Annotated in this window: 55 protein-coding genes, 6 tRNA genes, 1 other RNA gene and 1 riboswitch (1 of these 63 cut by a window edge); of the genes, 30 read left to right on the plus strand and 32 right to left on the minus strand. The window is 43.0% G+C overall.

Going from position 1 to position 57,671, the window contains the following annotated elements; all coding sequences use genetic code 11:
• Nucleotides 1–24: 24 nt before the first annotated feature.
• Nucleotides 25–1,524: a cation:proton antiporter gene (locus KCV09_RS08185; RefSeq protein ID WP_048765966.1), complete on the minus strand. Its 1,500-nt coding sequence runs from the start codon at nucleotides 1,522–1,524 to the stop codon at nucleotides 25–27.
• Nucleotides 1,525–1,723: 199 nt separating this feature from the next.
• Between KCV09_RS08185 and KCV09_RS08190 the strand changes: the two genes are divergently transcribed.
• Nucleotides 1,724–2,281, plus strand: a complete 558-nt coding sequence (locus tag KCV09_RS08190; RefSeq protein ID WP_004943159.1) for a hypothetical protein — start codon at nucleotides 1,724–1,726, stop codon at nucleotides 2,279–2,281.
• A 23-nt stretch (nucleotides 2,282–2,304) separates the two neighbouring features.
• On the opposite strand, the gene ypfJ is transcribed toward KCV09_RS08190, so the two are convergent.
• Both ypfJ and KCV09_RS08200 read right to left on the minus strand, forming a co-directional pair.
• Nucleotides 2,305–3,207: a KPN_02809 family neutral zinc metallopeptidase gene (ypfJ, locus tag KCV09_RS08195; protein ID WP_212515015.1), complete on the minus strand. Its 903-nt coding sequence runs from the start codon at nucleotides 3,205–3,207 to the stop codon at nucleotides 2,305–2,307.
• A 17-nt stretch (nucleotides 3,208–3,224) separates the two neighbouring features.
• Nucleotides 3,225–4,145, minus strand: coding sequence for a DUF808 domain-containing protein (locus tag KCV09_RS08200; protein WP_212515016.1), 921 nt, complete (start codon nucleotides 4,143–4,145; stop codon nucleotides 3,225–3,227).
• 206 nt (nucleotides 4,146–4,351) lie between these two features.
• On the opposite strand from KCV09_RS08200, the gene trpS reads away from it, so the two are divergent.
• A complete protein-coding gene (trpS, locus tag KCV09_RS08205) occupies nucleotides 4,352–5,365 on the plus strand; it encodes a tryptophan--tRNA ligase (RefSeq protein WP_004940919.1) in 1,014 nt (337 codons plus the stop codon).
• A 562-nt stretch (nucleotides 5,366–5,927) separates the two neighbouring features.
• On the opposite strand, the gene sucD is transcribed toward trpS, so the two are convergent.
• The 9 genes from sucD to sdhC all read right to left on the minus strand — a co-directional run bounded on the left by sucD (nucleotide 5,928) and on the right by sdhC (nucleotide 17,678).
• Nucleotides 5,928–6,818: a succinate--CoA ligase subunit alpha gene (sucD, locus tag KCV09_RS08210; protein ID WP_004940921.1), complete on the minus strand. Its 891-nt coding sequence runs from the start codon at nucleotides 6,816–6,818 to the stop codon at nucleotides 5,928–5,930.
• Nucleotides 6,819–6,830: 12 nt separating this feature from the next.
• On the minus strand, nucleotides 6,831–7,997 hold the full coding sequence (gene sucC / locus KCV09_RS08215; protein WP_004940924.1) for an ADP-forming succinate--CoA ligase subunit beta: 1,167 nt from the start codon (nucleotides 7,995–7,997) through the stop codon (nucleotides 6,831–6,833).
• A 174-nt stretch (nucleotides 7,998–8,171) separates the two neighbouring features.
• Nucleotides 8,172–9,605 (minus strand): dihydrolipoyl dehydrogenase, encoded by a 1,434-nt coding sequence (gene lpdA / locus KCV09_RS08220; RefSeq protein ID WP_004940928.1) that lies wholly within the window; start codon nucleotides 9,603–9,605, stop codon nucleotides 8,172–8,174.
• 57 nt (nucleotides 9,606–9,662) lie between these two features.
• Nucleotides 9,663–10,880, minus strand: coding sequence for a 2-oxoglutarate dehydrogenase complex dihydrolipoyllysine-residue succinyltransferase (gene odhB / locus KCV09_RS08225; RefSeq protein WP_004940933.1), 1,218 nt, complete (start codon nucleotides 10,878–10,880; stop codon nucleotides 9,663–9,665).
• Nucleotides 10,880–13,720 (minus strand): 2-oxoglutarate dehydrogenase E1 component, encoded by a 2,841-nt coding sequence (locus KCV09_RS08230; RefSeq protein WP_004943169.1) that lies wholly within the window; start codon nucleotides 13,718–13,720, stop codon nucleotides 10,880–10,882. Before KCV09_RS08230 ends, odhB begins: the two co-directional genes overlap by 1 nt.
• A 558-nt stretch (nucleotides 13,721–14,278) precedes the next feature.
• Nucleotides 14,279–14,989: a succinate dehydrogenase iron-sulfur subunit gene (locus KCV09_RS08235; protein WP_004940938.1), complete on the minus strand. Its 711-nt coding sequence runs from the start codon at nucleotides 14,987–14,989 to the stop codon at nucleotides 14,279–14,281.
• 14 nt (nucleotides 14,990–15,003) lie between these two features.
• Nucleotides 15,004–16,899 carry a succinate dehydrogenase flavoprotein subunit gene (sdhA, locus tag KCV09_RS08240; RefSeq protein ID WP_004940941.1) on the minus strand — a complete coding sequence of 632 codons (1,896 nt, stop codon included), beginning with the start codon at nucleotides 16,897–16,899 and terminating at the stop codon, nucleotides 15,004–15,006.
• Nucleotides 16,900–16,911: 12 nt separating this feature from the next.
• Nucleotides 16,912–17,277 (minus strand): succinate dehydrogenase, hydrophobic membrane anchor protein, encoded by a 366-nt coding sequence (gene sdhD / locus KCV09_RS08245; RefSeq protein WP_004940945.1) that lies wholly within the window; start codon nucleotides 17,275–17,277, stop codon nucleotides 16,912–16,914.
• A complete protein-coding gene (sdhC, locus tag KCV09_RS08250; protein ID WP_088459624.1) occupies nucleotides 17,277–17,678 on the minus strand; it encodes a succinate dehydrogenase, cytochrome b556 subunit in 402 nt (133 codons plus the stop codon). The genes sdhD and sdhC overlap by 1 nt, the downstream gene beginning before the upstream one ends.
• A 1,041-nt stretch (nucleotides 17,679–18,719) precedes the next feature.
• On the opposite strand from sdhC, the gene gltA reads away from it, so the two are divergent.
• Nucleotides 18,720–19,994 carry a citrate synthase gene (gene gltA, locus KCV09_RS08255; protein ID WP_004940950.1) on the plus strand — a complete coding sequence of 425 codons (1,275 nt, stop codon included), beginning with the start codon at nucleotides 18,720–18,722 and terminating at the stop codon, nucleotides 19,992–19,994.
• Nucleotides 19,995–20,047: 53 nt separating this feature from the next.
• Here the strand turns inward: gltA and KCV09_RS08260 are convergent, their stop codons facing one another.
• Nucleotides 20,048–20,503, minus strand: coding sequence for a hypothetical protein (locus KCV09_RS08260; RefSeq protein WP_048765958.1), 456 nt, complete (start codon nucleotides 20,501–20,503; stop codon nucleotides 20,048–20,050).
• A gap of 272 nt (nucleotides 20,504–20,775) precedes the next feature.
• Between KCV09_RS08260 and KCV09_RS08265 the strand changes: the two genes are divergently transcribed.
• Both KCV09_RS08265 and KCV09_RS08270 read left to right on the plus strand, forming a co-directional pair.
• Entirely contained in the window at nucleotides 20,776–22,401 is a 1,626-nt protein-coding gene (locus KCV09_RS08265; RefSeq protein WP_004943175.1) for an NAD+ synthase, read from the plus strand.
• A complete protein-coding gene (locus tag KCV09_RS08270; RefSeq protein ID WP_212515017.1) occupies nucleotides 22,394–23,428 on the plus strand; it encodes a hypothetical protein in 1,035 nt (344 codons plus the stop codon). The genes KCV09_RS08265 and KCV09_RS08270 overlap by 8 nt, the downstream gene beginning before the upstream one ends.
• Nucleotides 23,429–23,469: 41 nt before the next feature.
• Here KCV09_RS08270 and KCV09_RS08275 read toward each other — a convergent pair whose 3' ends face one another.
• The 6 genes from KCV09_RS08275 to coaD form a co-directional block, all read right to left on the minus strand.
• On the minus strand, nucleotides 23,470–24,648 hold the full coding sequence (locus KCV09_RS08275; RefSeq protein WP_149931176.1) for a porin: 1,179 nt from the start codon (nucleotides 24,646–24,648) through the stop codon (nucleotides 23,470–23,472).
• A 145-nt stretch (nucleotides 24,649–24,793) separates the two neighbouring features.
• A tRNA-Met gene (locus KCV09_RS08280) sits at nucleotides 24,794–24,870 on the minus strand.
• 249 nt (nucleotides 24,871–25,119) lie between these two features.
• Nucleotides 25,120–25,196: transfer RNA gene (locus KCV09_RS08285), tRNA-Met, on the minus strand.
• 63 nt (nucleotides 25,197–25,259) lie between these two features.
• Nucleotides 25,260–25,615: RNase P RNA component class A (gene rnpB / locus KCV09_RS08290), an RNA gene on the minus strand.
• 27 nt (nucleotides 25,616–25,642) lie between these two features.
• Nucleotides 25,643–25,906, minus strand: a complete 264-nt coding sequence (locus tag KCV09_RS08295; protein ID WP_025094358.1) for a YfhL family 4Fe-4S dicluster ferredoxin — start codon at nucleotides 25,904–25,906, stop codon at nucleotides 25,643–25,645.
• Nucleotide 25,907: 1 nt separating this feature from the next.
• Complete coding sequence (gene coaD / locus KCV09_RS08300) at nucleotides 25,908–26,399, minus strand: pantetheine-phosphate adenylyltransferase (RefSeq protein WP_004940969.1); 492 nt, start codon at nucleotides 26,397–26,399, stop codon at nucleotides 25,908–25,910.
• A gap of 141 nt (nucleotides 26,400–26,540) precedes the next feature.
• Here coaD and smpB point away from each other — a divergent pair, with 141 nt between their 5' ends.
• On the plus strand, nucleotides 26,541–27,017 hold the full coding sequence (gene smpB / locus KCV09_RS08305; protein ID WP_004940972.1) for an SsrA-binding protein SmpB: 477 nt from the start codon (nucleotides 26,541–26,543) through the stop codon (nucleotides 27,015–27,017).
• Between the two features lie 36 nt (nucleotides 27,018–27,053).
• Here smpB and KCV09_RS08310 read toward each other — a convergent pair whose 3' ends face one another.
• Genes KCV09_RS08310 through rluD form a run of 3 tightly spaced genes read right to left on the minus strand, consistent with a single transcriptional unit; the run spans nucleotide 27,054 to nucleotide 29,461 of the window.
• Nucleotides 27,054–27,605: a flavodoxin family protein gene (locus tag KCV09_RS08310; RefSeq protein ID WP_004940973.1), complete on the minus strand. Its 552-nt coding sequence runs from the start codon at nucleotides 27,603–27,605 to the stop codon at nucleotides 27,054–27,056.
• 40 nt (nucleotides 27,606–27,645) lie between these two features.
• The gene (gene pgeF / locus KCV09_RS08315) at nucleotides 27,646–28,386 is read right to left on the minus strand and encodes a peptidoglycan editing factor PgeF (protein ID WP_149931175.1); all 741 of its coding nucleotides are present in this window, start codon (nucleotides 28,384–28,386) and stop codon (nucleotides 27,646–27,648) included.
• Nucleotides 28,387–28,408: 22 nt separating this feature from the next.
• Nucleotides 28,409–29,461, minus strand: a complete 1,053-nt coding sequence (rluD, locus tag KCV09_RS08320) for a 23S rRNA pseudouridine(1911/1915/1917) synthase RluD (protein ID WP_025094360.1) — start codon at nucleotides 29,459–29,461, stop codon at nucleotides 28,409–28,411.
• A gap of 72 nt (nucleotides 29,462–29,533) precedes the next feature.
• Between rluD and KCV09_RS08325 the strand changes: the two genes are divergently transcribed.
• Together KCV09_RS08325 and KCV09_RS08330 are read left to right on the plus strand one after the other, a co-directional pair.
• Entirely contained in the window at nucleotides 29,534–30,583 is a 1,050-nt protein-coding gene (locus KCV09_RS08325) for an outer membrane protein assembly factor BamD (RefSeq protein ID WP_212515018.1), read from the plus strand.
• Nucleotides 30,584–30,730: 147 nt separating this feature from the next.
• Nucleotides 30,731–32,617 (plus strand): DNA primase, encoded by a 1,887-nt coding sequence (locus KCV09_RS08330; RefSeq protein ID WP_212515019.1) that lies wholly within the window; start codon nucleotides 30,731–30,733, stop codon nucleotides 32,615–32,617.
• A gap of 6 nt (nucleotides 32,618–32,623) precedes the next feature.
• Here KCV09_RS08330 and hemA read toward each other — a convergent pair whose 3' ends face one another.
• Nucleotides 32,624–33,916 (minus strand): glutamyl-tRNA reductase, encoded by a 1,293-nt coding sequence (gene hemA / locus KCV09_RS08335; protein ID WP_212515020.1) that lies wholly within the window; start codon nucleotides 33,914–33,916, stop codon nucleotides 32,624–32,626.
• A gap of 87 nt (nucleotides 33,917–34,003) precedes the next feature.
• Here hemA and KCV09_RS08340 point away from each other — a divergent pair, with 87 nt between their 5' ends.
• The 12 genes from KCV09_RS08340 (at nucleotide 34,004) to ribB (ending at nucleotide 41,121) form a co-directional block, all read left to right on the plus strand.
• Nucleotides 34,004–35,707, plus strand: coding sequence for a tetratricopeptide repeat protein (locus KCV09_RS08340; RefSeq protein WP_212515021.1), 1,704 nt, complete (start codon nucleotides 34,004–34,006; stop codon nucleotides 35,705–35,707).
• Nucleotides 35,708–35,710: 3 nt separating this feature from the next.
• Nucleotides 35,711–36,292, plus strand: coding sequence for a lipoprotein insertase outer membrane protein LolB (gene lolB / locus KCV09_RS08345; protein ID WP_212515022.1), 582 nt, complete (start codon nucleotides 35,711–35,713; stop codon nucleotides 36,290–36,292).
• 13 nt (nucleotides 36,293–36,305) lie between these two features.
• Nucleotides 36,306–37,127, plus strand: a complete 822-nt coding sequence (gene ispE, locus KCV09_RS08350) for a 4-(cytidine 5'-diphospho)-2-C-methyl-D-erythritol kinase (RefSeq protein WP_212515023.1) — start codon at nucleotides 36,306–36,308, stop codon at nucleotides 37,125–37,127.
• Nucleotides 37,128–37,140: 13 nt separating this feature from the next.
• Nucleotides 37,141–37,215: transfer RNA gene (locus KCV09_RS08355), tRNA-Gln, on the plus strand.
• 23 nt (nucleotides 37,216–37,238) lie between these two features.
• Nucleotides 37,239–37,313, plus strand: a tRNA-Gln gene (locus KCV09_RS08360).
• Nucleotides 37,314–37,330: 17 nt separating this feature from the next.
• A tRNA-Gln gene (locus KCV09_RS08365) sits at nucleotides 37,331–37,405 on the plus strand.
• 91 nt (nucleotides 37,406–37,496) lie between these two features.
• A tRNA-Gln gene (locus KCV09_RS08370) sits at nucleotides 37,497–37,571 on the plus strand.
• Between the two features lie 37 nt (nucleotides 37,572–37,608).
• Nucleotides 37,609–38,562, plus strand: a complete 954-nt coding sequence (locus KCV09_RS08375; RefSeq protein WP_004929444.1) for a ribose-phosphate pyrophosphokinase — start codon at nucleotides 37,609–37,611, stop codon at nucleotides 38,560–38,562.
• A gap of 96 nt (nucleotides 38,563–38,658) precedes the next feature.
• Nucleotides 38,659–38,955, plus strand: a complete 297-nt coding sequence (gene rplY / locus KCV09_RS08380) for a 50S ribosomal protein L25 (RefSeq protein ID WP_004941000.1) — start codon at nucleotides 38,659–38,661, stop codon at nucleotides 38,953–38,955.
• Nucleotides 38,956–38,974: 19 nt separating this feature from the next.
• On the plus strand, nucleotides 38,975–39,556 hold the full coding sequence (gene pth, locus KCV09_RS08385) for an aminoacyl-tRNA hydrolase (RefSeq protein WP_004941001.1): 582 nt from the start codon (nucleotides 38,975–38,977) through the stop codon (nucleotides 39,554–39,556).
• A 136-nt stretch (nucleotides 39,557–39,692) separates the two neighbouring features.
• Nucleotides 39,693–40,073 (plus strand): aspartate 1-decarboxylase, encoded by a 381-nt coding sequence (gene panD / locus KCV09_RS08390; protein ID WP_004941003.1) that lies wholly within the window; start codon nucleotides 39,693–39,695, stop codon nucleotides 40,071–40,073.
• 143 nt (nucleotides 40,074–40,216) lie between these two features.
• A riboswitch (FMN riboswitch) is annotated at nucleotides 40,217–40,363 on the plus strand.
• 98 nt (nucleotides 40,364–40,461) lie between these two features.
• Nucleotides 40,462–41,121, plus strand: coding sequence for a 3,4-dihydroxy-2-butanone-4-phosphate synthase (gene ribB / locus KCV09_RS08395; RefSeq protein WP_151815487.1), 660 nt, complete (start codon nucleotides 40,462–40,464; stop codon nucleotides 41,119–41,121).
• A gap of 38 nt (nucleotides 41,122–41,159) precedes the next feature.
• Here the strand turns inward: ribB and KCV09_RS08400 are convergent, their stop codons facing one another.
• Complete coding sequence (locus KCV09_RS08400) at nucleotides 41,160–41,648, minus strand: DUF1289 domain-containing protein (RefSeq protein ID WP_212515024.1); 489 nt, start codon at nucleotides 41,646–41,648, stop codon at nucleotides 41,160–41,162.
• 275 nt (nucleotides 41,649–41,923) lie between these two features.
• Here KCV09_RS08400 and trhO point away from each other — a divergent pair, with 275 nt between their 5' ends.
• Nucleotides 41,924–42,856, plus strand: coding sequence for an oxygen-dependent tRNA uridine(34) hydroxylase TrhO (trhO, locus tag KCV09_RS08405; protein ID WP_004943210.1), 933 nt, complete (start codon nucleotides 41,924–41,926; stop codon nucleotides 42,854–42,856).
• A 48-nt stretch (nucleotides 42,857–42,904) separates the two neighbouring features.
• Here the strand turns inward: trhO and KCV09_RS08410 are convergent, their stop codons facing one another.
• Nucleotides 42,905–43,456: a GNAT family N-acetyltransferase gene (locus KCV09_RS08410; RefSeq protein ID WP_212515025.1), complete on the minus strand. Its 552-nt coding sequence runs from the start codon at nucleotides 43,454–43,456 to the stop codon at nucleotides 42,905–42,907.
• Between the two features lie 294 nt (nucleotides 43,457–43,750).
• On the opposite strand from KCV09_RS08410, the gene KCV09_RS08415 reads away from it, so the two are divergent.
• Nucleotides 43,751–44,356, plus strand: coding sequence for a DedA family protein (locus KCV09_RS08415; protein ID WP_088459615.1), 606 nt, complete (start codon nucleotides 43,751–43,753; stop codon nucleotides 44,354–44,356).
• Between the two features lie 25 nt (nucleotides 44,357–44,381).
• Here KCV09_RS08415 and KCV09_RS08420 read toward each other — a convergent pair whose 3' ends face one another.
• A complete protein-coding gene (locus KCV09_RS08420) occupies nucleotides 44,382–44,792 on the minus strand; it encodes a helix-turn-helix domain-containing protein (protein WP_104124875.1) in 411 nt (136 codons plus the stop codon).
• A 64-nt stretch (nucleotides 44,793–44,856) separates the two neighbouring features.
• On the opposite strand from KCV09_RS08420, the gene KCV09_RS08425 reads away from it, so the two are divergent.
• Nucleotides 44,857–45,333, plus strand: a complete 477-nt coding sequence (locus tag KCV09_RS08425) for a DUF2938 family protein (protein WP_004941029.1) — start codon at nucleotides 44,857–44,859, stop codon at nucleotides 45,331–45,333.
• 37 nt (nucleotides 45,334–45,370) lie between these two features.
• A complete protein-coding gene (tmpT, locus tag KCV09_RS08430; protein WP_104124874.1) occupies nucleotides 45,371–46,018 on the plus strand; it encodes a thiopurine S-methyltransferase in 648 nt (215 codons plus the stop codon).
• 111 nt (nucleotides 46,019–46,129) lie between these two features.
• On the opposite strand, the gene KCV09_RS08435 is transcribed toward tmpT, so the two are convergent.
• Together KCV09_RS08435 and KCV09_RS08440 are read right to left on the minus strand one after the other, a co-directional pair.
• The gene (locus KCV09_RS08435; RefSeq protein WP_004941036.1) at nucleotides 46,130–46,654 is read right to left on the minus strand and encodes a YecA/YgfB family protein; all 525 of its coding nucleotides are present in this window, start codon (nucleotides 46,652–46,654) and stop codon (nucleotides 46,130–46,132) included.
• A gap of 73 nt (nucleotides 46,655–46,727) precedes the next feature.
• The gene (locus tag KCV09_RS08440) at nucleotides 46,728–46,940 is read right to left on the minus strand and encodes a PA3496 family putative envelope integrity protein (RefSeq protein ID WP_004941040.1); all 213 of its coding nucleotides are present in this window, start codon (nucleotides 46,938–46,940) and stop codon (nucleotides 46,728–46,730) included.
• A 364-nt stretch (nucleotides 46,941–47,304) separates the two neighbouring features.
• Here KCV09_RS08440 and rpoD point away from each other — a divergent pair, with 364 nt between their 5' ends.
• The 6 genes from rpoD to KCV09_RS08470 all read left to right on the plus strand — a co-directional run bounded on the left by rpoD (nucleotide 47,305) and on the right by KCV09_RS08470 (nucleotide 53,784).
• Nucleotides 47,305–49,191, plus strand: a complete 1,887-nt coding sequence (gene rpoD / locus KCV09_RS08445; RefSeq protein WP_004943228.1) for an RNA polymerase sigma factor RpoD — start codon at nucleotides 47,305–47,307, stop codon at nucleotides 49,189–49,191.
• 104 nt (nucleotides 49,192–49,295) lie between these two features.
• Nucleotides 49,296–49,583 (plus strand): YbeD family protein, encoded by a 288-nt coding sequence (locus KCV09_RS08450; protein ID WP_004941045.1) that lies wholly within the window; start codon nucleotides 49,296–49,298, stop codon nucleotides 49,581–49,583.
• A gap of 85 nt (nucleotides 49,584–49,668) precedes the next feature.
• The gene (gene lipB / locus KCV09_RS08455; protein WP_104124873.1) at nucleotides 49,669–50,328 is read left to right on the plus strand and encodes a lipoyl(octanoyl) transferase LipB; all 660 of its coding nucleotides are present in this window, start codon (nucleotides 49,669–49,671) and stop codon (nucleotides 50,326–50,328) included.
• A gap of 76 nt (nucleotides 50,329–50,404) precedes the next feature.
• Complete coding sequence (locus KCV09_RS08460; RefSeq protein WP_004941050.1) at nucleotides 50,405–50,938, plus strand: hypothetical protein; 534 nt, start codon at nucleotides 50,405–50,407, stop codon at nucleotides 50,936–50,938.
• 1 nt (nucleotide 50,939) lies between these two features.
• A complete protein-coding gene (locus KCV09_RS08465; RefSeq protein WP_151746561.1) occupies nucleotides 50,940–52,124 on the plus strand; it encodes an iron-containing alcohol dehydrogenase in 1,185 nt (394 codons plus the stop codon).
• Nucleotides 52,125–52,386: 262 nt separating this feature from the next.
• Nucleotides 52,387–53,784, plus strand: a complete 1,398-nt coding sequence (locus KCV09_RS08470) for an APC family permease (protein ID WP_004943238.1) — start codon at nucleotides 52,387–52,389, stop codon at nucleotides 53,782–53,784.
• An 87-nt stretch (nucleotides 53,785–53,871) separates the two neighbouring features.
• Here the strand turns inward: KCV09_RS08470 and KCV09_RS08475 are convergent, their stop codons facing one another.
• The 4 genes from KCV09_RS08475 to KCV09_RS08490 all read right to left on the minus strand — a co-directional run.
• Nucleotides 53,872–54,351, minus strand: a complete 480-nt coding sequence (locus KCV09_RS08475; RefSeq protein WP_048765922.1) for a tRNA (cytidine(34)-2'-O)-methyltransferase — start codon at nucleotides 54,349–54,351, stop codon at nucleotides 53,872–53,874.
• A 61-nt stretch (nucleotides 54,352–54,412) separates the two neighbouring features.
• A complete protein-coding gene (cysG, locus tag KCV09_RS08480) occupies nucleotides 54,413–55,807 on the minus strand; it encodes a siroheme synthase CysG (RefSeq protein ID WP_212515026.1) in 1,395 nt (464 codons plus the stop codon).
• A gap of 64 nt (nucleotides 55,808–55,871) precedes the next feature.
• Entirely contained in the window at nucleotides 55,872–57,143 is a 1,272-nt protein-coding gene (serS, locus tag KCV09_RS08485) for a serine--tRNA ligase (protein WP_212515027.1), read from the minus strand.
• Between the two features lie 135 nt (nucleotides 57,144–57,278).
• A protein-coding gene (locus KCV09_RS08490; protein WP_212515028.1) for an RsiV family protein crosses the window boundary here: on the minus strand, nucleotides 57,279–57,671 show its 3' portion. 393 nt of this gene lie beyond the right edge of the window; 393 of the gene's 786 nt are visible here — the last part of the coding sequence; the start codon falls outside the window, past its right edge; its stop codon occupies nucleotides 57,279–57,281.

Here is a 57,671-nt window from a genome sequence, read left to right on the forward strand (position 1 = left end):
TCAAATTATGAATACTCGATATATTTAAAAATTATTCGGATTCTCCAGTCTTTTCGCTTCTTGTACTTTTGTGGGATTATGAACCGTCGCAATACCATCTTCGGCTTTCTGATCGGTTAGTTTATCCATGTCGTAAATGGTGATTGTTTCGTTGCCATATGCATCTTCTCCTACAATATACTTATACCCTTTGCGGTTCATTTTGTGGCACATACGTTGATACCAGCCTTTAAATCCTTGAGTTTCTTCATTGGGATTATAATAAAATGCATTCATCACAGCAGGTAAACCAAGTCCACAAACCACTCCCGACATCAGCACACTAATAAAGGTATACCCAATTAAAATACTGCTGTAATCTCGTAGCTCAGGTACGTTGGCGACCGCAAGAATCAAGGCCAATGAAATTCCACCTCGAACACCACCCCACGATAAAATTGCCAGACTGCCGTTGTAACTCTTATGCTTAAATGACGGGAAAAAAGAAAACGAGAGAAAGTTTGCGACAAAGCGCGAAATATGTAACGCGATAAAGGCGAAAATTCCACCTAAGATCATGCTTGTACTTAAATCTAGAATAAAAAGCTCAAGACCAATCAAAGTAAATAAAAATGAGTTAATAATGCCTTCTACGGTGTGCCAGAAATGGTTCACTTCGCGAATTTCACGTTCTTGTAAAATTTCTTTCCACTTATTTCCAACAATCAAGCCGCCAATCACACAAGCAATCGGTGCCGATGCATGTGCGAACAATGACACCAAATAGGCACCACTTGCCAATAACGCTGTCGTCAGAATTAAAGATTCCATCTCGTGCTTACCACGCAACAGACGTAAAATTCCGACACCAAATGCCCAACCAATAATCACAGCGACCACGATTTCGTAAAGAAAGTTTTCGATTGTGCCCACCAAGCTAAAGTGCTCCCCTTTAAGTACATTTAAAAGGGTCATAAACACGGCGATACACATGGCGTCATTAAAGAGTGACTCACCTTCAAGTTTAACAATCAGGTGATGCGGGGCGCGAACTGAACTTAATACCCCTTTGATACCAATCGGATCTGTTGCTCCCAATGCAGAACCAAGTAACAGTAAAACCAGAATTGGAACAGGATTTCCAATCAAGTATTGAAAACCAAACAATAAACCTGCGAACAAGACAGCACAGAGCACCAACGCAATAGTGGCCAAGATGCCGATTGGCTTCCAATGATTGCGCAAATCTGAAATTTTAAATTTGAGTGCTGAGGAGGTTAAAATAAAACAAATCACACCATTGATTAGGAAATCATAAAAATCAATGCTTTTTACTGCATTTTCAATATTATGAATATTAATGGTAATAAACTGGTTGCCATTTAACAGGCTGGCTCCCCATTGCAAAATAAAAACTAAAACGGCCGAAACAATCGGCACACCAATCGCCTGAGGGAAATTTAAAATACGCTTATTAAAAATTGTGGTTGCAATCGACAGCGCAAAAATAACCGTGAGAACTTGAAGGAGAAAAAAACTACCCATAAATATCCTTATGGATCATATAAATAAACAGATCTGTAATTTTACTTAAATTTACTTTGGATATTGCCAAAAATTAACTTTATTAACAAAAAAACCATAATGTTTAATTTTATCAAACACTTAAGCTTAAGTAGAAAACTTCTTTGTGAATTGAATCAAATCAGTTATTTTAATGGCGTTCAAAAGGAAGTCCTCGCACATGCATCAATCGATTAAAACTGTTGTTCGGCTTGTCTCAGCTACCTGTATTTTTTTAATTACGGCGGCACTCATCTTAACCTTTTATAGTAAGGCAAAGGAAATCTGGAATGCCGAGGATGAATATACCCACAAACAGATTTCACAGATTCAAAGTGATGCGACACATACTTATCGTCTATTGAGTAACAATAAAAAGCCCAACCAAGCTTTTTATATTGTGCTACAAGATCGCGGATATATCGCGAAATTGAATTGCGAACATTATCTTGCAACCTTATGTACAGACCGCTATAACGAAATTGGGACACGTGTAATTCAGGATGCAACGTTTCAAACCTTTGGTACACATAGTTATCTTGAGAAAATACGTTATATGGATACCCAGACCAATATGCCTGGCTCTTACACTTGGTCTGAGCAAGACATCAAGTCATTGTATGCTCAAGACATTAGCAATTTAAAATATGTACTTTTTGGCGTCGGTATTTTTGCCTTGATCGCTCTATATTGTAGTTACCGAATTCTTCGCAACTTCAAGCAGTTTCTTAAAAAATAAAAAAGAAGGTGTCACCTTCTTTTTTAAATTGAACGACTATTGAATGTATCACACTGATTCAAGTCACCACTTTTTAATCCAGTTTCAAACCAATGCATGCGCTGTTGACTGGTACCATGGGTAAAACTATCAGGGACCACCTGCCCTGTTGCACGCTTCTGAAGATAATCATCTCCAATTTTTTGTGCTGCATCCATGGCTTCTTCGACATCTCCAGCCTCTAAAAATTGCGTGCGTTCTTGATTTCGATTGGCCCATATTCCGGCAAAGCAGTCGGCCTGTAGTTCAATACGTACAGAAAGTTGATTGGCTTGAGTACGATTGGCCTGTGCTTGCGCACGTTGTACCTGAGAGGATATACCCAATAAATTTTGAATATGATGTCCTACCTCATGTGCCACGACATAGGCCTGAGCAAAATCGCCTGCCTGATCTTGTCTGCTCAGTTCAGTCTGATTTTTATCGCCTGATATCCCCATTTGTTGGCGCATCTCTTTAAAGAACTGTGTATCGATATAAACTTTTTGATCGGTTGGACAATAAAAAGGCCCCATCGCCGACTCCGCAGTACCACAGGCAGATTGATCACGGCCATTAAACAACACTAATTTTGGCGCAACATAGCTTTGCCCCAGCTGTTGGAAGATGGGCGTCCAAGTGTCTTCTGTGTCTGCCAAAATTGTTCCTACAAAATCTGAGGCTTCTTTTTGTTCAGCAGATAATTGCTCTGGTGCTGTACCCGTCTGACTTTGTGCGGCTGTTATCTGCTGAGTTGCCTGATAGGCTTGTTGCGGATCGACACCAAAAAATTTCCATGCCACAAATGCCACCACCAAACCGACGATACTGATGCCACCCACTTTAGCACCACTACTTCCACGGCGATCTTCCACATTGCTACTGACTCGTCGACCTTTCCAACGCATAGATCATCTCCAATCGTTTATGCGGCTTTCGCTTTCATTTTTTGAAATACGGTTACGATCATAAACACGATCAAACCTGCCAGCATACCTATTCCAAAATTAATCAATGTTGGGGTAATCGCACCAATAATATTCCCAACTGTGGGAATCATTTCTAAATGATCACTGGTTTCTTCGCTAAAGTGATGAATCAGTGGAATCGTATGCGCAATAATGCCACCTCCCACTAAAAACATCGCAATCGTTCCAACCACAGACAAGGCTTTCATTAACCAAGGTGCAAATACCAACAACGCATTCCCAAGTTTTTGTTTAAAAGACGAACTTTGCTTGGTCCAGTACAAGCCCAAATCATCAATTTTTACAATCATGGCAACAAAACCATAAACACCCACAGTCATTACAATTGCGATAATACTGAGTACCATAACTTTGGTCATAAATGCTGCTGCGGCAACAGTACCTAATGAAATCACCACAATTTCGGCAGAAAGAATAAAATCGGTGCGAATGGCACCTTTTATTTTTTGTTTTTCAAAAGCAGCTAAATCAGTTTCATGGTTTTGTTGTTGTGGATCTGTGTATTTTTCAGCGTGTGCTTTTTTTGAAAACAAACTATGAATGACTTTTTCAATCCCTTCATAACATAAAAATAAACCACCAATCATGAGTAACGGATTAATGAGCCAAGGTGCGACCACCGAAATTAATAATGCCAATGGCACCAAAATCAGTTTATTAATAAAAGAGCCTTTTGCTACGCCCCATACCACCGGTATTTCACGCTCGGCGCGAACACCTGTTACTTGCTGGGCATTTAACGCCAGATCATCTCCCAATACGCCAGCGGTTTTTTTCGCTGCCATTTTACTCATGAGGGCAACATCATCCAAAATCGTTGCAATATCATCGAGAAGTACAAGTAAGCCAGTTGCCATTTTTTATCCGAATTGATTTTTATCTCTCTATTGTAAGACGATTTTTTTGAATTTCTGTAATTTTAACCGATAGATTGACAGGATTATTTTATGAAAAGTGCCGTGGATTGCTGACGATTTATTTTTATTTCCCGTACAATAACCCCATTCTTTTATATTGCAGCGGCTTAGCCTCTGAATAAACCCATTTAGTAGTGGACTATATAATGAGCAGTGTTGATCAACGACCTATTATTTTGACAGGTGACCGTCCGACTGGACAATTGCATCTCGGACATTTTGTCGGTTCTTTACGTTCTCGTGTCGGTTTACAAGATAGTCATCATCAGCATATCTTGTTGGCAGACGCTCAAGCCCTAACAGACAATGCAGACAATCCAGACAAAGTACGCCGTAATATTCTTGAAGTGGCACTGGATTATTTGGCTGTGGGCATCGATCCAACTAAAACCACGATCTGTGTTCAATCATGCTTGCCAGCACTGAATGAACTGACCATGTTGTACCTTAACTTTGTGACTGTTGCACGTCTTGAGCGTAACCCGACTATTAAATCTGAAATTCAGATGCGTGGGTTTGAGCGTGATATTCCAGCAGGTTTTTTATGCTATCCAGTGGCACAGGCAGCCGATATTACTGCCTTTAAAGCGACCGTCGTTCCGGTGGGTGAAGACCAAATTCCAATGATTGAACAGACCAATGAATTGGTACGCCGTGTGAATCGTCAGATTGGTCAAGATTTGCTTCCTGAATGTAAAGCCCTACTTTCAAATACAGGACGTTTACCTGGATTTGATGGTAAGGCAAAAATGTCGAAATCTCTTGGCAATACCATTGTATTAAATGCAAGTGATAAAGATATTAAAAAAGCCGTCAATGCAATGTATACCGATCCAAATCACTTACGCATTGAAGATCCAGGTCAGGTCGAGGGCAACATTGTATTTGCATATCTAGATGCATTTGATCCAGACAAAGAAGAAGTTGAGGCTTTAAAGGCTCACTATCGCCGTGGTGGTCTCGGTGATGGAACTGTAAAAAAACGCCTTGAAGGTATTTTAAAAGAATTGATTTCACCTATCCGTGAACGTCGTGAAGCGTTGGCTAAAGATCCAGATTACATCATGGATATCTTGCGCGAAGGTACAATCAAATGTCAGAACATAACCCAAGCCACACTGGATGAAGTAAAAGATGGGCTTGGCTTATTCAAGTTCTAATCGATCATGATCGAAACACCATTGAAGTACTGTCTTATTCAGCGGCAGTACGACTTTGGTCGAAAGCAAGCCTACATTTTGATCGATTATTTAACGTGATTTAACACATGTTAACGTGAATACCAATGAACTCTGAGTAGACCTTGAGTATATTAGGTTCATAGGTTATGCACTCCCCCAAGTTCATAACTCTTCTCCTTAACCGAAACTGTTATTACAGATTCGTTGTTCTGCGTAATGATCACCCCAATCATTACGCTTTTTTTTGCGTCTCATTTTATGGTGCTGTTTTTTAATTTTATTACTATCATTACAGCGTCAGCTTATAACGAGTTTAAGAATAACTAAACAAATTAAATTAAACGATCTTATTAAAAATTTGCAATAGTAGTCTTCACTCAAGGACATACGTCATCAGACTTTTAATCTAAGCCAGTACTTGATGAAAGATATAGAATTTTTCTTTTTAGATACGAACTTAAAATCCGATATATCGAATGATTTGTTCATAAAAAAACCCTTCAGATGTTCTGAAGGGTTTTTATTGGATAAAGCTTAAAAATTATACCAAACCTTTTTCCTTAAGGACCTTGTGCATGGTTGAGCCGAGTTCGGCTGGGCTACGCGTATACGCCATGCCTGCACGTTCAAATGCAGCAAATTTCTCTTCTGCTGTCCCTTTACCGCCCGAAATAATTGCGCCTGCATGCCCCATACGTTTGCCTTTTGGTGCAGTCACACCAGCAATGTATCCAACAACTGGCTTACTCACATTCGATTGGATGTATTCAGCTGCTTCTTCTTCCGCAGAGCCACCAATTTCACCAATCATAATGATCGCATCGGTATCTGGGTCATCTTGGAAAAGTTTCAACGCATCGATTTGGTTCATTCCTGGAATTGGATCACCCCCAATTCCGATACAAGTAGACTGACCTAAACCGAGTTTTGTGGTTTGCGCCACAGCCTCATAAGTCAAAGTACCCGAACGAGAAATAATTCCAATACGACCCGGTTGATGAATATGACCCGGCATAATTCCGATTTTACATTCGCCTGGAGTAATCACACCTGGGCAGTTTGGTCCAACTAAACGCACACCATTACCGTAGGTTTCAAGGTAACGCTTGGCTTTGAGCATATCTAGGGTTGGCACACCTTCAGTGATCACAACAATCAGACTCACACCTGAATCGACCGCTTCAACAATGGAGTCTAAAACAAAAGGCGCCGGAACATAAATAACCGATGCATCAGCATGAGTTTCACGAACCGCATCTTTCATGGTATTAAATACTGGCAAGTCCAGATGAGTAGTTCCACCTTTGCCTGGCGTTACCCCACCCACGACTTTCGTGCCGTAATCTAGCGCTTGGGCTGAATGAAATGTGCCGTTTTTACCCGTAAAACCTTGAACCAATACTTTTGTGTCTTTATTAATTAATACGCTCATTTTTATACTCCCTTAACCTTTTACCGCAGCAACAATTTTCTCTGCCGCATCCGATAATCCGTTGGCAGATGTCAGTTTTAAACCCGATTCGTCGAGAATTTTTGCACCCAATTCTGCGTTGTTGCCTTCTAGACGAACCACGACAGGAACGGTTACATTCACCTCTTGAACGGCTGCAATAATGGCTTCGGCAATCATGTCGCAACGTACAATTCCACCAAAGATATTGATTAAGACACCTTGAACAGAGGTATCAGCCAAGATGAGCTTAAATGCTTCAATCACGCGCTCTTTGGTTGCACCACCGCCTACATCAAGGAAGTTTGCAGGTTGACCGCCGTACAGTTTGATAATGTCCATTGTGGCCATTGCAAGCCCTGCACCATTGACCATACAGCCAATATTACCTTCAAGTGCGACATAGTTCAGTTCAAACTCAGACGCTTTTAATTCGCGCTCATTTTCTTGTGATTTGTCACGTGCTGCTGCAAGCTCTGGCAAACGATACAAGGCGTTTGAATCGATGCCAATTTTAGCATCGACCGCAAGGATATCGCCGTTTTCACGAACTGAGAGTGGATTAATTTCAAATAGGGCAAAATCATTTTCTACAAATGCTTGATAAGCACCTGTCATTAGCTTCACAAACTGGCTGACCTGTTTGTCTTTAAGTTGTAATGCAAATGCAACTTCACGTGCTTGGAACGGTTGTAAACCTACTAGTGGATCTACTTCGACTTTAATAATTTTCTCTGGCGTTTCTTCAGCTACTTTCTCGATTTCAACACCACCTTCGGTTGAAGCCATAAAAGTTACGCGACGGCTTGAACGATCCACCACAGCACCTAGGTATAGCTCACGTTCAACGGGATACACATCTTCGCAGATCAAGACACTGTTGACCGGCTGGCCGTTGGCATCGGTTTGATATGTGACAAGATTCGTACCAATCAATTGGTTGGCGTAGTCTGCAGCTTCTTCTTTCGATTTAACTACCTTTACACCACCAGCTTTACCGCGGCCACCCGCATGTACTTGGGCTTTCATCACGGCAAACTTGCCACCTAATTGTTCAAATGCAGCAACTGCTTCTTCTGCATTTCGTGCCAAAATTCCTTCTTGGACTGACACGCCATATTTTTTCAACAATGTTTTGGCTTGATACTCATGTAAATTCATTTAGTTACCTTTTTACGACTTTTGCCCTTGTTATAACTAACCTGTACTTAAACATCCGTCTCAGTAAATACAGATCATTTTTTCAATTTCATTTGTACTTATTTTTAGATGATTATTCAAATATAAACAACCATCTTAAACAAAAAAGAGCGGTCTAAACCGCTCTTTTCAATCTTACTTACGTTTGCGTTGAATTGCGTGAATGGCACGACCATCAACCGCTAAAGCGGCTTCATGCACCACTTCAGAATAGGTTGGATGACCAAATGTCATTAATTGTAAATCTTCTACAGAAGAAACAAACTCAAGTGCAATCATACCTTGGTGAACAATGTCAGATGCACCTGGTCCAATCACGTGCATACCCAACAAACGGTCGGTTTTTGCATCAGCCACAAACTTCACAAAACCTGCTGCTTCACCTGCTGCTAAAGCACGGCCATTGACTGCAAATGGGAATTGACCCGTTTTAACGTCATGACCTTTTTCTTTCGCTGCTTCTTCAGTTAAGCCAACCCAAGCTGCTTCAGGATGCGTATAAATAACGCTGATAATTGTATCGTAGTTCACTTGTGCTGCGTGACCGTGAATACGTTCAACCGCCATTACACCTTCTTCCATGGCTTTATGCGCAAGCATAGGACCACGTACAAGATCACCAATTGCATAAACACCTTCAAGAGATGTTGCGCAGTGGTCGTTGACTTCAATGAAACCACGTTCAGTCAACTTGATACCCGCATCTTCAGCCAACAAACCTTCTGCATATGGCTTACGGCCAACACAAACGATAAGCTTGTCGAATACTTGTTCTTTGTCTTCGCCGCCTTGGTTGTATTTCACAGTCACTTCACGACCATTTACTTCAGTCGCAGCAACTTTTGCACCAATGCGAATATCAAGACCTTGTTTGGTCAAGATTTTTTGGAAGTCTTTAGCAAGTGCCTTATCTGCCATTGGAAGGAATGTATCCAATGCTTCAAACACAACAACTTCAGCCCCCAAACGACGCCATACAGAACCAAGCTCGAGACCAATTACACCCGCGCCAATCACACCTAAACGCTTAGGTACTTCAGCAAACTCGAGTGCGCCAGTTGAGTCAACAATCAAGTCTTGATCAACTGGTGCTACCGGAATATTTACTGGTACTGAACCAGAAGCAAGAATCACGTATTTCGGCTCTAAAACCTGAGTTTCGCCTTCAAATGGCACAAACTCAACTTTTTTACCTGCAAGGAGTTTACCTGTCCCTTGTAACCACTCGATACCATTGCCTTTTAATAACTGAGCCACACCGCCCGTTAAGTTTTCGACAACTTTATCTTTACGTGCCAACATTTTTGCGATGTCAATTTTGACTTCACCTGTTGTAATACCGTGGTCATCTAGGTGATGTGCGGTATCTTCAAAGCGATGCGCTGAGTCTAAGAGTGCTTTAGACGGGATACAGCCCACGTTTAAGCAGGTACCACCTAAAGATGGCTTGCCTTTATGGATACGCTTTTCAATACACGCAACTTTAAAGCCAAGCTGAGCAGCGCGAATTGCCGCTTCATAGCCACCAGGTCCACCGCCAATTACAACAAGATCAAACTGTTGAGACATTTTTATCTCCATGAACCCAAGCGAAATGACTCAACTTGGGTGTTTATACGGACTAAATTAAAGATCAAGAATAAGTTTTGCAGGCTCTTCAAGAAGCTCTTTGATGGTTACCAAGAAACCAACAGCTTCTTTACCATCGATTAAACGGTGGTCATAAGAAAGTGCAAGATACATCATTGGTAAAATTTCAACCTGACCATTCACTGCCATTGGACGCTCTTGGATCTTATGCATGCCCAAAATTGCAGTTTGTGGTGTATTCAAGATTGGTGTAGAAAGCAATGAACCGAACGTACCACCATTAGTAATGGTGAATGTACCGCCTGTCATGTCTTCAATACCCAATTTGCCATCACGTGCCTTGTAAGCATAGTCACGGATACCGTTTTCAACTTCAGCATAGTTCATACGGTCAGTATCACGAAGTACTGGAACCACAAGACCACGGTCAGAAGAAACAGCAACGCCGATGTCGTAATAACCATGGTAAACAATATCATCGCCATCGATAGACGCATTTACAGCTGGATAACGTTTCAATGCTTCAGTTGCAGCTTTCACGAAAAAAGACATAAAGCCAAGACGCGCACCATGACGTTTTTCAAACGCATCTTTGTACTGTGCACGCATTTCCATGATTGGTTTCATGTTCACTTCGTTAAACGTAGTTAACATTGCGGTTTCTTGAGTTGCAGCAAGAAGACGCTCGGCTACGCGCTTACGCAGACGTGTCATTGGAACACGCTTTTCGATACGCTCACCGACCGCAACGCTAAGCGGTGCAGCAGCAGGTGCTGCTGGTTTTGCTTGGTGATTGGTCACGTCTTCTTTAGTGATACGACCACCACGGCCTGTACCTTGAACATCTGCTGCACTGATGCCTGTTTCAGTCAATGCTTTACGCACAGCTGGTGCTTGATCAGATACAGGTTGTGCACGTTCTACAACTGGTGCCGCACCCGCTTCAGTTTTAGATGCTGCTTGTTCTACTTTTGAATCGCTTTGAACTGATTGAGTTTCATTGGCGCCAGAAACTGCACCTTCTTGGAACTGTGCAATTACTTCGTCAGATAAAACTGTTTCGCCTTCATCTTTCACGATAGAAACAAGTTGACCATCAGCTGGAGCAACCACTTCTAAAACAACTTTATCAGTTTCAATATCACAAATGACTTCATCACGTGATACTGCTTCCCCAACTTTTTTATGCCAAGTTGCAATGGTTCCGTCTGCAACTGACTCTGGGAATACCGGTGCTTTAATTTCGGTTGCCATTATTTTGTCTCTCCTGATTGTTCAGCTTCGATTGCTAATGCATCATGAATGAGCTGAGCTTGTTGTTTTGCGTGCAAGTATGGTGAACCACATGCTGGTGCAGCCGATGCTTCACGACCTGCATAGCTGATGCGGATTTGTTTTCCAGATTTCAAGATGTCGTCATATAGACGCGGTGCGATAAACAACCAAGCACCTTGGTTCTTCGGCTCTTCTTGACACCACACCACATCTTTAACATTTGGATAAGCTGCAAGCACTTCTTCCAAGCGTTTTTCTGGGTACGGATAGAGCTGTTCGATACGAACCAACGCAACGTTGTTTAACTCAAGCTCACGACGTTTTTCAAGCAAATCGTAGTAGACCTTACCGCCACACAAAACTAGACGGGTAACATCTGCTTTATTGATTTGATCAACTTCATCAATCACGGTTTGGAATGTGCCGTTCGCAAGCTCATCGAGTGTTGATGTTGCAAGTTTATGACGAAGCAACGACTTAGGTGACATTACAATCATTGGCTTACGAATTGGACGAACTGCCTGACGACGTAACGCATGGAAAATCTGCGCTGGTGTGGTTGGTGTAATCACTTGCATGTTGTCTTCTGCACAAAGCTGCAAGAAGCGCTCAAGACGTGCAGATGAATGCTCTGGCCCCTGACCTTCAAAGCCATGAGGTAGCAACATGGTCAGACCACACACACGCTCCCACTTGGTTTCACCAGATGCAATGAATTGGTCAATCACAACTTGCGCACAGTTAGCGAAGTCACCAAACTGAGCTTCCCAGATGATCAAGCTATTTGGAATAGTTGTCGCATAGCCATATTCAAATGCAAGAACGGCTTCTTCAGACAACAAAGAATCATACAACGCAAAGCGTGGCTGATTTTCCTTTACATGACAAAGCGGAATATAAGTTGACCCGTCGACTTGGTTATGCAATTTAGCATGACGATGCGAGAACGTACCACGGCCAACATCTTCACCAGTAATACGAACCAAGTAACCTTCATCAACAAGTGTTGCGTAGGCAAGTGTTTCAGCAGCACCCCAGTTCAATGGCATTTCGCCCGTTTGCATTTTCAAACGGTCGTCAATGACTTTTTGCACTTGGCGTTGCATCACAAAACCTTCAGGTAGCTTACGCATTCCTTCACCAAGCGCTTTTAAGCGATTGATATCGGTTGTGGTATCCCAAACGTCTGTATAGTCATGGCCCAAGTACGGTTTCCAATCGACAAACATCTTGGTGTTTGGCTCAAGAACCAGCGCATTTGCAACGTGATTACCCGCTTCTAAATCAGCGCGGTAGTCTTCAATCAGTTTGTCCGCTTCTGCACGATCGAGTACTTTTTCTTGTACCAATTTGTCGGCATAAAGCGTACGAGTAGTTGGCTTTTTATTGATCACCTGATACATCAACGGCTGAGTTGCAGATGGCTCATCTGCTTCATTGTGGCCGCGACGACGGTAACAGAACAAATCAATTACAACGTCTTTACGGAAAGTATGACGGAAATCATGGGCCAACTGTGCAATAAACGCCACCGCTTCAGGATCATCACCATTTACATGGAAAATTGGTGACTGAACCATTTTCGCGATATCGGTACAGTATTCAGTTGAGCGAGCATCGCGTGGATCTGAAGTGGTGAAACCCACTTGGTTATTGATGACGATATGAACCGTACCACCAACCGTATAACCGCGAGTTTGCGACATTTGGAAGGTTTCTTGGTTAACACCCTGACCTGCAAATGCAGCGTCACCGTGAACGATCACCGGAAGAACGTCATCACCACCGATGTCTTTACGACGAACTTGGCGTGCACGAACCGAACCTTCAACCACTGGTCCAACAATTTCAAGATGCGACGGGTTAAATGCCAATGCCAAATGTACTTCGCCACCTGACGTCATGACATTTGATGAGAAGCCTTGGTGGTATTTTACGTCACCCGAACCTTTTTTATGAATTGATTTACCTTCAAATTCACCAAAAAGATCAGCTGGGTTTTTACCCATAATATTTACAAGAAGGTTGAGACGACCACGGTGTGGCATACCAATCACAACTTCTTTACAGCCTACAGAGCCTGCACGCTGAATAATTTCGTTCATCATCGGGATGAAGGCTTCACCACCTTCTACACCAAAGCGCTTAGCGCCGACATATTTGTTACCCAAAAACTTTTCAAGGCCTTCCGCAGCAGTTAAGCGCTCCAGTAGTCCTTTTTTCTGGTCATTGGTAAAATTGAACTGACCACGCGCACTCTCTAAACGTTGTTGAATCCAGCGTTTTTCTTTGGTGTCGACAATATGCATGTATTCTGCACCAATAGAACCACAATAAATGGCTTCCATTGCATCGATCATTTCACCGAGAGTAGCTTCAGTTTTACCAATAGCAAGATTACTGGTATTGAATATCGTATCAAGATCAGACTTCGTTAAACCATGAGCAGATAAATCAAGATCTGGAACGTCTTCGCGTTTTGCAAGACCTAGTGGATCGAGTTTTGCTTTTTGATGACCACGGTTACGATATGCTGCGATGAGTTGTAAGACACCAATCTGACGACGCTCATGATCACTGCTTACCGAACTTTGTACAACTGCTTGTACACGGCTCGAATTACGTCCAAGTAATAAGAACTGCTCACGCACATTGCTGTGTGGTTGATCACCTTTTGGGAATTTATCGAAGTATTGGCGCCAGTCCTCTGTCACAGAGGTTGGGGAGGTCAGGTATTGCTCGTAAAGCTGTTCAATATACGCTGCGCTATCAGCGGAAAGTTCAGTGTCAAGACGCAAAGCGTCAGCAACATCTTGCATTTGTGGACCCATTTCCTATTGCAAAAACATTACGGGTTGCTTTTTTAAACAGACCCATGATTGATAACGCCAAATTGTAAAATGGCATTACAAACCCATTCTGGCGCTGAGACCAAAGGGGGCGTTATGACCACATCAAGTTTCCTTGACATAATCAATGAAAAACAACGCCGTCATTGGCATCATTTATCATCTGTATACTCGGCGACGCCGAGCAATTTTTGCAAATCATCTTAGAAAAACAAAATCTTACCGCTATTTGGCTTTTCTAAAATAACTCTTCTACATAAAAATTAAGCACAATCAAAAATCGTGCTTCGTGTATATGGCCTATTATGCACTTTGTGGGCATAAAATTTCGTTTCAAATCGTATCATGTTCTGCTTACACGAATTGATTTTTTTGACATATACCTCTTATAAATTGACAAAATACATTGGCTATTTTAGCTGATAACCTATGGTGCTTGATATACATTTTAGATGCAATTTAGACATTAGTCCCATTTATTTTCAATAAAAAAAGCGCACATAAATATGTGCGCTTTTTTTAACGGAATTAACCTGCTTGATCGAGAAGCATGTTACGAATGTGACCAATTGCTTTTGTTGGGTTCAAACCTTTCGGGCAAACAGATACACAGTTCATGATTCCTTTACAACGGAACAATGAGAATGGGTCGTCCAAACGCGCCAAACGTTCTTGAGTAGCGGTATCACGCGAATCGATAATAAAGCGATAAGCGTTTAGTAGCGCAGATGGACCCAAGAATTTGTCTGGGTTCCACCAGAACGATGGACATGATGTCGAACAACACGCACACAAGATACATTCATACAGGCCGTCAAGATGCTCACGGTCCGCTTGAGACTGTAAACGCTCTTTTGGTGGCGCTGGCTGATTGTTAATCAGGAATGGCTGGATCTTGTTGTATTGATCGTAGAACTGGTTCATGTCTACAACCAGATCCTTAATCACTGGCAAGCCTGGTAGAGGACGAATCACGATTTTTTCAGGCAAATCGTTGAGGTTCCACAAACACGCCAGACCATTTTTACCATTGATATTCACACCGTCAGAACCACAAATACCTTCTCGGCATGAACGGCGGAATGTCAAGGTTTCATCCTGTACTTTCAGTGCAAGTAACGCATCAAGCAACATACGGTGCTTGTCGGTTAGCTCGAGCGTGAAAGTTTGCATGTACGGCGCTTTATCCTTATCAGGATCATAGCGGTAGATTTCGAATGTACGAGTACCTCTACTCATCTTTAGTCTCCCGATTAGAATGTACGTGGTTTAGGTTCAATTGCTTCAACCGTTAACGGATTGAAACGAACTGGCTTGTACTCAAGACGGTTATCAGATGAATACCACAATGTGTGTTTCATCCATTCATCGTCACGGCGGCCATATGAATACGTTGGGTGATCAGGAGCCAACTCATAGTCAACCACTGTATGCGCACCACGACATTCTTTACGTGCAGCAGCAGAAATTAATGTAGCTTTCGCAACTTCATACAAGTTTTCAACTTCAAGCGCTTCAACACGCGCGGTGTTAAATACTCTTGATTTGTCTTTCAAATGAATGTTACGTACACGAGATTCCATCGCAAGGATTTCTTGTACACCTTTGTCAAGCAAAGCTTGAGTACGGAATACACCAGCATGATCCTGTACGATGTCACGGATTGTATCGGCAATTTCTTGTGCATTCTCACCAGAAGTTGAATCATCTAGTTTGCGAATACGTGCCAATGTGTTTTCAAGTACGTCATTTGGTAGTGGTGCATAATCATCACCATGGTGCTTGGTCACATAATCAATGATATGTTCACCAGCCGCCTTACCAAATACCACCAAATCAAGCAATGAGTTGGTTCCTAAACGGTTAGCACCGTGAACCGACACACACGAACACTCACCGATTGCATAAAAACCTTTAACCGGTTTTACATAATCGCGCGTACCTTGGTAGGTATATTGTTTAGTGTCTTTGTCGTAGTGTGCAGTAAACTCGCCTTCTTCCACACCATGCGGCACCACAACCTGACCATGGATATTGGTCGGGATACCACCCATTTGGTAGTGAATTGTAGGTACAACAGGAATTGGCTCTTTGGTACAGTCAACGTTTGCAAACTTTTTACCAATCTCAAAAACAGACGGTAAACGCTTCATGATGGTTTCTGCACCCAAGTGCGTCATATCAAGAAGAATGTAGTCGCCTTTAGGGCCACAGCCACGCCCTTCTTTGATCTCTTGGTCCATTGAACGTGATACGAAGTCACGCGGTGCCAAGTCTTTCAATGTTGGTGCATAGCGCTCCATGAACGGTTCGCCGTCCTTGTTACGCAAAATACCACCTTCACCACGACAACCTTCTGTCAACAGTACGCCAGCTCCGGCAACACCCGTTGGGTGAAATTGCCAGAATTCCATATCTTGTAATGGAATACCTGCACGCGCTGCCATACCCAGACCATCGCCTGTATTAATGTAAGCGTTGGTTGATGCACGGTAAACTCGGCCTGCACCACCCGTAGCGAACAAAGTTGCTTTGGCTTGGAATACGGCAATATTACCTGTTTCTTGGTCGTAAGCGGTTACACCAAGTACATCACCTTCATTATTACGGATCAGGTCAAGCGCAATCCATTCAACAAAGAACTGTGTGCCCATTTTTACGTTGCTTTGATACAACGTATGTAAAAGCGCATGACCTGTACGGTCAGCGGCTGCACAGGCACGTGGTACTGCTTTTGCACCATAGTTTGCAGAGTGACCACCAAATGGACGCTGATAAATCGTTCCATCTTCGTTACGGTCAAACGGCATACCCATGTGTTCAAGCTCGTACACTACTTTAGGTGCTTCACGCGTCATATATTCGATCGCGTCTTGATCACCTAACCAGTCAGAGCCTTTTACGGTGTCGTAAAAGTGATAATGCCAGTTATCTTCTTGCATGTTGCCTAACGATGCACCGATACCACCTTGCGCGGCAACCGTGTGCGAACGTGTTGGGAATACTTTAGTCAAAACAGCAACTTTTAAACCCGCTTGTGCAAGTTGATACGCTGCACGCATACCAGAACCACCACCACCAACGATGACAGCATCAAAGGTGAGGTTTTGGATATTTGAATAATCTTCTTTAGGGTTTATCGCGCCCATGATGTCTTCCTATCAATTCGCCCAGAAAATCTGGATACCCCAGATTACAAATACAAACACGGCAATAATGACAGCCGTTGTTAGAACCAGACGTAAACCTGAAGCTGAAGGACCCATTTGACGAGTCGTTACATAGTCAGTAAATACTTGCCACATACCAATCCAAGCGTGTGCTGCCAATGACAATACAGCCAACAAAGACAAAATCTTCATTGGTAAAGTCATCATGAAGCCAGACCATTGCTCATAGTTAAAGCCACCATGAAACAAAATCCAACCCATGATCACGACTGTATATACGGCTAAAACAACAGCACTAATACGCTGGACAAACCAATCGCGAGAACCTGAACCTGTTAATCCTGTAGCACTTTTCATTAGAACATAATCCATACGAAGGCTGCGATGATACCAATCACAGATAAGATCAATGCAACTGTAGCGGCAGTTCGCCCACTTTGAAGCTCTTCTGCAAAGCCAAGATCAGCAAGCAAGTGTTTAACACCAGCAATGAAGTGATAAATTAAACCTGCTACAAATACCCATACGATGAATCGTACTAAAATATTTCCGAAGATAACTGTTTTTACGTATTCAAATCCTTCTGGTGATGCTAAGGATTTATCCAAAATCCATAATAGAACGGGAATTAATAGAAATACGATGACACCAGAGAGACGGTGTAAGATTGATGCAATAGCCACGGGTGAGCGTAAGTTTACCGCTAACACCTGACCCATGGACAAATTGACAGGTCTGTTGCTTTTCACAGCGGGCATCCTGTAGTAAAAACTCCAGCTGGAGTTTGTTTGAATTAATTCGAAGGAAAGCTGGCATTGAAGGCAAGCAAATGCCTACTTAATAAACGACTCTTGAATTATAAAACGTCAAAAATCAAATTACAAACAATGAAAAACCTCTTTTTCATATAAAATTAAGCAAATAAGAATCATTTACCTATACGGATTGGTCACATAATCATCGTTAATTAGATTAAAAACTCGTATGTCTCTATTTTTATATACTATTTTAAAAAAACCAGCTTTAATTGGCTTTATGATCTTCATCATATGAGAATTAGACCAAAGATATTAAATTCAATTGAACTCTTTGCTTACACAGATTGCAATTGAAGGTTTAAGCTTATTCTGAATCCGTTTTAAATCATAAAGCTTATATTTTTTTATAAAATGTCGTGCTGCTTTTATATTCTTTTCAGCCTTATATCGCTATTATAAAGAACTACTTACTTTGTGAATAACTTCAGCTACACAATCAAATTTGATTTAAATTCACACAAAAATAATCTTATTAACCGCCCTACACGTTCTGAAAAGTACAAATTTTGAGGTGGATGATGAGTTCAATTAGCTATTTTTTAACCAGTTGAATCAATTTTGGAAATACTGGCCTATCTGTTTTAAAGCATGAAATCGATTAACTCATTCGAGGTAAATACTCGGTAAGTTATGGGTTTTAAGCCATTTTCATAATGCGTTGGCATAATCTACCAATAGCCAGATGGATTAATTGCTCTAAAAATTTGTTTACAATTTAGATTTTAGACCCAATTTTTTTCTGCACGGCGTCATAAATTTGACTTATCATAGCGCGTCGATACTGTGATTTTATTCATTTTTTTAACCCTTAACAGTTAAACTAAATACTTGTGGTGACGCTACTTTTTTATCCATTAGTATAATTGACAAAATTTCAGTTCACACTAATCTTAGTAACAATTTTTGACCCGTCTGATTCGTGCATTAAAAGATTAATACTTCGATTCAGATCAACATTCACCAGGACAGGAGATCTATTGAATGTCTGAAGCAACTGGCAAGAAAGCCGTACTAAAGCTTGATGGCAAAGAAATTGAATTACCAATTTACAGCGGCACATTAGGCCCAGATGTAATCGACGTTAAGGATGTATTGGCCGCAGGTCATTTTACGTTTGATCCTGGTTTCATGGCGACCGCTTCTTGTGAATCGAAGATTACCTTCATCGACGGGAACGAAGGTGTGTTATTACACCGCGGCTACCCAATCGATCAGCTTGCAACTCAGGCGGATTATCTCGAAACATGTTATTTGCTTTTAAATGGTGAACTCCCAACCAAAGAGCAAAAAGAAGAATTTGATGCGAAGGTGCGTAACCACACTATGGTTCACGACCAAGTAAGCCGTTTCTTTAATGGTTTCCGTCGTGATGCACACCCAATGGCAATCATGGTTGGTGTGGTTGGTGCTTTATCTGCGTTCTATCATAACCAGTTAAACATCGAAGATGTGAATCATCGTGAAATTACTGCTATTCGCTTGATTGCAAAAATTCCGACGCTTGCAGCATGGAGCTACAAGTATACGGTGGGTCAACCTTTCATCTACCCTCGCAATGACTTGGGCTATGCAGAAAACTTCCTGCATATGATGTTTGCGACACCTGCAGATCGTGATTACAAAGTAGATCCGATTCTAGCTAAAGCAATGGATCGTATTTTCACGCTTCATGCCGATCATGAGCAAAATGCATCAACGTCAACTGTACGTTTGGCAGGCTCAACTGGCGCGAATCCATATGCATGTATCGCAGCGGGTATTTCAGCGCTTTGGGGCCCTGCTCACGGCGGTGCAAACGAAGCTGTTCTGAAGATGCTCGACGAGATCGGTACAGTTGAAAACGTTGCGGGCTTCATGGAAAAAGTGAAGACCAAAGAAGTGAAACTCATGGGCTTTGGTCACCGTGTGTATAAAAACTTCGATCCACGCGCGAAAGTGATGAAAGAAACGTGTGATGAAGTTCTTGCTGCGCTTGGCATCAATGATCCACAACTTGAACTTGCGATGGAACTTGAGCGTATTGCGTTGTCTGATGAATACTTCATCAAGCGTAACTTGTATCCAAACGTAGACTTCTACTCAGGTATCATTCTCAAAGCGATTGGTATCCCAACAGAAATGTTTACCGTGATCTTTGCACTTGCACGTACTGTTGGCTGGATCAGCCACTGGTTAGAAATGCACAGTGCTCCGTACAAAATTGGTCGTCCTCGTCAGCTTTATACTGGCGAAACCAAACGCGACATCCAGCGTTAATCGCTGCCTAAGCGTTATACCAATAAAAAAAGACCGCATTTGGCGGTCTTTTTTTATTGCGGGGAAGCAATAAACGGAATACAGGCAGCCAGATCATCACAAGATTGTTGACGATGTTTTTTGAGAAAGTAGTCTTGAACCATTTGCGCCTGCTGCTCAACACCAAACTCTAAAAAAGTTTTACCGCGCTTAAGCACATAATGATATTGGCGCTCAAAAATAGCCTTTCGAATCAGCTTAATGCCCTGCTGTACTTGCCATACATGTACCAATTCATGAATGAGCCAAGATTGCTTTTCAATCGACTGCGTCGAAAAATCTTCGCACCAGTCGATCACATTAAAATAAATATGCCCATTGGGACTGATTGCATAGTGCTTCAATACCAAACGATGTGCACAAATAAAGATCGAATCATAATTGAGATGCGAGCTAAAAATTTCGCGTGCAAGTGATATTTCACCCGAGGTCAGCTTTCGTCTTCTGAGGATGAGAAAATTTTGTAGCATGATCTTTTTATTGATTGAAGATTAATTTGAGTGTAATCGATGTCGGCTATAGATACAGCCAAATTACAACAAATAAAAAATCGATTAAAATAGATAATTCTTGTTATTTTTGCGCAGAAAAAGCTTTGATTAGTATATATTATCTGTCTTGCACTGTTTTTCAATTCGATTGACTTTTTTGTGTTATCCCATGCGTCACCCCGTTGTAAAAAGAAAATGACAAAAGCAACGAATGGCGTATATCTGTGCTATCGATCTAGGATTAGGTTTGAATGAAAAGTTTTAAAATTGCCCTTGCTCAATTTTCACCGCATATTGGCAATATTGATTCAAATGCTCAAAAAATGATTGAGCAAGCAAATGAAGCTAAAAAACAACATGCTGATTTAATTATTTTTCCAGAACTCTCCATCATCGGCTATCCAGCCGAAGACTTGCTGCTACGTCCAAATCTTGGTAAACGAATGCATCAGGCATTTCAGCAACTTAAAGAAGTAAAAGACATTGTAATGGTGTTTGGGTTTGTACATCAAACCGAAGAAGGACATCGTTATAATTCTGCCGCTGTCATGAAAGATGGTGTCGTGCTCGGAATCTATAACAAGCATAATTTACCCAACTATGGCGTTTTTGATGAAAAGCGCTATTTCAACCCTGGGCATCAACACCTTGTGTTTGAGTATTTAGGGCATAGATTTGGTGTCTTGATTTGTGAAGATATTTGGTCGCTCAATACGGTTCAACAGCTCACGCAGCTCAATGTAGAAACAGTTTTAGTGCTTAATGCATCACCATATGAGGTGGGTAAGCCGCAGCATCGTGTTCAGACTTTGACTGAACTCTCTAAGCAGCTCAATGTCAATCTGGTTTATCTCAATCAGGTAGGCGGGCAAGATGATCTCATTTTTGATGGCACCAGCTTTGTCATCAATCACACCGGAACTGTGGCTGTACAGGCACCGAGCTTTAAGGAAGCGCTGTACTATGCTGAATATGATATCGAAAATAAGCAGTACAAAACCACTGAAGTGACGCCTGCACTCGATACCATGGCGGAAATTTATCAAAGTTTGGTGATGGCCACGCGTGACTATGTACAACGTTCTGGTTTCCCGGGTGTGATATTAGGTTTGTCTGGCGGCATTGACTCAGCACTCACCCTAGCGATTGCAGCCGATGCAATTGGTGCCGATAAGGTTCAAGCAGTCATGATGCCTTATACCTATACGGCTCAAATCAGTGTGGAAGATGCGACCGAGCAAGCGCGACGTATGGGCGTTACCTTCGGGATCGCTGAAATCCATCCGATTGTAAATAGCTTCATGCAAACGCTATATCCATTTTTTGGCAACACACCGGCAGATGCGACGGAAGAAAACCTACAGGCACGTGCACGTGGCACGCTGTTGATGGGGCTGTCTAACAAGTTTGGTAATCTGGTGCTTTCAACCGGTAACAAGTCTGAAATTTCAGTGGGTTACTGCACACTTTACGGCGATATGGTGGGTGGTTTTTCTGTACTTAAAGACGTGTATAAAACCATCGTGTTTGAGCTGGCAAAATATCGCAACACGCTTGGTGATACGCCTGTAATTCCTGAACGTGTCATTACTCGCCCGCCATCGGCAGAATTACGTCCAGATCAGAAAGATCAAGATTCATTGCCGCCTTATGATATTCTGGATGCGATTCTTTACGCTTATATCGAAGAAGATCAAAGTCAGGCCGATATTATTGCCAAAGGCTTTGAGAAAGACGTAGTTGAAAAAGTGATTCGTCTCGTCGATCGTAATGAATACAAGCGTCGCCAAGGTGCAATTGGCCCTCGAATTAGTTCACGTGCCTTTAGCCGTGAGCGCCGCTACCCTATCGTAAATGGCTGGAGACCAGATGACTAAGGATCAGACATCGTCTAGCGCGCAGCTTGCTCAAGCACTTTTGCTTGAGCAGGTGCATTATTTCAAGTCTCAGCTCTGTGCTGAGCACTCTTCGGAGTATCTACAACATCTCTCGCATTTGATTTTTCAGTCTCTCCAACAGCTCAAACTCCATCAAGTCATCGATATGCAACAACTTGAAATGGTGGTTCGGCGCTATGCATTTGAAATGCAGTTGGGTGCAGATTTACTCGAATTCATTGGTGAAATTTCTAAGCAGATTTATCTTAGCGCACTTAAATCACCATCGACTTTGAATGATTTGGTCTCGGATCAACAGTTTGATATCTGGTTAGCCAAGTTTTTAGAATTAGACAATATTCGGCTTTACTTCAACACCTTCTTGCGTCACAGCCCAGCCATTGAGCAACTGTGTCACTTCATCGCCACCAGCGCAATACATCATAAATTGCCTAGGTTTTTGCAGCCGGCATCGGGCAACGAATCTAGCACTACTTTACAAGCGCGTTGGCAGCAAAATCTAAAATCCTTTTCACACAAACATCAGCAACGAATTGAGCAAAAAATTGAAGACTACTTGGCTCGCTTGATTCAGCAGCAACTGGCAGAACTGAGTGTCTTATCCAATGATGATCTTGAAGATTTACTGCGTACACTCTGGGACGATGTAAAAGACAAAACTGTTTACGAGTACATCTCTAAAATTAATCCTCTAGATATTGAAGAGTTTTTTGTACTGGTTTATGAATACTGGAAAGAACTGCGCCAGCAGCCTTTCATTCAAAATCTCGTGTTGCGGGGTGTCGAAGTATTTTATGAATTTTATCGTGATGATACGTTGCAGGATTTATTTTACGGCATTGGGTTAAACGAGCAGGATATTTATACTGAAGTACAGCGGTTTTACCCTAAACTTATTCGAGCTCTAGATCGGGAAGGATTACTTGAACCGCTTTTGGTGAATGTTTTATCACCATTTTATGCGCGTAGCGAAACCTTAAGCTTGATTGAACAACATCAGTCATAAAACAAAGTCCAAACCGTAGCTAACGATTTGGGCTTTTTCATTTAGAAATAATAACCCAGTGCTAAATACAGCATGCGGTCCCATCCATTGCCATCGCCCTGTGCCAATCCATTACTGCTGGCACCGACCATCGGATCATTTTTACTCCAGATGTATTCACCTTGAATCCCAATCTTTTTGTAGTTAAATGCAACACCTGCAATGATACGTTCTGAGTCTTCATAGCCCGCCTGATCTTTAAATAAACGACTATACGAGAAATATGGCTTAATATTCTTAAGCTCATAAAAGGGCTTTGCGACACTGTAATTGATTTCATTGACCACATAATCGGTCTTGTTGGCCACCTGATAAGGAAAATCAAAAGCACCTAAGGTTGAAAAGTCAGGAAACTCAGTGTCGCGGTTTTGAATGGATTGTGATCCGGCAAGTAACATCCACTGCCAAGCATTGTACTGCGTCTGTGTAAAGACATTCCAACTGTTACGTGAGCCGTCTTGACCGTTTTTTTTGTTTTTCAGTTCAGAATGCCAGAATGAAGTACCAATCTCGGTACTCAGTCCGTCAATCGGCGTTACCTCAAATTTTTTAGATAACCGACCAATCCAGATATTTCTTTCTTTTAAATACGTTCCCGTTGTTAAATCATCTGCCTCGACAAATGCCGGGCTGTAGCGGCTTGAATCTTTTGACGTCCCCTTATAATTTCCGCCATCTGTTGGATAAAAACCCAAACTTAAACTGTAATCATTCTGGCTGATTTGATAACGTAGCCCAAGTGCCGAAATATCCTCAAAACCGACTGTATTCATGAGGGTTTCGTAATAACTGCTACCCCAGAAGCGTCCGAAGCCAAACTCAACAGGTTGCAATCCAACGCTCACCCGTTGCTGATCTGAAATCTTGTATCCGACCCACGCATCACTCAAAAAAACAGCATCACAAAGTTCATCGTATTCATAGCAACGCGCATCGAGCGCTGCCAGCCATTTTGGATTTTCATAGTTTAAATTGAGCTTGATATCTGCAAGACGCCAGTTGTTATTTGAACCCTCATTGGCTTCATCTTGAAAATCTTTGCTCAGATAGCGCGTACGGATAGCACCAGACACTTTCACTTGCCCCGCTTCGGCCTTTGGATCGCCCCAGCTTAGATCTTGTGCATATACCACTGGGGTAAATGCAATTGTTGTTGTGAGTAGTAATAATGACTTATTCATGCCATAACATCCTTTTGAGTGGGTGATGAAAATGCATAAGTTCGGTTGGAATTAGAAAACTAAAACAGTGAACTTGAGTGTGAAATAAAAATCTAAAAAAGATAGATAAAAAAAAAGATCACGTAATGTACATGATCTTTGAAAATGGTGGCTATGACGGGACTTGAACCTGTGACCCCCGCATTATGAGTGCGGTGCTCTAACCAACTGAGCTACATAGCCGTAAACTGTGAGCGCATTATCTATAGAACCTTCTTGGCCGTCAATAGATTTTGTTTTCAGCTGTTCACCAAACACTCAAATCATGCTAAATCGTACAAATTTATGACAATTTTGTAGATACCCTAACATTTTATGCGTTCATCAACAACCGCACGATGGTGCATCAGATCTGAATATCTAAAAAGGATAATGCTACGATTCAAAAACAATAAGCAAAAAAAAGACCATGCAGGAGCATGGTCTATAAAATGGTGGCTATGACGGGACTTGAACCTGTGACCCCCGCATTATGAGTGCGGTGCTCTAACCAACTGAGCTACATAGCCGAAAACTGTGCGCGCATTATCTTCATTAATTCAAGATACGTCAAGCATAATTTACATAAAATTTGGTGAAGTGGACCTGTAAGCCGGGTTCTGTCGAGGACGATCATTCCTCTAGGCGTACAATCACTCATACGCTCAAGCGACCTACCCGAATCCAGTACGGGCCGTACCTCAGGATTCCTATTTGGTCTTGCTTCTGGTGGGGTTTACCATGCCGTGAACTGTTACCAGACACGCGGTGCGCTCTTACCGCACCCTTTCACCCTTACCTCACGAATGAGGCGGTCTACTCTCTGCTGCACTTTCCGTCGGCTTGCGCCGCCCAGGCGTTACCTGGCACCCTGCCCTATGAAGCCCGGACTTTCCTCCCCTGTTTCAGTCACGAAGACCTCCACAGCAGCGACCGTCCAGTCCACTTCGTGTGCGCATAGTATCAAAGATTTGATTTAATTGCTCGTGCTTTTTTGATCAATTAGTTTTTGATACTTCTGCATGAGCTGATCTTGTGTCTCGACATGATTCGGATCTTTTGGAATACAATCGACAGGACAAAAAAGCTGACACTGCGGCTGATCAAAATGTCCAACGCATTCGGTACATAAATCGGGATGAATCTCATAAATCAATTCACCCATATAGATTGCCTCATTGGGGCAAACCGGCTCACAGACATCACAATTGATGCATTCTTCGGTGATAAAAAGTGACACGTTACCAACCTTGCTGATGTTTTTGTTCAAATGCCTCAACCACAGCCTGAGGCACAAACTTGGCGACATCGCCTCGTAGGCGAGCAATTTCACGCACCAGAGTCGATGAAATAAACGAGTATTGTTCTGAAGGCGTTAAAAATACCGCTTCAAAATGATGATCAAGCTGTCGGTTCATGTTGGCCAACTGAAATTCGTACTCAAAATCTGAAACAGCACGCAAACCTCGTAATACCGCAGTAGCGTTTTGCTCACGAAAAAAGTTGACCAGTAATCCATCAAAGCCAACAAATTCTACATTATGTAGATGACTCAGAGAGGATTTGGCTAAACGTACACGCTCATCAAGACTAAAAAGTGGTTTTTTATGGTGTCCAATCGCAATTGCGACCACGACTTCATCAAACATTCGGGATGCACGGGTGACTAAATCTACATGACCATTGGTGATAGGATCAAATGTGCCTGGATAGATTACACGTGTTTTAGACATCCGTTTTTACTCTAGTTTATTTTGTAAGTCTTGATTCTAGCAAATCTTGATTTCATAGCGAAGTCACTCCATTAAAATGAAAAAACTTCACCTCAGTCGCGGTTTAGGGCACAATAGGCATAACTTTGGAATTTTAAGATTATGGCGAAAGCAGTAGTAGTTAAAAAAAATAATGGCGGGACCATTGCGCAGAATAAACGCGCGCGTCACGATTATTTTATTGAAGAAAAATTTGAAGCGGGTATGTCTTTGCAAGGCTGGGAAGTGAAATCCTTGCGCGCAGGTCGTATGAGCCTGACGGAAAGCTATATCATCTTTAAAAATGGTGAAGCCTATCTGTTTGGTGCCCAAATTCAGCCTCTTTTAACCGCATCCAGCCATGTTGTTCCTGAAGCGACACGTACGCGTAAACTGTTACTGTCACGGCGTCAAATTGATCAACTCATGGGTGCTGTCAATCAAAAAGGTTATTCGTGTGTTCCCCTCGCCTGTTACTGGAAAGGCCACTTGGTCAAACTTGAAATTGCGCTGGTGAAAGGTAAGCAATTACATGACAAGCGTGCCACAGAAAAAGATCGTGACTGGCAACGTGACAAAGCACGTTTAATGCACAAATAAAAAAAGCCTCAATTGAGGCTTTTTTTAGCTCTGGACTCAGTGCAAACGATACAATAATCCACCAATATACTCACCAAACCAGATGGCAGTGTCTAAATCACCTTGTGGCGGCGTAATGTCTACAGGCGCATTATCGGACTGGGTCATAAGCCCTAGACTGCTGGCCAGACGGTTTAAATCATCTTGGTTGTGCCCGGTGCTCATCAAAGGTAAACCCGACCACAACATGCCGTGCTGCATGGCAAACAGATGAATCTGTTGTAGCACCGAGAGCTTATCACCGCTTAAGCCGCCAGAATTGGCAAAACCTGCGGCAAGTTTACCTTGCCAGATCCGGTCTCTCCAACGTTTGGAGCTACTGTCCATAAACCTTTTAAAATCTGCCGAAACACTTCCCATATAAGTGGGTGAGCCAAAGATAATTCCTTGCGAGGCATCAAGTAAATCCCAGTCGATATGCTCAATCGGCATCAGATGTACTTCAATGCCCATTTTTTTGGCACCTTGTGCAATATATGCCGCGACCTTAGCTGTATGACCATAAGGACTATGATAAACGATTGAGAGAGATTTTCTGATCTGCGACATAAGATGCTTTAATCACCAAGTTAATGAAAGTTTAGCAGTTTTACTGCATGAACACGAATGTCGCCATACGCCCGGTTTTCGGATCTCGCCGATGCGAAAAGTAATGCTGCGCTTGACGATACGAACATTGATTGCCACCCAAAATCGTTTCTACACCAGATTGCTGCAAAATATAGCGTGCAATTGCATACAAATCGGCTTGAAATTTACCGGGCTGTTTACCTTCTTCAAACGCGGTGACGAGATCGGGGTATTTGGCACAAAAGGTCTGCTGTACTTCTGAACCGACCTCAAAGCACGGCTGACTGATGGCTGCACCTAACCATGCATAGGCAGGGCCACTTTGCATCGACTCGATGGTATTTTCAATAATACCATCTGCAAGACCACGCCAGCCGGCATGCAAATTAGCCACCTCAGTCCCCGCACGATTCACCAATACCACAGGCAGACAGTCTGCGGTCATGATCATGAGCGCCTGTGCCTTGCTTTGGGTAATCAGTGCATCGCCAGTTAATGCATCAAAACTAAGTGCTTGATTGACAGTATGACAAATCGTACTGTGGGTTTGGGTCATCCACGTCAGTTGCTTCACGCCATAAGCGCTTAACTCATTCAGTAGGCTCATTCGGTGCTGCTGCACACGATACGGATCATCGTGAACATGCAAGGCCAAATTAAAGCCCTCAAGCTCGGGAATCAAACTCGGCTTCGCTTGAGGATGCATGATGGTGGTCTGCCCCACATATACTCCAGCGGGTAAACCTTTTACAAAGTCCATGCGACGATCCTGTAATTTTGGATTAATAAGCAGCGTTGTCTTGACGTAATACCTCAACCAGATGGGTGAAATCCTCTGGCCATGGCGCTTCAAACATCATTTCCTGTTGAGTTTTCGGATGTACCAGCCCCAATTTGGCTGCATGTAACGCTTGGCGTTTAAACGTACGCAAAGTGATATTTAAGCGCTCGCTGGCACCTGCCGGTACGCGTACACGACTCATATACACCGGATCGCCAACTAAACCATGCCCAATGTAGCTAAAGTGCACGCGAATCTGATGCGTTCGGCCTGTTTCAAGCTGCGCCTGAATACGCGTGAAATGCTGAAAACGTTCTTTAACATTATAGTGTGTTACGGCATCGCGACCACCAGGCAAGATGGTCATTTTGATACGATCCACCGGATGGCGTTTAATCGGCTCATCAATAGTGCCACCTGCCACAATGTTGCCGTATACAATCAGGTCATAAATTCGATATACCGATTTATCTGCCAATTGTTTGCTCAAAGAAAATTGTGATTCAAGATTTTTAGCCACCACCAAAAGGCCACTGGTGTCTTTATCGATTCGATGTACCAATCCGGCACGGGTGAGCTCGGCTGCTTTTGGATAATGATACAAGAGCGCGTTTACCAAAGTTCCCGTATGATTGCCCGCACCCGGATGCACCACCATTCCGGCAGGCTTGTTGATGACCAGAATATCATTGTCTTCATAAACAATTTCCAGCGGAATGTCTTCAGGCTTACTGGTGGTCTGTGCCTCAAGCTCTACATTCAAAGTCAGTAGTTCATTGCCTTCACAGCGATATTTTGGCTTTACAATTTCACCATTTACCAACAAGTGACCGTCTTTCATCCACTGTTTTAATTTCTCACGTGAAAAGTCACTCCACACCGATGCCGCCACTTGATCAATACGTTGACCCAAGTATTCAAGATCAAGTTGAACTTGCAACGATAAACGTGTTGCAGTTGGCTCAGAAGTATGGTTATCTGCATCCTCAGAATCTTCGAGTAAGTTGAAGTCTGTTTCGGAGAGATTAGGATTCGAAGATTGTGCTGAAGTCATTTGCTCTTTCAGATAAAAGTGATTTAATAGCGCAATTGTAGCTCATTGCCCGTATTAAACAGAGGAGTTTTTATGTCGCTACCAAATTATAAGATTACCATGCTTGCCCTTTCTCTTGGCGTAGCGGCTGCAATGGTGGGCTGTAGCAGTAATCCCAAAAAAGAAGTAGTCGATACAGGCCCTCAGTCAAGTGAACAAATTTACATGCAAAAAGCGCAGCAAGCGCTTGATCGCGGTCAATATTCTGAAGCGGCAAAATCATTAGAAGCAATTGATACCTACTATCCAACAGGTCAATCTTCGGCACAAGCACAACTCGATCTTCTGTATGTAAAATTCCAGCAAAAAGAATTTGAAACCGTGGTCACACAAGCCGATCGATTTATTCGCCTGAATCCACAGCATCCAAACGTGGATTATGCGTACTATATTCGTGGCGTTGCCAACATGGAATTAAACTACGACAGCTTGATGCGCTATACTTCTTTACAGCAGTCACACCGTGACACCAGCTACATGAAGTTGGCTTATCAAAACTTTGTCGATTTAATTCGCCGTTTCCCAAGTAGTCAATATTCGGTCGATGCAGCACAGCGCATGAAGTTTATCGGGCAAGAGCTGGCTGAAAGCGAAATGAATGTGGCACGTTTTAATATTAAACGTAAAGCCTGGATTGCAGCCATTGATCGTGCGCAGTGGGTGGTAGAGCATTACCCTCAAACGCCTCAAACGCCTGAAGCATTGGCTACTCTGGCTTATGCCTACAATGAAATTGGCGATAAAACCACCTCAGAACAGTACGTTAATCTGTTAAAACTGAACTACCCGAACTTGGTTCGTGCGAACGGAACAGTAGATCTTGCGGCATCTCGTCATGATGCGAGCTGGGTTAACCGCGCAACATTGGGTATTTTTGGTCGTGAAGCCAAAGCCAATGCAAACGCAGAAACCACTTCAAGCAACGTAGAAAGCACAGAAAAACGGAGCTGGACCAATCGTTTAAGCTTTGGTTTACTCGACAAACAAAAAACGGTTGATACCAGCACTACCGAGATGCCAAAACCACCAGCACAAGCGACACAAGCCGCACCAAGTACAACTGAAGCAGATGCTGCAAAATAACATATCGGTTGTTTAAAAGTACATTGAAAAGGGCAAGCATGGACTTGCCCTTTCATTTTTACTTACGATCAAAATTCTTTTTTTTGTTTGCTTCAGCTACACTATTTAATTGAAGCTTTTTTGCATGTGCTCGGGATTCTTTCTGTTATGGCCATTCCTCAACATACCATTGATCAAATTCTAGACCGAACCGATCTGGTAGAATTGATTGGCCAACGCGTAAAACTCAAAAAATCAGGGCGCTCCTACTCTGGTTGCTGTCCATTCCACCAAGAAAAAACTCCTTCTTTTCATGTTTATCGTGACAAAGGCTATTACCATTGCTTTGGTTGTCAGGCCAACGGTAATGCAATTCGTTTTTTAATGGACATCGACGGGCGCAACTTTATCGATGTTATGCAAGAGTTATCGAGCAAATCGGGCGTAGAACTCCCTAAAGACAATTTTGAAAGCAAGAAACTCTCTTATAAACGCGCTACACAAAAACCGCAGCCAATCGCACCAGTACCAGCTCAAACGTCGATAACAGAGACGAACTCAAATGAAACATCCGATGCATCACAGGCACTCGAAGCGCCAGTGTTTATGGATGATCCATTTGCGCAGTTTGAACAAAATTATCAATCTTTTGATGATGATATTCCACAAGAAGGCAATTTATATGATTTGCTGGAAAACGTGGCGCAATTTTATGAACGACAACTTCCAAATAGCATTAAAGCCCAGCAATATTTTAAACAGCGTGGACTCACTGCAGAAACGATTCAGTTTTGGCGTTTGGGCTATGCTCCGGAAGACTGGCAGCATTTGGAAAAAGCCTTTCCTTACGACGTAGAAGGCTTAAAGCAAGTCGGGCTGATTCGTTCTAGCGACAGTGGGCGTGACTTTGATCTCCTGCGTGAACGGGTTATTTTTCCGATTCGTGATCATAAAGGTCGTGTGGTGGGCTTTGGTGGCCGCGCACTCAACGACGAAATCAAACCCAAATACATCAATTCCCCCGATTCGGATGTCTTTCATAAAAATCAGCTGCTTTACGGACTGTATGAAGGGCGCAAGCTTAAAGCCAGAGACTGGCTGATGGTCGAAGGCTATATGGACGTCATTGCGTTGCAGCAGTATGGCGTATATGGAGCCGTAGCAACGTTAGGCACGGCCAGTAATGTCGATCACCTGAATACGCTATTTAAGCAAAACTCGCGCATTACCGTGGCTTTCGATGGCGATGCGGCCGGTCAAAAAGCCGCACGTCGAACCTTGGAAATTGCATTGCCCTCTTTAAATGATGGGCGGGAACTCAAGTTTTTTGTATTGCCCAAAGAACATGACCCAGATTCACTCATTCGGCGTGAAGGACTCGAGCATTTTCAACGCTTGCTTGAGCAGGCACCATTACTGTCTGATTTCATTTTTGCACACCTCACTCAGCAGCACGATATTTCAACGCCTGAAGGAAAAAGTCAGGTCATGGGGGAACTCCGTGAGCTGACCGATTTATTGCCTAAACAAGGCTCATATCGTTATTTGTTAACGCAGTCGTTTCGAGAAAAGCTAGGACTGGGGCGCAAGGTTACTCCGCAAGTCAGTCATGATGCATCGTTGTCCTTTAATATTCAGACCAAAGATGAAGACTTGGCGATTGCACTGCTGATTCAACATCCATATCTGTATATTCATTTTGAGGCCTTACGCGCCGTGATCGCGCCAGATCAACTTCTGGCCAAGATTTTATCGGTACTGGATCGTGTTTTTGAAGAGTTGCCAGACGACCAAGAGCTCGCGACCTATTATATTTTGGGCGCATGCAATTTATATCGACATGAAATTGCAGATATTTTGGAGCGAACAAACCTTCAAAATCTGATGCATGCACCAGAAACTGCCGACAAACTGGCCAAAGAATATGCACTGGGTTTACAAGAAAAATATTTAAGAATGAAACTCAAAACGCCTATTTCGCTCATCGAATCGCGTAATTTGCGTCAGCAACTGAACGAATTGACCAAGCAAATCAGTTTACGCTTATTGTCTTAACAATACTTAGTCTGCTGTATTTTTTGGCTTGCGCTCATGCTTAAACACATCATTGAGCTGATTTTTCATCCACTCAAAATAGTCTGGATGTTCATGTTGCGCCGCTTCGCGCAGCAAGATCGATGTGGGGTGCATGAGCTTTTTGGTCAAACGATGCGCCAGTTGTGTCATCACTTCTTCTGGTGCTTGGCCTTTTTGCAAGGCAGCTAAGGCTTTGCCTAACTCAAGTTGCTGTTGCTGCTCACTGTGAGCACGATAAGCATGAATTGTACTGCCTGCTTGCAGAATTTTTTGCTGGGTGAGCAATTGACTGGCCAGTTGACTCACCATGACTTCGGCTTCAACTGCCGCCTGACGCCGCTGCGCCAAATTTTCATCAATTACACTTTGTAAGTCATCTACACCATACAGATACACGCCGTCTAGCGTTTCGACTTTCGGATCGATATCGCGCGGAACAGCCAAATCGACCAGTAGCATCTGGTTATAGCGACGCTTTTTGAGTGCAGCCTTGATATCTTGATAAAAAATGACCTGATGTAAACTCCCGGTACAACTCGACACCACATCAGCACGGTGTAAATTGTCGGCCAGTTGATCAAATGCAATGATCTCGACTTCTACCTGATGGGCAATTTCTTGCGATAACTGCTCTGCCCGCGCTTGACTACGGTTACAGATGATAACCTTTGCCACACCCATTTCGGCCAGATGTTTGGCCACCAAAGTGTTCATTTCACCAGCAGCGACCATCATGACGGTAAGTTTTTCTGGTTGACTAAACACCTGTAAGGCCAATTGCGCAACCGCATAACCCATCGATACAGCATGGCTACCGACCGCTGTTTCGGAGCGAACACGCTTGGCTGCATAAAATGCGTATTCAAAAATGCGGTTTAAGTCGGAAGAAACGGTTTGTGCGTCTTTAGACAAAGCCAGTGCACTTTTGACTTGCCCCAAAATTTGAGGCTCGCCCAACATAAGCGAATCGAGTCCACTGGCTACACGCATTAAATGTGTGACCGCCTGCGCATCTTGGTAACGATAAACATGATGAAGTAACTGTTTTATCTCAATACCATTGGTTTCGGCCAACCAGTTCAAGATCAGATCGGCATGCTCAGTCATGGCATAGACTTCGGTACGATTGCAGGTAGACACCACAACCATATCGTTTAAATCGGCATGACGATGCTGTTGAGTCAACAAATCGCGTAAACGTTCTGCGTTAAACGCGACTTGTTCTCTCAACTCGACTGAAGCTGTTTGATGGTTGACACCCAATGCAAAGAAAGACATATCAGATCATCATTTCGCTAAATTTATGCTATTGTGCAATATCGGTGTCATAAAAAGCATTACTTGGATTACTAAAAATTGCGACAAATGAATAACCGGTTAAACGGTACATCCATTAGACAATATTCTACCACATTCTTGTTGCTCGGTAGCATGGCTTCGACAGCACATGGACAAGCTGTGGATGAATTTCATCCAGCCGCATTAAATACCGATGCGCTTAAACAAAGCATGATTGCCGAATTTGCTTTGGCTTATGATGATATTCCAACCGCCATTCATAACTACACTGTACTCGCAATAAAAAGTAATTCAACCACCATTAAACAGCGTGCACTCGATATTGCACTCGAATACAACGATTTAAAAGCCGCTCTGGATATTGCAACACATTGGGTGGTTCAAGAGCCTGAAGATGTGCCTGCACTCTTTTATCTGGCACATATTGCGCTGCGTGCGCATGAATACAAACTGGCTGCCAATACACTGGATAAAATTTTAACCATCGACCCCAATGCCGATCTGGAACAAATTCTTGCCGGTATTGCACCCGAATCCAAAGAAGATCGGGAAAATTTATTGGCTACACTCAAAACCAGTAAAGAGAAAGAAAACCCTTCGATTTTGGTCATGATTGCAGGCTTTGAGGCACAAAATGGGCATTTAGAGGATGCTCTTAACAACACCAACAAGGCCCTAAAAAAGCGTCCGAAGGTCACGGGCTTTATTTTAATGAAAGCCAATTTGCTGACCAGCCTAGGCGAAATTGAAGAAACACAGAAATGGCTGGCAAAATCCAGTCGTCGTCATCGAGACAACCTAGATGTTCGACTGGCTGAAGCGCGCTTTCTTATTCGTCATAGTGAGCCACAACTGGCGCTAAAAAAGCTCGAAGACATTATCAAAATGTGGCCTGACAATGAAGATGCCAAGTTTATTGCCGGCCTTACCAGTATCGATTTAAAATATTACGAGAAAGCCGAGCAATATCTGGTCGATTTACGTTACTCTGCAAAATATCAGAATGACGCCTATTATTATTTGGCCGTCAATGCAGAGCGCAAGCAGCACTTTGAAACAGCAAAAGCGTATTATCGTTTGGTCGATGGCAGCTTGTATGTGGTGTCTAGGCGTAATCTGGTGTCGATATTTGAAAAACAGGGCAATCTAAACGATGCCTTACGTTTTTTAACCCAAGAGCGGGTCAATTATCCGCAGCATGCCAGTTTTTTATATCAGGCACAGGCCGAAATTTTAAAGAAAATGGGCAACAAGAAAGCCGCATTGCGCTTACTCGATGAAGCCATTAAAAATATTTCGGATGATCCTGAACTGATCTATGCCGAAGTGCTGATGCTGGATCCTTTCTCAGATCGCGACAAGCTGGATCGCACATTAAAACAGTTGCTGCTCATCGAGCCAAATAGCCCGACCTATCTGAATGCTTATGCTTATACACTGGCGTTACAGAACCGACGCTTAGATGAAGCTCGTCAGTATGCTCAACTCGCCCTTGAATATGCTCCCGAACAAGCCTCAATTTTAGATACCTTGGGATATATCGCCTTTTTGCAAAATGATTTCAATGCAGCGATTGAATCTCTAGGCAAGGCGTATGCAATAAGCCAGAATGTGAATATTGGTGTACGGCTGGCCAAAGCCCTATACATGCAAGGCAATCTGACCGAATTTAGCCAAGTGTTACAACAGCTCAAAGAAAAAAATGCAAATGATCCACAATTAAAGCAACTCGATGCGCTAATTTTACCGACAGCAACTAAAAAGAGTTAATTTATGCTTACCACATCTCGTCTTTCCCTTGCCCTATGCTGCTCGAGCGCGTTATTTTTTACCGGTTGTCAGCACATCGTCAAATCGCAATCACCGGCTACTCAGAATCAAACTGAACAGCTTAATGAATTTGATTTACAAGGTAAAATTGGCGTTCGCACACCAAAACAGTCTGGCAGCGCCTTTTTTACTTGGTCTCAGCATCAAGATCAATTTGATATTGAGCTCAGCGGTATTTTAGGGGTTGGTAAAACTCAAATTACAGGCAAACCCGGACAAGTGAGCTTAAACAGCGCCAAAACTGGCTTGATTACTGCACAAACGCCTGAAGAGCTGTTAGAGCGTGCAACTGGCTGGCAAGCTCCGATTACGCATTTGGTGAACTGGGTACAAGCTAGACCTGCCACAATGTCTGCAAAGACGACACAAGATCAAAATGGCCGTGTAACCAATATTGTTGAAGATGGTTGGGATGTGTCATTGAGTTATAACGATCAACAAAAACTTCCCAACAAACTGATTTTAAAGCAAGCGCTTGCCGATAATCAGGAAAATCGTATTACAATGCTTATTCAAAATCGTTAAGTCAAATCCCCTTATGATGCGCGTTCCTTCACCTGCAAAACTGAATCTGTTTTTACATATCACGGGCCGTCGCAGCGACGGCTATCATGAATTGCAAAGCATTTTTCAACTGATTGATTTGTATGATTGGCTCACCTTTACGCCATTAAACGACAAGCATGAAATTGAAATTGAGGGAATTGCGCAGGTCGATCTGACACAAAATTTAATCTACCGGGCCGCACAACTGCTCAAACCATATGCAACAAAATACTGTGGCTTACACATCTTGATAGAAAAAAATATTCCCATGGGTGCAGGGCTAGGTGGCGGATCATCCAATGCAGCCACCACCTTACGGGTACTCAATAGCCTTTGGGAATGCAGCCTATCAATTGATCAATTGGCAGATTTAGGTTTAAGTCTGGGTGCAGATGTCCCGATTTTTGTTTATGGAAAAAATGCATGGGCCGAAGGAGTCGGAGAAAAGCTTACTTTTGTAGATTTAGATCAAAAACAATACATTGTTTTAAAACCTGACTGTTTTATCAGCACTCAACTGCTTTTTTCGCAAAAAACATTGACAAGAGATTCTAAGCGCACTACATTTTGCGCCTATCAGATGAAGCCTTCTGATTTTGGAAATAACTTTGAAGCACTTGCTAGAAGCCTATATCCAGAAGTAGAAGAAGCGATGCAGTATCTCGATCAGTTCGGTTCTGCACAGCTTACAGGAACAGGTGCCTGTGTTTTTACTGAGGTCACTTCCGATATGAATGTGAACGAAATTGTTACTCATGCCCCATGTAAAGCTTATGTGGTTCACGGGTTAAAACAATCTCCTTTATGTTTGTAAAAGAATGATATTTAGGGGCGTCGCCAAGTGGTAAGGCAGCGGGTTTTGATCTCGCCATCCGTTGGTTCGAATCCAGCCGCCCCTGCCATCTTCACCTGAGAATTCTGTAATAGGGGCGTCGCCAAGTGGTAAGGCAGCGGGTTTTGATCTCGCCATCCGTTGGTTCGAATCCAGCCGCCCCTGCCATTACAGATTTCAACTTTAGGGGCGTCGCCAAGTGGTAAGGCAGCGGGTTTTGATCTCGCCATCCGTTGGTTCGAATCCAGCCGCCCCTGCCATATCTTTATAAAGTCAGACTGAATTTACTGTCACGTTAATACTCAATTTCCTTGACATTAGCGGGCAAAAATATTAAAGTTCTGCCGCATTAGGGGCGTCGCCAAGTGGTAAGGCAGCGGGTTTTGATCTCGCCATCCGTTGGTTCGAATCCAGCCGCCCCTGCCATCCAAATTCATTACATGCCAACCGCCAAGGGTGCTTCATGCCCAATCTTGTCGTTTTTAGTGGAAATGCTCATCCACAGTTCGCCCAGAAAGTCGTAAGCCATTTACATATTCCTCTCGGTGCTGCTTCAGTCGGTCACTTTTCTGATGGGGAAATTTCAGTAGAAATTACTGAAAATGTTCGTGGTAAAGACGTTTTCATCGTACAGCCTACATGTGCTCCAACCAATGATAACCTGATGGAAATCTTGGTGATGGCAGATGCATTACGTCGCGCTAGCGCTGGTCGTATTACCGCTGTTATTCCGTATTTTGGCTATGCTCGTCAAGATCGTCGTCCGCGTTCAGCACGTGTTCCTATTACCGCAAAAGTTGTTGCAGATATGCTAACCACTGTGGGTGTAGACCGTGTTGTCATGATCGACCTTCATGCTGACCAGATCCAAGGCTTCTTCGATATCCCTGTCGACAACATCTACGGTACGCCTGCCCTGCTTGCAGATTTGCGTCAGCAATCGCATGACAACTTGATGGTGGTTTCACCTGACGTTGGTGGTGTGGTACGTGCACGCGCTGTTGCAAAACAAATGGGTGATATCGACCTTGCAATCATCGACAAACGTCGTCAAAAAGCAAATGAATCACAAGTGATGCATTTGATTGGTGATGTGAAAGATCGTGACTGTGTCATTGTTGACGATATGGTTGATACTGCCGGTACACTTTGCAAAGCTGCCGATGCACTGAAACAATTTGGTGCTCGTCGTGTTGTTGCTTATGCCACTCACCCTGTTTTATCAGGTAAGGCATTAGAAAACTTGCAAAATTCTGTGCTTGACGAATTGGTAGTCACTGACACCATTCCGCTTTCTCCTGAAGCATTGAATTTAGGCAAAATCCGCCAAGTATCTGTAGCAAGCATGGTCGCTGAAACAATTCGTCGTATTAATAACGAAGAATCTATTAGCGCGATGTTTGATAGTTATCTATAATAGCCCGAATTTTTCAAACCCTGGCCTTGGCTGGGGTTTTCTATCACTAAACTGGTCGCAAGTTTAGTTTATTTTACTTTAATGAGGATTTATCTCATGGCAAATTTTGTACTTAACGCTACTGCGCGTAACGAAGACAAGCAAGGGAAAGGTGCGAGCCGCCGCCTTCGTCGCGAAGCGCTTGTTCCAGCAATCATCTATGGTGGTGAAGCTGAGCCTGTAGCAGTAACAATCGAACTTCGTGAACTTGTTAAAGCGCTTGATAACAACGCTTTCTTTGAAGAAGTTGTTGAAATCAAACTTGGTGACAAAGTTGAAAACGTGAAAATCCAAGCGTTACAACGTCACCCTGCTAAAAACACGCCTATGCACGCTGACTTCAAACGCGCATAAGTGTTCAAGGCGTAAATTAGTGTCTAAGATTTCGCTAATTGTTGGTCTGGGTAATCCGGGAACGGAATACGCCCAGACCCGTCATAATGCAGGATTCTGGTTTGTTGAGCAACTTGCAGATCAGTATCACATTACATTAAAAAAAGATCCAAAGTTTCATGGATATACAGGACGGGGCCAAATTGAAGGACACGATGTTCGTCTTTTAATTCCAACTACTTTCATGAATCGTTCGGGACAAAGTGTTGTTCCTTTTTCAAAGTTTTATCAAATTCCCCCTGAATCTATTCTGATTGCGCATGACGAACTAGATATGGACCCAGGTGTGATTCGCTTAAAAACAGGCGGCGGACACGGTGGTCATAATGGTTTACGTGATATTGTGCCGCATATTGGGCCAAACTTTCACCGCTTAAGAATTGGAATCGGTCATCCTGGATCGAAAGATCGCGTTTCTGGGCACGTTTTGGGTAAAGCACCACAAAGCGAACAGAGCCTTATGGACGATGCCATTCATCATGCCTTGTCAAAGTTAAGACTGTTGGTCGACGGCCAAATCTCTCAAGCCATGAACCAAATTAATGCATATAAGCCAAATTAGCATAAATTGTTGAACAATCAGGCTTGCCATGCGATTTGAATCAGAGCAAAATGCGCATACTCGCTCACAATGATGTGAACGTGTGCCGATTCAAGGACAAGATCAGACGCTTATGTCAACTCAGGAGACGCTGGCCATGCTATCTCGATTATTAAAATGCAAAATTCACCGTGCCGTAGTCACACATGCCGAACTTCATTATGAAGGCTCTTGTGCGATTGATGGTGTCTTGATGGATTTGGCAGGGATACGTGAATATGAAGAAATTCATGTCTGGAATGTCACCAATGGCAAACGCTTTACCACTTATGCCATTCGTGGTGAAGAACGTTCAGGCATTATTTCGGTGAATGGTGGCGCTGCACATCAGGCAGATGTAGGTGATCTAGTTATTATTGCAACCTTTGGTGACTTTACCGAAGTCGAAGCAAATGCGCACAAACCGCGTTTAGTGTATGCAAATCCAGATAATACCGTCAACCACACGGCAAACTGTATTCCGGTACAAGTCGCTTAAATGACTGTACGCCCAAAGGCCCGCAATCTGCGGGCTTTTTTGTGTTTATACCGCTTGGCAAAGCAAAATTTACACTATGCATAGAACTGATTGTTCTAAAAAAGGCTCTCGGAAATCATGCAAAAAACGCTATACTATTCACACATCGCTTCAGGGCGGGGTGCAATTCCCCACCGGCGGTAAGCTCAGCACGAGCAAGCCCGCGAGCGCAGCAAAGTGAGTTATGCTTTCAGCGCAGATCTGGTGTAATTCCAGAGCCGACGGTATAGTCCGGATGAAAGAAGACGACGTTTTACGATACCACCATTTTGGGGTGGTATTGCTGCGCCCCCATTTCTCATCAGTCCTGAAATGTTTAACCGTACAGTCCATTACGTGAGCATTTCATATGTCTAGTTTGATTCAACCCGAAATTTTCTTCTCTACCCTCTCTCCAGCCGAACAACGTATTCAGCAAGCACTTGAAGATATGCGTGCCGGAAAACCGGTATTGGTGATGGACGATTTTGATCGTGAAAATGAAGCCGATCTGATTGTGGCAGCCGAAACTCTCAATGTAGAGACCATGGCGCGTATGATTCGAGACGGTTCAGGCATTGTGTGTTTTTGCCTCTCAGAACAACTGGCCGATCATCTGGAGCTACCTCCTATGGTACAAAACAATTCCAGCCAGTTTCATACCGCCTTTACCGTCACCATTGAGGCTGCACATGGCGTTACCACAGGCGTTTCAGCCAAAGACCGTGTTACCACCATTCAAGCTGCCATTAAAGATGGTGCGGTCGCCAGTGATCTAAATCGTCCAGGCCATGTCTTCCCTTTACGCGCGCGTGATGGTGGCGTATTGACCCGCCGTGGTCATACCGAAGCCACAATTGATCTGGCACGTTTGGCAGGCCTAAAACCTTCTGGCGTGTTATGTGAACTGACCAATCCAGATGGCACAATGGCAGCAGGTATTCAGGTATTGGCGTATGCACAAACTCATCATTTGACCGTAATTACCATTGAAGAATTGGTGCAGTATCGCCTAAAGCATCAAATTTAAGATTATCAGATCAAAAAAAGCCCGACATCGGGCTTTTTTTAAAAGTCATCTTCTACCGTTTCGAGTAAGTGTTGTTTCATGCCATCGGCGCGTAACCATGCAAAATCATAGCTGGCCTGAGCCAAGGATAAAATGCGACGTTCGAACTCTTGCCAGAGCGGTTTGACTTGGTGACTTTGAATACCTAGACCACTTTCATCAACCAGATAGATATTTTTTTCGCACACTTTCAAGGCATGATATAAAGTGCGGCCAGTAGATGCATGCTCAAACAGACGTACGCGCTTTAATTTGAGAAACGCGAAAACTTGCGCCAGATTGGCATGAGGGAGCATTGGAATTAGAATCTGGTCTAACTGAATGTCTAAACGTGTCCAGATGCTTAATTGCTGCTCTGGGGTGTAACTGTTCCAATGAATAATTTCATGGCTAAAACGACGACAACCACGGCAGACGTTATCTCCAAACGTCGTCGAACAGCGCCCTGCGCAAGGCGTCAAAGTGGTAATGCGTCGATCTTGCGTCACACTTATCTCCCTATCGATTAATTACAATACGCGTTTATAAGATGACTCATAAACGCCAAAAACTACTATATATTGTATGCTTTATCTAAAAAAACACAATATTTAGTCTTTAAACTTTAAAATCCATCCTGTGATTTTGAATAAAACTTAGGCATTTTTACATATTCCATCTTAGACAAATAAATCCCTATAAAATGTATTGAATTCTCGCCAATTGGAAAAATTCGAGCTAGAATATGCGCCTAAATTTTTGTTATCTATGTTTGGAGTTTTCCATGAACGCTACTGTAGAACAGCTTGCACCTGTAGAACAGCAAGCGACCAATGATTGGGTGGTTGCCGCGTTGTACCAATTTAAAGAAGTAGCCGATGCTGCAGATTTGCAACAACGTCTTCTTGATCTGGTCAAAACCATCAATCTGTGTGGAACTCTAATCGTAGCGAGTGAAGGCATTAACGGTACCGTTGCGGGTGATCGCCACGCAATTGATACTATTCGTCAATTTTTATTGAATGAAGGCTTCAATGCGATGGAATACAAAGAATCGCATAGCTCAGACAAGCCATTTCGAAAAATGAAAATCAAACTCAAACAAGAAATTGTGACTTTGGGTGTGGAAGTGAAGCCACGTGATCTGGTTGGACATTATTTAGATCCAAAAGAGTGGAATGATTTGATCCGTCGTGACGATGTTATTCTGATTGATACCCGAAATGATTATGAGTACAAGGCCGGGACATTTAAAGGCGCGATCGATCCTAAAACAGAAACTTTCCGTGAGTTTCCAGATTATGTGAAAAAGAATCTGGAACAGCATAAAGATAAAAAGATTGCGATGTTTTGTACGGGCGGGATTCGCTGTGAAAAATCGACCTCCTTATTGCTCCAAGAAGGTTTTGAAGAGGTGTATCACCTTAAAGGCGGTATTTTGAAGTACTTAGAGGAAACACCTGCCGAAGAAAGCATGTGGGAAGGTGAATGTTTCGTGTTTGATGGCCGTACAGCAGTCACTCACGGTGTCGAAGAAGGTCAAAATGTAAAATGCCATGCATGTGGCTGGCCGCTCACACCTGAAGAGGTGGCGCTTCCAAGTTATGAACACGGCGTATCGTGCGTATACTGCATAGACAAAACCACAGAAAAACAAAAAGAAGGTTTCCGTATGCGTCAATCACAAATTGCAGCCGCGAAACGTAAACGTCTTTAATTCATCAATACATCATAAAGCCGAAACACTGTTTCGGCTTTTTTGTTTCTATACGACCTGACCAATGATATAAAACTGACCTGAAGGAAGTACAACTTTATCGATAATACGCATGCCCAATCCATCGATATGTACTTTTAGCGAGGTAGAATTTTCAAGATCAATAAAAGCAATCAAGGCATCAAAAGATTGCTGTTTTAAATCTTGGATCGCCTGTTCATATAAGCGCTTTGCAACACCGATGCCCCGAAAATCATGATGAACTAAAATAGGTCCATACGTGGCATAACGCATATCGGCCAGATGGCGTTCATTCAACACCAAGATATCGGCATGTTGATGAATATACTGAATAATTTCAGGGCCATTCATTGAAAGCATCTGCTGGAGTACCAGAAAACCTGCAGGCTGCTGCCCAATTTCAGCTTTATAAATCGATGAAGACTCAATCCATTTTTGTGCCAACTGTTCAAAATGCGGATTATCCTGCACAAAGCCCTGCACTGGCTGCTGAAGCTGCTGTTTGGTATTGGCTTGGTAAAGCGCGACGATCCAATCTAAATCTTGCGGAGTTGCTTGCGTTATTTCTATTTTTTGCATGCTGATGCCTTTAGATCATTTGACTTTTTAATTCGTTATTTCATTTGGATTAAAACAAAAGTTTATATGGTGGTTTTACCGTTTTACCTTATACGATTCACCCAACAAATAGCGCAATATTTACAATTTGACAGCAGGATTTACTGCTGACAGTACGCTTGATACGACACTCGATCGTAAATTACGCCTCAGCATTTTTGAGCATCACAGTAGGCCGATGTATAAATTTACATAACAAATCTTTGAAATTTAAAGCACCATCATTACTATCTTTTTATTTACCAATTCAATTCTATGGAAAATTGGGTCATACAGATTATTGAACGTTTAGGCTATTTGGGCATCGCCTTCTTAATGTTTCTAGACAATGTCTTCCCTCCTATTCCCTCTGAAATTATTATGCCCAGTGCAGGCTATACCGCCTCACGTGGTCAGTTACAGATTGTCGGTGTGATTGTTGCTGGCAGCTTTGGTTCGATTGTTGCCGCAGCCGTTTTGTATGCTTTGGGTCGTAAGATTCCTCAAGAATCTTTATTTAAACTTGTAGACCGTTATGGCAAATATCTATTCATTAAGCGCAAAGACGTACACAAGGCACTTGACTGGTTTGAGCATTATGGTCACAGAATTGTTTTTTTCGGACGCATGATTCCGGCTGTTCGCTCCCTCATTAGTATTCCGGCTGGCATGAGTCATATGCCCTTTTGGAAATTTATGCTCTATAGCAGCTTGGGTACACTGATCTGGACCACATTTTTAGCTTGTGTGGGCTTTTACTTTGGTGAAAATCAAGCACTCATGTTTGCAATCATGCATCGTGTGGGATATGTCATTTTGGCAATTGTTGCAGTGTTAGGTTTGATGTGGTTGTATAGAAAATTCTTCAAACACAAAGCTTAAATATAGTTCATTTCACTTCGATATCTTAATCTTTAGTGATTAAAACTGATCCAGCTTTGGACAATGCCATGATGCGTTTGAACTTTGGGCACTCCAACGGATTGACAAAACTACACTGCGTGGCATGGTTTAGCATTTTTCTGAGCGATTCAAGTTCTCTTATTTTCTGCTCCAGTTCCTGTGCTTTTTCCTCAAGTTTTAATTTATCTACCTGTGAATCTGGCCGCCCCAACATGGCTTTAATTTCAGCAATACTAAATCCTGCCTTTTTACCTAATTCAATCAAAGCGAGTTGTTCTAACACCTGCTCAGAAAAGACGCGTTGCAAACCTTTACGCCCAATAGAACGAATTAAGCCCATGTGTTCATAATATCGCAGCGCTGAGCTTGTTAATCCGGTCTGACGGACAAGCGTTGAAATCGTGATCTCATTCATCTTGACTTGAAGTTCACTTCAATTTGTAGACTGTAGTATCTTACTTTATCAGGCTAAAGCAATAATGGAAGTGGTATATATTTTCTGGATCGGTGTGGCTGCAACAATCTGTATGGATCTTTCTAGCGCAGCGTTAAAATTTTGGTTTGGAGTGCAATCACTGGACTATTCATTGGTCGGTCGGTGGCTTTTATCTATGCCAAAAGGATTTTTTTGTCATCGTAATATCATTAACTCAGCTCGACTTACCCATGAAAAATGGGTGGGCTGGCTCGCACATTATATGATTGGTGTAGGCTTTGCTGGTCTTTATTATTTAGCAATCCCTAGCGAACAGCAACCTCTGTTCTTTTGTGCTGTGGGATTTGGTTTATTCACCGTGCTTATACCCTTTTTTATAATGCAGCCTTGTTTCGGATTTGGAATTGCTGCGCGACGAGTGCCCTCTGCGTGGCAAGCGCGACTTAAAAGTGTTTTTGCTCATGGTGTATTTGGTATAGGACTATATTTAGCAATTCATCTATTCAATAACGTGGTTTAACTCGTTACAACTTATACTTTAAACAAAGGATAGTGGCATGCAACAAGATTTTTGGCATCAACGCTGGCAAGAAAATCGAATTGGTTTTCATCAGCCACAGCCCAATGATTACTTAATTCAGTATTTATCTACTTTATCACTCCAGCCACATGCTCGTATTTTGGTGCCTTTAAGTGGGAAAACTTTGGATATTGGCTGGTTGCTCATACAAGGTTTTCGCGTGGTGGCGATTGAGCTAAGTCCTGTTGCAATTCATGCTTTGATGCAACAGTTGAAAGATGATCTGGGCATTGTATTTGAACAAAAACAGCTTGAAGCATGTGTTCACTATCATCATCCAGAAATCGATCTTTTTGTTGGTGATTTTTTCGATGTATCCAATGTAGAGATTGGGCAGATCGATGCAATTTATGACCGCGCAGCCTTAATTGCATTACCGCCTGAAATGCGTGCCCGCTACGCACAGCATCTGATCGATATAACTCAAGGCGCAGTGCAGCTTCTAGTGAGTTACCAGTATGATCAAGACAGTTTTCAAGGCCCGCCTTTCTCGGTAGAGGCAGAAGAAATTGAACAGCTTTATGCATCGCAATATTCAATTCGACAACTGGCGCATGTGGAATTATCAGAACAACACAAAGGACGACAAGCGCAAGAAAAAATCTGGTATTTACGCGCTAAATAAAAATAAAAAACACCTCTTTAGAGGTGTTTTTTGTGTGTTCAAGTCGCAGCTTTAAACCAATAAGCCAAACATTGTGTTTAACTACTTGACGAAAAGCAGCGCGAAAACATTTTAGTTGGGTGTATGGTACATCAAATACAATTCGTTTAGGTTCTCTGGAATTTCTTCCGCCAGCTCATCCATCAACTGACCATTACGACGGAACGATTCCATTTGTGGATCTTCTTCATCAATGCCACTGAACACCATAATCGGCAAAGTCAAATCGACCAATTGCTCTTCATGCTCTGGTGTAAACCATGCATCTTCGTTGAGAAACATCGCATCGACAAAACCAACGCTCCAGTCGCCCAAACTTGACTCGGTGTCGGCTTCTTCAATTTCAAAAGGAAACTCGATTCCTTCTTCATTAGCCAGATTTTGGCGAATCTGATCAAGCCAAATATTGATCTGTTCAATGATTGCTGTTGGCACACTTTTCTGATTGCCTTCAAACAATTCATTTAACCAGCGGTCAAACTGTGGTCCAACCGCAATGGCACACAAAAAACCATGAGTAGCTGCAAAATCCAGACCGTATTCGTTTTGGTCACCGTCAAGATAATCGCTCAATAGGTCTAAATTCAAAGTACTCATTGTGTATCCAATTTCATAAAAATAGGCTGTAGCATATCATTTTCAGCCGTGGATGGACTACATCTGATTTATGTTAGTCTTCGTCGTCGTCATCAAGATCATCATCATCAAGATCATAATCAAAATCTTTCAGCTCACGCTCCAATCGACGCTGCGCGAGTAGATCGTCAATCAAACGACGCTTTTCTAATGATTCTTTGGCACTGATTTTGCCTGATGCTTCATCAAAACTAACATCATCATCATCACCGTAGTTATCATCTAATTCAAAATCTGTAGAAGACACTAAAACTACCTCATAATGAAAAAATGTGAATGTTCTAGGCGCTATTTATCGCCCTTTAAAATCCTTGTCAAGTTTTATTTATTTTTTTTCATAAATTCAGGGTTTTTGAATTTTTTTTCGTCAAAAAAATTGTATATTCAGAAAAGTCTTGATAGTGTTGAGAATCATGTGCGAAGCAGGAAGAAAAAATAAACAGGCATTGCACTTGAAAAACATTCGTTTTGTCCCAATATTCAAAAAATAGCTGTGAAATCAAAGATTTTTTTCATTTATATCTGATCGATCAAATTGAAAACATTTATAGCGAATTGTGCTATCATGCACGGTTTTTTACTGCCACAGATTCAACGAAGAGTAAGCAAAGATGAGCGATATGCATTCCCCTACTTCTCAAGTAGCGGCTCTGATTAGCCGAGGCAAAGAACAAGGTTACTTAACCTACGCTGAGGTTAACGATCATCTCCCAGACTCAATCACAGAAAGCGAACAGATTGAAGACATTATCCAGATGCTTCAAGACGTTGGTATTCCTGTGCATGAACGTGCACCTGAATCTGATGATACGATGTTCGGTGATTCGACAGAAGCCGATGAAGTTGCAGAAGAAGAAGCTGCAGCTGTACTTGCGTCTGTGGAAAATGAACCGGGCCGTACAACAGACCCTGTACGTATGTACATGCGTGAAATGGGAACGGTTGAACTCTTAACGCGCGAAGGCGAAATCAGCATTGCAAAACGTATTGAAGAAGGTATTCGTGACGTTCTTCATTCGATTGCTTACTGGCCAAATGCCGTTGAAGTTGTATTACAAGAATATAATGATTATGTGACTGGCGAACGCCGTCTAGCCGACATTTTGTCTGGTTATCTTGATCCTGAATCAGACGAAGAGATTCCAGAAGTTCTGGAAGAAGAAGCCGACATTGATCAAGACGATGATGCATCGACTAAATCGACCAAAGAGGTCAAGCTCGATGACGAGGATGAAGAAGAGGAAGAGTCTGAAAGCGATGACGACTCTGAAGGTGATTCAGGCCCAGATCCAGAAATTGCAAAAGTTCGCTTTGAAGAACTCGAAGCTGCATGGAACAACACCAAATCTGTGATTGCCAAACATGGCCGTAACAGCGACGAAGCCAAAGCTGCACTTGAGTCTTTGGCCACTGTGTTCATGATGTTTAAGTTCACGCCTCGCCTGTTTGATATTATCTCTGAGATGATTCGCGGTACACACGAGCAGATTCGTTCTAACGAACGTGAAGTGATGCGTTATGCTGTCCGTCGTGGTCGTATGGATCGTACCCAGTTCCGTACTACATTTCCTGGACAAGAGTCAAACCCAAGCTGGCTTGAAGAACAGATTGCAAAAGCACCAGCCGAAACCAAAGGCCATCTTGAAAAGGTGCGCCCAGATATCTTGGCTTTCCAGCAAAAAATTGCTGAAATCGAGAAAGATCTGGATCTAAACGTCCGCGAGATCAAAGAAATTGCTAAACGTATGGCTGTTGGTGAAGCCAAAGCACGTCGTGCCAAGAAAGAAATGGTTGAAGCCAACTTGCGTCTGGTCATTTCAATTGCGAAAAAGTACACCAACCGTGGTTTGCAATTCCTTGATCTCATTCAAGAAGGTAACATCGGCTTGATGAAAGCGGTTGATAAATTTGAATACCGTCGTGGTTATAAATTTTCGACCTATGCAACATGGTGGATTCGTCAGGCCATTACTCGTTCGATCGCCGACCAAGCACGTACCATCCGTATTCCGGTACACATGATTGAAACCATTAACAAGATCAACCGTGTATCTCGCCAGCTTCTGCAAGAAATGGGCCGTGAACCGACACCTGAAGAACTGGGTGAACGTTTGGAAATGGACGAAGTAAAAGTCCGTAAAGTGCTTAAAATCGCCAAAGAACCGATTTCGATGGAGACACCAATCGGTGATGACGAAGATTCGCATTTGGGTGATTTTATCGAGGATTCAAACATCACTTCACCAGTTGATGCGGCAACCTCGGAAGGCTTAAAAGAAGCAACACGTGAAGTGCTTGAAAACTTGACTGAACGTGAAGCAAAAGTCTTGAAAATGCGCTTTGGTATCGACATGCCAACGGATCATACGCTAGAAGAAGTGGGTAAACAATTTGATGTGACACGTGAACGTATCCGTCAGATTGAGGCGAAAGCACTGCGCAAATTGCGTCATCCTTCACGTTCTGAACATTTACGTTCATTCCTTGAAAATGACTAAGCACTGCTGATCCGTAGTCACTTGATACTCAGGTGATTGCCCCCATTTAAGATCCAAATACTTTAATGCCTGCATCTTCGCAGGCATTAACTATGGAGACTGATATGTTAGACCGCACTCCTTCTCGTGAATTACAAGAACATCTTTGGGTTTTTCCAATGGATTATCCAATCAAATTGATTGGTAATGCAGGAGATGAGCTTCGCGTAGCTGTTGTTGATATTTTGCAGAAGCACTTTCCTGAATTTGATGCTGCATCAATCAAGGTGCAACCATCACGTACAGGAAAATATCATTCTTTAACAGCGCAATTGCGCTTTGAAGAACTTGAACAAGTACACGCACTGTATGCAGATTTGGCGGCTTGCCCACTGATTCGTACTGCACTTTAAGCTTTAAAACACGCCCTGTGGCGTGTTTTTCTTTATTTGCCTATCTAATTTCTGCTTTCACTTCAAACACGAAGAGATACGATCTGTGAATGATACTGTTTTAAAACCTACACTCGTCATTCGACAATACACCCAGTTGCATCCCTATGCCGATCTGTTTGATGAAATGAAAACCCTCACCAATGAGCGGGATGCCGATACTCCCGATCAATTGTGGATTTTGCAACATCAGCCTGTTTTAACTCAAGGTCAAGCTGGAAAGCCAGAACATATCTTGCTGCAAACCGACATTCCTGTGGTTCAATCTGATCGAGGCGGTCAGGTTACGTGGCATGGTCCGGGACAAATGGTGATCTACTTTTTATTTGATCTGAACCGTTTGAAATGGAATGTTCGAACGCTGGTTTCTTTTGCTGAACAACTCATGATTGATCTGCTTCAAGCTTATGGCATTGAAGCTTATGCCAAAGCTGATGCCCCGGGTGTGTATGTTGCAGGGCGTAAAATTGGTTCACTGGGGTTTAAAATTCGTCGCGGACGCAGTTATCATGGGCTGGCTTTAAATATCGATTGCGACCTGAGTGGCTTTCAAAGTATTAATCCTTGTGGTTATGCTGGGCTCGAAATGGTGCGGTTATGTGACTTACTGGCTGCCTATCCTAGCTTTGAACAGTTATGCGATCAGGTAGTGAACTATTTTAAATCCCGCGAAGATTTTAGTGACGTACAAGTCATCACACGATAAATCACTTTTCGATCATCAAAAAATCAATTAGAGTAAATACTCTAAATAAAATTAGAAACTGCAAAGGGAAAGTAGAGTGATTCCAATAAAAGCCGTTAAACCTGCATTGCAGCTGAGCTACGTCAAACTCATGATGGATGTGATTGGGCGCGGGCTTGCCATGGCAAGTGAAGTCGATCAAGAGATTCAACAGGAAGTTGCCAAGTTTCCAGCCAATTTTGTTTTATCAATGAACGTTTTTCCACATGGTCCAGCTTTCGTGGCGCGTGTAACACCAGATAAACGCCTTCAGTTACTTTCCAATACCGACATCAAACCCGATCTCACCATTACCTTTAAGCATTTAAGTCATGCTTTTTTAGTATTTTCTTTTCAGGAAAGTACCGCACAGGCATTTGCCAATGACCGTATGATTGCTGATGGTGATCTGTCGTATGCAATTCGTCTGGTACGGTGTCTAAATAAAATGGAAGCCTTGATTTTACCTAAAGTCGTGGCTTCACTTGCAGTAAAAGAGTACCCAAGCGAGCTGGCATTGAAGGACAAATTGACCGGCGCTGCCCATATTTATCTTAAAGTTGCACAATCATACTTAAAACGGAGTATTTAACATGGCCAAGCCTTACTATGAGTTTTTCTGTCCTGTCAAAGTGATTGCTGGCCATGCCGCGCTTGAACATATTCCGTTTGAACTGGCTACCTTGGGCGCAAAAAAAGCCTTTATCATTACCGACAAAGGCGTGCGTGCCAACAAGTTACTCGAACCCATCGAAGCAGCATTTGGCTCAACCGATACGGTAATTGGTTATATTTTTGATGATGTTCCACCCGACTCTAGCCTGCAAACGGTTCGACGTGCAGCAGAGTTATATCGTGAGCATGGCTGTGATGCCATTATTGCCATTGGTGGCGGCTCCGTGATTGATACCTCGAAAGCCACCAATATTCTGGTTTCTGAGGGCGGTGATGATCTCTTAAAATATTCAGGTGCCCACAATCTACCTAAACCGTTAAAGCCGTTTTTTGTTATTCCGACCACCTCAGGTACAGGCTCTGAGGCCACTATGGTGGCCGTTGTGTCAGATACGGAAAAAAATGTCAAAATGGCCTTTGCTTCGAACTATTTGATGCCACATGCTGCCATTTTAGATCCGCGCATGACCCTGACGTTACCCGCTCATCTCACTGCAATGACTGGCATGGATGCTTTAACCCACTGTGTCGAAGCCTATACCTGCCTAGCCGCAAATCCAATTAGCGATGCTTACGCCAGCGCCGGAATTAAAAAAATCAGCGAGCATCTGTTTCAAGTCATTGAAAATCCAAACGATGCCCAAGGCCGTCTTGAACTGGCACAAGCCTCTACCATGGCCGGCATTGCTTTTTCAAATTCGATGGTCGGTCTGGTGCATTCACTCGGTCATGCTTTGGGTGCAGTTGCGCATTTGCCGCACGGTTTATGTATGAATCTATTCTTACCGTACGTGCTTGAATACAACAAAGACGTGAATGGTCCAAAAATTGCCGACCTCTTGCTGCCACTGGCTGGCGCTGATATATACGCTCAAACACCAGCCAATCAACGTGCAGACAAGGCCATTTCCACCATTTTGGCCATGCGTGATCGTTTATTCAGTATGACCAAACTGCCACGTACCTTACGTGAAACAGGCAAGATAAACGAGGCTCAGCTCGATGAAGTGGCTGAAAAAGCACTCAATGATGGCTCAATTATTTATAACCCAAAAGAAGCGAGCTTAGCTGATCTAAAAGCGATTTTGAAAAAAGCTTGGTAATTCTTCATTTTTTTATCATTTTGCTAAGAGTCTGAATTTACTTTAAGTTCAGACTCTTTTATTTTTAGATGAATTTTTATTCATTTTTTTTACTGGTCAAGTTGGCAAAAAATTTGCTAAAAATTCAACAAAGTTACTGACAAAAGGCCCCATTTTAGGATAGATTGGCGCACTTTACTTTTTGTATAGGGGGGATCGTTCGTCTCAAACGATCCTTAACAGACATGACTGATCCTTGATCAACGATTATGAGGATACGCCGTTGACAACTCACACTGGGACTCAACCTGCGGCTAAACTGCAAAAGACGCTAGGACTCTGGCACATCATCATCATCGGTTTGGCTTATATTCAACCGATGACCCTATTTGACACTTTTGGCCTAGTATCAGAAGAAAGTCATCATCATGTACCGACATCGTATATCATTGCTCTGATTGCGATCTTGCTGACCTCGATCAGTTATGGCCATATGATTCGTCGCTATCCGTCTTCCGGATCTGCGTACACCTATGCGCAAAAATCGATTCATCCCAATGTTGGCTTTATGGTCGGTTGGTCATCATGGCTGGACTATCTGCTCTCTCCTATGGTCAACATCATTCTGGCTGTCATTTATTTACAGGCGTTGTTCCCATCAGTGAATCACTGGGTCTGGGTCATTGTGCTGACCGCATTTATGACGGGAGTGAACCTTCGTGGTGCGAAATTCGTCGCGCATTTCAATAGCTGGATTGTTTTGGTTCAATTGATTGTGATTGCCGTCTTTACTTATCTGGTCTATGAAAAACTCCAGATGGGCTTAAATGCAGACGGACCAATGACTGCTGAAACACGCTATCAGCTCTGGAGCCTCGAACCTTTTTGGAACGAACTGACCTCCTTGGGTGCAATCGTAACGGGTGCCACCTTGCTATGCTTCTCGTTTACCGGATTTGACTCATTAAGCTCACTGGCTGAAGAAACCAAAGATACGGAAAAAACGCTACCTAAAGCAATTTTTCTGACAGCGTTGTTGGCGGGTGTCATTTTTATTGCCAGCACGTACTTCATCCAGATTTATTTCCCGGGCGATCCAAAAAGCTACTTTGCTGATATTGCAGCCACCCAGCCTGATATCTTGATGCTTGTAGGTGGATCACTGTTTCAGTCATACGTATTGGCTTTTGCAATTGTGACCGTTATGGCGTCGGGTATTTCGGCACATGCAGGCGTATCGCGTTTGATGTACGTAATGGGCCGTGACGGGATTATCAACAAGAAGATTTTTGGCCATATCAGCAGCAGCAGTTATACCCCGTCTTACAATATTATGATTGTAGGTGTGGTTGCCTTAGCTGCAGGCTTTATGGACTTAGATATCATTATCTCAATGATCAGTTTTGGTGCCCTAACAGCATTCACCTTCGTGAATCTGTCGGTCATTTCACGCTATGCACTTCGTGATGGACGCACCAAAAACTTTAAAGATATCTTAAACTTTGTGATCATTCCGTTGTTGGGCTTTTTTAGTATCTTCGCCATGTGGCTTGAAATTGAAGACACTGCGCTGAAATACGGCTTGTGGTGGGCGATGTTTGGTATTTTGTACTTAGGTTATAAAACCAAAGGTTTTAAATACTCAGCACCTCAGCATAATGAGTTTGACGACAAGTTATAAACCAAGAAATAAAAAAAGGCGCATCGCGCCTTTTTTTATTTCTGTTGCTCTAAGCTACAGAACAAAATAAACACCTTACTAGACCATTTAAACTGCCGATAAGGTTTTAAAACCTTGCTGACGCCATGCTTCGTATACAATTACAGCCGTAGCATTAGACAGATTTAAACTGCGAGAATTTTCTGCCATCGGCAAACGAATCCAGTTTTCCTGAGGAAACATTAAGCGTACCGCTTCTGGCAATCCACGCGTTTCAGGCCCCATCAATAGTGCAATAGGTCGATTTAAATCGACTGTATGCGGGGTCGATGTGCCTTTGGTGGTCAGAGGAAAAACCGCGCTAACCCCCTGACGCTGTAAATCATCTAGGCATAATTGGATATTGTCCCAGATTTTCATGCGCGCATATTCGTGATAATCCAGCCCAGCACGTTTAAGCTTTTTATCATCCAGCTCAAATCCTAACGGACGTACCAAATGCAACTGCGCACCTGTATTGGCGCACAAGCGTATGATATTACCGGTATTGGCAGGAATTTCAGGCTCAAACAAAACAACGTGAATCACTTAACTACTCGCTTCTCACTTAGATTAAACAAGTTCAGGTGATACACCTGAACGGATGGGATTAGGCAATTTTCGACCCCGAATCATGCCATTGAAGCTGATCACGTAAATTCACCACTTCACCAATAATCGTCAGCGTCGGTGCATGAATGTGGTGCTCAAGTACTTTCGATGCGATGGTCTGTAATGTTCCCACAACAACTTTTTGCTCTGGCGTAGTACCCTTTGAAATCAGGGCCACAGGCATATCAGGCCGCTGACCATGTTCAATCAGTTGCTCGCAAATCTGTTCAAGTCCGACCAGCCCCATATACAGTACTAAGGTCTGATTTTCATAGACCAGCTCTTTCCATGGCAGCTCTGGAGATCCGGCTTTTAAGTGTCCTGTTAAAAACCGTACGCTCTGCGCATAGTCACGATGGGTCAGTGGAATACCGGCATATGCCGAGCATCCCGAAGCAGCGGTAATGCCGGGCACCACCTGAAACGGAATACCCGCAGCAAAAAGCTCCTGAATTTCTTCGCCCCCACGGCCAAAGATAAACGGATCACCGCCTTTGAGTCGACAAACCCGTTTACCGGCCTGCGCATACTTGACCAACAACTCATTGATACCTTCTTGGGGCACACTATGATTTGAACGCGCCTTTCCGACATAGATTTTGTCTGCATCTCGACGGCATAGTTCCATAATTGGCGCAGAGACCAAACGGTCATAAATAACGACATCGGCCTGCTGCATCAAGCGTAACGCTTTGAGTGTAAGTAATTCTGGATCTCCCGGGCCAGCCCCGACCAAATACACTTCACCTTTAGGCGTGTGCCAGTTTTGCAGTGCATCGGTCATCATCTGGTTTGCAGCATCCAGATTGTCATTGAACACCTGCTCTTTTAAAGGACTATTGTATAAATCTTCCCAAAAAATACGGCGTTCATCTGGATTTTCAATCTGGGCCTTCACTTGTTTGCGCCAGCGACCAGAAAACTCGGCCAGTTTACCCATGCCATGTGGCACCAATGTTTCAATCTGCGTGCGAAGCTGACGCGAGAGCACGGGTGATGCACCATTTGAAGCCACAGAAATCAGGAGCGGTGAACGATCAATAATGGCAGGCACCATAAAGCGGCAATTGGGAATGTCATCGACGCTATTGACCAAGATCGTTCGCGCTTCGCATTGCTCAAATACTCGCTTATTTACGGCTGCAACATCAGTGGCTGCAATTACCAATCGATAAGCACGCTGCAGATCAGTGTCTTCAAAAGGCTTGTGATACGCAGTACCCTGACTTTGATCGATCAATGCAGTTAAATCACTGCTAATCTCGGGTGCAACCACATCTAAAATTGCGCCCGCTTTAACCAGTAGGACAGCTTTACGGTAGGCAATATGCCCACCTCCCACAATCAAACAACGCTGTTGCTGTAACTTAAGCGAAATTGGAAAAATTTCCACTGCCTACCTCGGAATCAAAACATTGGGTGGGTAAAAGCAAAAATCATGCACACAATCGATGCAATTAATCGATAAACGTTGCACCACCCATGTACGGACGCAACACTTCTGGAATTTCGATTGAACCATCTACACGTTGATAGTTTTCCATCACCGCCAAAAGTGTACGACCAACAGCCAGTCCAGAGCCGTTTAAGGTATGGACCAATTCAGTTTTCTTGGCTTCACTACGATAACGCGCCATCATGCGGCGTGCCTGAAAGTCGCCCATATTTGAACATGATGAAATTTCACGATAGGTATTTTGGCTCGGTACCCACACTTCAAGATCATACGTTTTGGTTGAACCAAAGCCCATATCACCACCACACAGCAAAATCTTGCGATACGGCAAGCCGAGTGCCTGCAAGATCCCTTCAGCATGTGCAGTCAATTCTTCAAGTGCCTGCATAGAATCTTCAGGTTTAACGATCTGCACCATTTCTACTTTATCAAACTGATGCTGACGGATCAGACCACGGGTGTCACGACCATACGAACCTGCCTCACTACGAAAACACGGTGTGTGCGCTGCATACTTCAGCGGAAGACGATCGGCATCGATAATTTCATCACGCACAAAGTTGGTGATTGGCACTTCGGCGGTAGGAATGAGATAGTATTCTTTTTCGCCTTGTAGCTTAAATAAGTCTTCTTCAAACTTTGGCAACTGCCCTGTTCCACGCAAACTATCTGCATTGACCAAATACGGCACGTATGCTTCGGTGTAACCATTTTTTAAGGTATGTGTATCGAGCATAAATTGAGTCAAAGCGCGCTGTAAGCGTGCCAAAGGCCCTTTTAATACGCTAAAGCGTGAACCGGTGAGTTTAGTGGCCGTTTCAAACTCCAGCCCCCCCATCCATTCGCCCAAGTCGGTATGGTCTTTGATTTCAAAATCAAATTGACGCGGCGTGCCCCATTTAGATATTTCCAGATTATCACTTTCATCTTTGCCTTCTGGCACAGATTCATGCGGCAAGTTTGGAATAGTGAGCGCTTTTTGTTCAATCTCTGCCTGTAGATCAGCCAAAGCCACTTCGGCCGCTTTGATCTCATCTGCAATTGCTTGCATGCGGGTCATGATTTCTGATGCATCACCACCCGCTTTTTTGATTTGGCCAACTTGCTTCGCCCCGGCATTACGTTCTGCCTGCAAACTTTCAGTTTTGGATTGAAGCTCCTTGCGGCGTGCTTCCAGTGCTGACCATTCAGCCGGATCAAGTTGAACACCACGTTTAGCAAGGGCCAGATTTACAGCTTCAATATTATTTCTGAGTAATTTTGGGTCGATCATAGTCAATCAAAAGTTAAGGAAAAAACTGCCTTATAGTGTAAGCGCTTCACATCAAAAAATACAGTCAGCACTTCACGACAATTTTAAATGACTTAAATCAGCTTTACTCCTGAATTCAGACTCAATTTAGCCAGATTAAGGCGATTGCATGACAGGCTGACTCGGCAAATACTCAGGTTTAATCACATCTTTGGCTTGATCATACGGCAAGGTCAGCTCTGTAAGCCCTTCAGCATACGAGGCCAGTTCATAAAGTGGATAGACAAACACGATGCCGTCATTGCCATAATAATAGTTGTCGCTCAGTTTTAGCTTTTCTCGTGAAATGCTATGTTCATCCAGCCAGCTTTGATTATAACTGTAGAGTCGATCAAGTAGGGTTGCCTCTTTTCCGGTCTGGATTAAATCTGCCACCGTCACATGCTTTTTATGAGCCAAATCGAAAATAACGTATTCTTTGTGATACATCCCATGTGCTGCACCTGCCGAATAGGTATATGTGAATAATTCAAATGAAGCCAGATTGTA

The organism is Acinetobacter soli, assembly GCF_018139125.1.
Classification (GTDB): Bacteria; Pseudomonadota; Gammaproteobacteria; order Pseudomonadales; family Moraxellaceae; genus Acinetobacter; species Acinetobacter soli.

Excerpts from the sequence above, each read along its gene's own strand:
- KCV09_RS08190 (WP_004943159.1), top strand. The coding sequence starts at position 1,724 with ATGCATCAATCGATTAAAACTGTTGTTCGGCTTGTCTCAGCTACCTGT.
- panD (WP_004941003.1), top strand. The coding sequence starts at position 39,693 with ATGCTATCTCGATTATTAAAATGCAAAATTCACCGTGCCGTAGTCACA.
- ribB (WP_151815487.1), top strand. The coding sequence starts at position 40,462 with ATGTCTAGTTTGATTCAACCCGAAATTTTCTTCTCTACCCTCTCTCCA.
- trhO (WP_004943210.1), top strand. The coding sequence starts at position 41,924 with ATGAACGCTACTGTAGAACAGCTTGCACCTGTAGAACAGCAAGCGACC.
- rpoD (WP_004943228.1), top strand. The coding sequence starts at position 47,305 with ATGAGCGATATGCATTCCCCTACTTCTCAAGTAGCGGCTCTGATTAGC.
- tmpT (WP_104124874.1), top strand. The coding sequence starts at position 45,371 with ATGCAACAAGATTTTTGGCATCAACGCTGGCAAGAAAATCGAATTGGT.
- gltA (WP_004940950.1), top strand. The coding sequence starts at position 18,720 with ATGTCTGAAGCAACTGGCAAGAAAGCCGTACTAAAGCTTGATGGCAAA.
- KCV09_RS08450 (WP_004941045.1), top strand. The coding sequence starts at position 49,296 with ATGTTAGACCGCACTCCTTCTCGTGAATTACAAGAACATCTTTGGGTT.
- KCV09_RS08415 (WP_088459615.1), top strand. The coding sequence starts at position 43,751 with ATGGAAAATTGGGTCATACAGATTATTGAACGTTTAGGCTATTTGGGC.
- KCV09_RS08275 (WP_149931176.1), bottom strand. The coding sequence starts at position 24,648 with ATGAATAAGTCATTATTACTACTCACAACAACAATTGCATTTACCCCA.
- coaD (WP_004940969.1), bottom strand. The coding sequence starts at position 26,399 with ATGTCTAAAACACGTGTAATCTATCCAGGCACATTTGATCCTATCACC.
- pgeF (WP_149931175.1), bottom strand. The coding sequence starts at position 28,386 with ATGGACTTTGTAAAAGGTTTACCCGCTGGAGTATATGTGGGGCAGACC.
- KCV09_RS08330 (WP_212515019.1), top strand. The coding sequence starts at position 30,731 with ATGGCCATTCCTCAACATACCATTGATCAAATTCTAGACCGAACCGAT.
- rluD (WP_025094360.1), bottom strand. The coding sequence starts at position 29,461 with ATGACTTCAGCACAATCTTCGAATCCTAATCTCTCCGAAACAGACTTC.
- smpB (WP_004940972.1), top strand. The coding sequence starts at position 26,541 with ATGGCGAAAGCAGTAGTAGTTAAAAAAAATAATGGCGGGACCATTGCG.
- KCV09_RS08465 (WP_151746561.1), top strand. The coding sequence starts at position 50,940 with ATGGCCAAGCCTTACTATGAGTTTTTCTGTCCTGTCAAAGTGATTGCT.
- rplY (WP_004941000.1), top strand. The coding sequence starts at position 38,659 with ATGGCAAATTTTGTACTTAACGCTACTGCGCGTAACGAAGACAAGCAA.
- ypfJ (WP_212515015.1), bottom strand. The coding sequence starts at position 3,207 with ATGCGTTGGAAAGGTCGACGAGTCAGTAGCAATGTGGAAGATCGCCGT.
- KCV09_RS08235 (WP_004940938.1), bottom strand. The coding sequence starts at position 14,989 with ATGAGTAGAGGTACTCGTACATTCGAAATCTACCGCTATGATCCTGAT.
- sdhD (WP_004940945.1), bottom strand. The coding sequence starts at position 17,277 with ATGAAAAGTGCTACAGGATTAACAGGTTCAGGTTCTCGCGATTGGTTT.
- KCV09_RS08270 (WP_212515017.1), top strand. The coding sequence starts at position 22,394 with ATGACTAAGGATCAGACATCGTCTAGCGCGCAGCTTGCTCAAGCACTT.
- KCV09_RS08425 (WP_004941029.1), top strand. The coding sequence starts at position 44,857 with ATGGAAGTGGTATATATTTTCTGGATCGGTGTGGCTGCAACAATCTGT.
- KCV09_RS08185 (WP_048765966.1), bottom strand. The coding sequence starts at position 1,524 with ATGGGTAGTTTTTTTCTCCTTCAAGTTCTCACGGTTATTTTTGCGCTG.
- KCV09_RS08260 (WP_048765958.1), bottom strand. The coding sequence starts at position 20,503 with ATGCTACAAAATTTTCTCATCCTCAGAAGACGAAAGCTGACCTCGGGT.
- trpS (WP_004940919.1), top strand. The coding sequence starts at position 4,352 with ATGAGCAGTGTTGATCAACGACCTATTATTTTGACAGGTGACCGTCCG.
- sdhA (WP_004940941.1), bottom strand. The coding sequence starts at position 16,899 with ATGGGCGCGATAAACCCTAAAGAAGATTATTCAAATATCCAAAACCTC.
- KCV09_RS08435 (WP_004941036.1), bottom strand. The coding sequence starts at position 46,654 with ATGAGTACTTTGAATTTAGACCTATTGAGCGATTATCTTGACGGTGAC.
- sucC (WP_004940924.1), bottom strand. The coding sequence starts at position 7,997 with ATGAATTTACATGAGTATCAAGCCAAAACATTGTTGAAAAAATATGGC.
- KCV09_RS08410 (WP_212515025.1), bottom strand. The coding sequence starts at position 43,456 with ATGCAAAAAATAGAAATAACGCAAGCAACTCCGCAAGATTTAGATTGG.
- KCV09_RS08340 (WP_212515021.1), top strand. The coding sequence starts at position 34,004 with ATGAATAACCGGTTAAACGGTACATCCATTAGACAATATTCTACCACA.
- hemA (WP_212515020.1), bottom strand. The coding sequence starts at position 33,916 with ATGTCTTTCTTTGCATTGGGTGTCAACCATCAAACAGCTTCAGTCGAG.
- KCV09_RS08325 (WP_212515018.1), top strand. The coding sequence starts at position 29,534 with ATGTCGCTACCAAATTATAAGATTACCATGCTTGCCCTTTCTCTTGGC.
- sucD (WP_004940921.1), bottom strand. The coding sequence starts at position 6,818 with ATGAGCGTATTAATTAATAAAGACACAAAAGTATTGGTTCAAGGTTTT.
- KCV09_RS08420 (WP_104124875.1), bottom strand. The coding sequence starts at position 44,792 with ATGAATGAGATCACGATTTCAACGCTTGTCCGTCAGACCGGATTAACA.
- lolB (WP_212515022.1), top strand. The coding sequence starts at position 35,711 with ATGCTTACCACATCTCGTCTTTCCCTTGCCCTATGCTGCTCGAGCGCG.
- KCV09_RS08230 (WP_004943169.1), bottom strand. The coding sequence starts at position 13,720 with ATGCAAGATGTTGCTGACGCTTTGCGTCTTGACACTGAACTTTCCGCT.
- KCV09_RS08375 (WP_004929444.1), top strand. The coding sequence starts at position 37,609 with ATGCCCAATCTTGTCGTTTTTAGTGGAAATGCTCATCCACAGTTCGCC.
- KCV09_RS08265 (WP_004943175.1), top strand. The coding sequence starts at position 20,776 with ATGAAAAGTTTTAAAATTGCCCTTGCTCAATTTTCACCGCATATTGGC.
- KCV09_RS08310 (WP_004940973.1), bottom strand. The coding sequence starts at position 27,605 with ATGTCGCAGATCAGAAAATCTCTCTCAATCGTTTATCATAGTCCTTAT.
- sdhC (WP_088459624.1), bottom strand. The coding sequence starts at position 17,678 with ATGCCCGCTGTGAAAAGCAACAGACCTGTCAATTTGTCCATGGGTCAG.
- odhB (WP_004940933.1), bottom strand. The coding sequence starts at position 10,880 with ATGGCAACCGAAATTAAAGCACCGGTATTCCCAGAGTCAGTTGCAGAC.
- ispE (WP_212515023.1), top strand. The coding sequence starts at position 36,306 with ATGATGCGCGTTCCTTCACCTGCAAAACTGAATCTGTTTTTACATATC.
- serS (WP_212515027.1), bottom strand. The coding sequence starts at position 57,143 with ATGATCGACCCAAAATTACTCAGAAATAATATTGAAGCTGTAAATCTG.
- KCV09_RS08200 (WP_212515016.1), bottom strand. The coding sequence starts at position 4,145 with ATGGCAACTGGCTTACTTGTACTTCTCGATGATATTGCAACGATTTTG.
- lpdA (WP_004940928.1), bottom strand. The coding sequence starts at position 9,605 with ATGTCTCAACAGTTTGATCTTGTTGTAATTGGCGGTGGACCTGGTGGC.